At 69.6% G+C, this 57671-nt stretch carries 43 protein-coding genes and 1 tRNA gene (2 of these 44 cut by a window edge); 16 read left to right on the top strand and 28 right to left on the bottom strand.

Going from position 1 to position 57671, the window contains the following annotated elements; all coding sequences use genetic code 11:
• The 4 genes in view from EJC51_RS19360 to EJC51_RS19345 are tightly spaced (each overlapping or abutting the next) and all read right to left on the bottom strand, a layout consistent with a single transcriptional unit that may run on beyond the window.
• Positions 1-675, bottom strand: the 5' portion of a protein-coding gene (locus EJC51_RS19360) for an AAA domain-containing protein (RefSeq protein ID WP_126272242.1). 669 nt of this gene lie to the left of the window's left edge; 675 of the gene's 1344 nt are visible here — the first part of the coding sequence; its start codon is at positions 673-675; its stop codon lies off the left edge, out of view.
• Positions 672-2258: a hypothetical protein gene (locus EJC51_RS19355; protein WP_126272241.1), complete on the bottom strand. Its 1587-nt coding sequence runs from the start codon at positions 2256-2258 to the stop codon at positions 672-674. Before EJC51_RS19355 ends, EJC51_RS19360 begins: the two co-directional genes overlap by 4 nt.
• On the bottom strand, positions 2249-3385 hold the full coding sequence (locus EJC51_RS19350; RefSeq protein WP_126277041.1) for a hypothetical protein: 1137 nt from the start codon (positions 3383-3385) through the stop codon (positions 2249-2251). The genes EJC51_RS19355 and EJC51_RS19350 overlap by 10 nt, the downstream gene beginning before the upstream one ends.
• Positions 3336-4478, bottom strand: a complete 1143-nt coding sequence (locus EJC51_RS19345; RefSeq protein ID WP_425276798.1) for a phosphatase PAP2 family protein — start codon at positions 4476-4478, stop codon at positions 3336-3338. Before EJC51_RS19345 ends, EJC51_RS19350 begins: the two co-directional genes overlap by 50 nt.
• Positions 4479-4481: 3 nt before the next feature.
• On the opposite strand from EJC51_RS19345, the gene EJC51_RS19340 reads away from it, so the two are divergent.
• Positions 4482-5078, top strand: a complete 597-nt coding sequence (locus EJC51_RS19340) for a histidine phosphatase family protein (protein WP_126272239.1) — start codon at positions 4482-4484, stop codon at positions 5076-5078.
• Between the two features lie 8 nt (positions 5079-5086).
• Here EJC51_RS19340 and EJC51_RS19335 read toward each other — a convergent pair whose 3' ends face one another.
• Positions 5087-6541: an NsdA family TPR-like regulatory protein gene (locus tag EJC51_RS19335; RefSeq protein ID WP_126272238.1), complete on the bottom strand. Its 1455-nt coding sequence runs from the start codon at positions 6539-6541 to the stop codon at positions 5087-5089.
• A gap of 295 nt (positions 6542-6836) precedes the next feature.
• Between EJC51_RS19335 and EJC51_RS19330 the strand changes: the two genes are divergently transcribed.
• Positions 6837-7250 carry a hypothetical protein gene (locus EJC51_RS19330; protein ID WP_126272237.1) on the top strand — a complete coding sequence of 138 codons (414 nt, stop codon included), beginning with the start codon at positions 6837-6839 and terminating at the stop codon, positions 7248-7250.
• A 58-nt stretch (positions 7251-7308) separates the two neighbouring features.
• Entirely contained in the window at positions 7309-8178 is an 870-nt protein-coding gene (locus EJC51_RS19325) for a spermidine synthase (RefSeq protein WP_126272236.1), read from the top strand.
• 10 nt (positions 8179-8188) lie between these two features.
• Here EJC51_RS19325 and EJC51_RS19320 read toward each other — a convergent pair whose 3' ends face one another.
• Positions 8189-8689 carry a hypothetical protein gene (locus tag EJC51_RS19320; protein WP_126272235.1) on the bottom strand — a complete coding sequence of 167 codons (501 nt, stop codon included), beginning with the start codon at positions 8687-8689 and terminating at the stop codon, positions 8189-8191.
• A gap of 98 nt (positions 8690-8787) precedes the next feature.
• Between EJC51_RS19320 and EJC51_RS19315 the strand changes: the two genes are divergently transcribed.
• The 3 genes from EJC51_RS19315 (at position 8788) to EJC51_RS19305 (ending at position 12445) form a co-directional block, all read left to right on the top strand.
• Positions 8788-9477, top strand: coding sequence for a response regulator transcription factor (locus tag EJC51_RS19315; RefSeq protein WP_126272234.1), 690 nt, complete (start codon positions 8788-8790; stop codon positions 9475-9477).
• On the top strand, positions 9474-10871 hold the full coding sequence (locus EJC51_RS19310) for a HAMP domain-containing sensor histidine kinase (protein WP_126272233.1): 1398 nt from the start codon (positions 9474-9476) through the stop codon (positions 10869-10871). Before EJC51_RS19315 ends, EJC51_RS19310 begins: the two co-directional genes overlap by 4 nt.
• Before the next feature lie 107 nt (positions 10872-10978).
• Positions 10979-12445: a glycoside hydrolase family 18 protein gene (locus EJC51_RS19305; RefSeq protein ID WP_126272232.1), complete on the top strand. Its 1467-nt coding sequence runs from the start codon at positions 10979-10981 to the stop codon at positions 12443-12445.
• A 103-nt stretch (positions 12446-12548) separates the two neighbouring features.
• Here the strand turns inward: EJC51_RS19305 and EJC51_RS19300 are convergent, their stop codons facing one another.
• The 4 genes from EJC51_RS19300 to EJC51_RS19285 form a co-directional block, all read right to left on the bottom strand.
• Entirely contained in the window at positions 12549-13985 is a 1437-nt protein-coding gene (locus EJC51_RS19300) for a GH1 family beta-glucosidase (protein WP_126272231.1), read from the bottom strand.
• A 97-nt stretch (positions 13986-14082) separates the two neighbouring features.
• Positions 14083-14979 carry a carbohydrate ABC transporter permease gene (locus EJC51_RS19295; RefSeq protein ID WP_126272230.1) on the bottom strand — a complete coding sequence of 299 codons (897 nt, stop codon included), beginning with the start codon at positions 14977-14979 and terminating at the stop codon, positions 14083-14085.
• Positions 14980-14990: 11 nt separating this feature from the next.
• A complete protein-coding gene (locus EJC51_RS19290; RefSeq protein WP_126272229.1) occupies positions 14991-16001 on the bottom strand; it encodes a carbohydrate ABC transporter permease in 1011 nt (336 codons plus the stop codon).
• 5 nt (positions 16002-16006) lie between these two features.
• Positions 16007-17323, bottom strand: a complete 1317-nt coding sequence (locus EJC51_RS19285; protein ID WP_126272228.1) for an ABC transporter substrate-binding protein — start codon at positions 17321-17323, stop codon at positions 16007-16009.
• 533 nt (positions 17324-17856) lie between these two features.
• Here EJC51_RS19285 and EJC51_RS19280 point away from each other — a divergent pair.
• A complete protein-coding gene (locus tag EJC51_RS19280) occupies positions 17857-18912 on the top strand; it encodes a LacI family DNA-binding transcriptional regulator (protein WP_126272227.1) in 1056 nt (351 codons plus the stop codon).
• A 20-nt stretch (positions 18913-18932) separates the two neighbouring features.
• Here EJC51_RS19280 and EJC51_RS19275 read toward each other — a convergent pair whose 3' ends face one another.
• From EJC51_RS19275 to EJC51_RS19255, 5 genes are all read right to left on the bottom strand, one after another.
• A complete protein-coding gene (locus tag EJC51_RS19275; RefSeq protein WP_166682882.1) occupies positions 18933-19451 on the bottom strand; it encodes a GNAT family N-acetyltransferase in 519 nt (172 codons plus the stop codon).
• Positions 19452-19551: 100 nt separating this feature from the next.
• A tRNA-His gene (locus EJC51_RS19270) sits at positions 19552-19624 on the bottom strand.
• Positions 19625-19739: 115 nt separating this feature from the next.
• Entirely contained in the window at positions 19740-20342 is a 603-nt protein-coding gene (orn, locus tag EJC51_RS19265) for an oligoribonuclease (RefSeq protein ID WP_126272226.1), read from the bottom strand.
• A gap of 135 nt (positions 20343-20477) precedes the next feature.
• Positions 20478-21671: a helix-turn-helix domain-containing protein gene (locus EJC51_RS19260; RefSeq protein WP_126272225.1), complete on the bottom strand. Its 1194-nt coding sequence runs from the start codon at positions 21669-21671 to the stop codon at positions 20478-20480.
• A 377-nt stretch (positions 21672-22048) separates the two neighbouring features.
• Positions 22049-22363 (bottom strand): hypothetical protein, encoded by a 315-nt coding sequence (locus EJC51_RS19255; RefSeq protein ID WP_126272224.1) that lies wholly within the window; start codon positions 22361-22363, stop codon positions 22049-22051.
• A 324-nt stretch (positions 22364-22687) separates the two neighbouring features.
• Here EJC51_RS19255 and EJC51_RS19250 point away from each other — a divergent pair, with 324 nt between their 5' ends.
• Together EJC51_RS19250 and EJC51_RS19245 are read left to right on the top strand one after the other, a co-directional pair.
• Positions 22688-23215 (top strand): universal stress protein, encoded by a 528-nt coding sequence (locus EJC51_RS19250; RefSeq protein ID WP_059191971.1) that lies wholly within the window; start codon positions 22688-22690, stop codon positions 23213-23215.
• A gap of 149 nt (positions 23216-23364) precedes the next feature.
• Positions 23365-23919: a GPR1/FUN34/YaaH family transporter gene (locus EJC51_RS19245; RefSeq protein WP_126272223.1), complete on the top strand. Its 555-nt coding sequence runs from the start codon at positions 23365-23367 to the stop codon at positions 23917-23919.
• A 156-nt stretch (positions 23920-24075) separates the two neighbouring features.
• Here EJC51_RS19245 and glmS read toward each other — a convergent pair whose 3' ends face one another.
• On the bottom strand, positions 24076-25893 hold the full coding sequence (gene glmS / locus EJC51_RS19240) for a glutamine--fructose-6-phosphate transaminase (isomerizing) (protein WP_126272222.1): 1818 nt from the start codon (positions 25891-25893) through the stop codon (positions 24076-24078).
• A gap of 14 nt (positions 25894-25907) precedes the next feature.
• Entirely contained in the window at positions 25908-26165 is a 258-nt protein-coding gene (locus EJC51_RS19235) for a hypothetical protein (protein WP_079306286.1), read from the bottom strand.
• A 186-nt stretch (positions 26166-26351) separates the two neighbouring features.
• Between EJC51_RS19235 and EJC51_RS19230 the strand changes: the two genes are divergently transcribed.
• Entirely contained in the window at positions 26352-27908 is a 1557-nt protein-coding gene (locus tag EJC51_RS19230; protein ID WP_126272221.1) for a purple acid phosphatase family protein, read from the top strand.
• Positions 27909-27925: 17 nt separating this feature from the next.
• On the opposite strand, the gene EJC51_RS19225 is transcribed toward EJC51_RS19230, so the two are convergent.
• Entirely contained in the window at positions 27926-28819 is an 894-nt protein-coding gene (locus EJC51_RS19225) for a DUF4429 domain-containing protein (protein WP_126272220.1), read from the bottom strand.
• A 92-nt stretch (positions 28820-28911) separates the two neighbouring features.
• On the opposite strand from EJC51_RS19225, the gene EJC51_RS19220 reads away from it, so the two are divergent.
• On the top strand, positions 28912-30516 hold the full coding sequence (locus EJC51_RS19220) for a beta-N-acetylhexosaminidase (RefSeq protein WP_208870725.1): 1605 nt from the start codon (positions 28912-28914) through the stop codon (positions 30514-30516).
• Between the two features lie 113 nt (positions 30517-30629).
• Here the strand turns inward: EJC51_RS19220 and EJC51_RS19215 are convergent, their stop codons facing one another.
• From EJC51_RS19215 to EJC51_RS19190, 6 genes are all read right to left on the bottom strand, one after another.
• Positions 30630-32402, bottom strand: coding sequence for an IucA/IucC family protein (locus EJC51_RS19215; protein ID WP_126272218.1), 1773 nt, complete (start codon positions 32400-32402; stop codon positions 30630-30632).
• The gene (locus EJC51_RS19210) at positions 32399-32938 is read right to left on the bottom strand and encodes a GNAT family N-acetyltransferase (protein WP_126272217.1); all 540 of its coding nucleotides are present in this window, start codon (positions 32936-32938) and stop codon (positions 32399-32401) included. Before EJC51_RS19210 ends, EJC51_RS19215 begins: the two co-directional genes overlap by 4 nt.
• Positions 32935-34212, bottom strand: a complete 1278-nt coding sequence (locus EJC51_RS19205) for a lysine N(6)-hydroxylase/L-ornithine N(5)-oxygenase family protein (protein WP_126272216.1) — start codon at positions 34210-34212, stop codon at positions 32935-32937. The genes EJC51_RS19210 and EJC51_RS19205 overlap by 4 nt, the downstream gene beginning before the upstream one ends.
• On the bottom strand, positions 34196-35638 hold the full coding sequence (gene desA, locus EJC51_RS19200) for a lysine decarboxylase DesA (RefSeq protein ID WP_126272215.1): 1443 nt from the start codon (positions 35636-35638) through the stop codon (positions 34196-34198). Before desA ends, EJC51_RS19205 begins: the two co-directional genes overlap by 17 nt.
• Positions 35639-35765: 127 nt before the next feature.
• Positions 35766-36620, bottom strand: a complete 855-nt coding sequence (locus EJC51_RS19195; protein WP_126272214.1) for a siderophore-interacting protein — start codon at positions 36618-36620, stop codon at positions 35766-35768.
• Positions 36621-36736: 116 nt separating this feature from the next.
• Positions 36737-37786: an ABC transporter substrate-binding protein gene (locus tag EJC51_RS19190; protein ID WP_126272213.1), complete on the bottom strand. Its 1050-nt coding sequence runs from the start codon at positions 37784-37786 to the stop codon at positions 36737-36739.
• Positions 37787-37957: 171 nt separating this feature from the next.
• Between EJC51_RS19190 and EJC51_RS19185 the strand changes: the two genes are divergently transcribed.
• A complete protein-coding gene (locus EJC51_RS19185; RefSeq protein ID WP_126272212.1) occupies positions 37958-38542 on the top strand; it encodes a Uma2 family endonuclease in 585 nt (194 codons plus the stop codon).
• On the opposite strand, the gene EJC51_RS19180 is transcribed toward EJC51_RS19185, so the two are convergent.
• On the bottom strand, positions 38539-40470 hold the full coding sequence (locus EJC51_RS19180) for a glycosyltransferase family 2 protein (protein WP_126272211.1): 1932 nt from the start codon (positions 40468-40470) through the stop codon (positions 38539-38541). The genes EJC51_RS19185 and EJC51_RS19180 overlap by 4 nt on opposite strands.
• A 652-nt stretch (positions 40471-41122) precedes the next feature.
• On the opposite strand from EJC51_RS19180, the gene EJC51_RS19175 reads away from it, so the two are divergent.
• The 4 genes from EJC51_RS19175 to EJC51_RS19160 all read left to right on the top strand — a co-directional run bounded on the left by EJC51_RS19175 (position 41123) and on the right by EJC51_RS19160 (position 53476).
• Complete coding sequence (locus EJC51_RS19175) at positions 41123-42535, top strand: FG-GAP repeat protein (RefSeq protein WP_244362733.1); 1413 nt, start codon at positions 41123-41125, stop codon at positions 42533-42535.
• Positions 42536-42573: 38 nt separating this feature from the next.
• Positions 42574-46221, top strand: a complete 3648-nt coding sequence (locus tag EJC51_RS19170; RefSeq protein ID WP_126272209.1) for a LamG-like jellyroll fold domain-containing protein — start codon at positions 42574-42576, stop codon at positions 46219-46221.
• A gap of 99 nt (positions 46222-46320) precedes the next feature.
• On the top strand, positions 46321-53160 hold the full coding sequence (locus EJC51_RS19165; protein WP_126272208.1) for a polymorphic toxin-type HINT domain-containing protein: 6840 nt from the start codon (positions 46321-46323) through the stop codon (positions 53158-53160).
• Between the two features lie 13 nt (positions 53161-53173).
• Positions 53174-53476, top strand: a complete 303-nt coding sequence (locus tag EJC51_RS19160) for an Imm53 family immunity protein (protein ID WP_126277039.1) — start codon at positions 53174-53176, stop codon at positions 53474-53476.
• Positions 53477-53976: 500 nt separating this feature from the next.
• Here the strand turns inward: EJC51_RS19160 and EJC51_RS19155 are convergent, their stop codons facing one another.
• The 3 genes in view from EJC51_RS19155 to EJC51_RS19145 are tightly spaced (at most 6 nt apart) and all read right to left on the bottom strand, a layout consistent with a single transcriptional unit that may run on beyond the window.
• The gene (locus tag EJC51_RS19155; RefSeq protein WP_126272207.1) at positions 53977-55137 is read right to left on the bottom strand and encodes an acyl-CoA dehydrogenase family protein; all 1161 of its coding nucleotides are present in this window, start codon (positions 55135-55137) and stop codon (positions 53977-53979) included.
• 6 nt (positions 55138-55143) lie between these two features.
• Positions 55144-56076 (bottom strand): hydroxymethylglutaryl-CoA lyase, encoded by a 933-nt coding sequence (locus EJC51_RS19150; RefSeq protein ID WP_126272206.1) that lies wholly within the window; start codon positions 56074-56076, stop codon positions 55144-55146.
• On the bottom strand, positions 56073-57671 hold the 3' portion of the coding sequence (locus EJC51_RS19145) for an ATP-binding protein (protein ID WP_126272205.1). Its footprint extends 390 nt past the window's final position; 1599 of the gene's 1989 nt are visible here — the last part of the coding sequence; its start codon lies beyond the right edge, outside the window; it ends in the stop codon at positions 56073-56075. The genes EJC51_RS19150 and EJC51_RS19145 overlap by 4 nt, the downstream gene beginning before the upstream one ends.

Raw genomic sequence — 57671 nt, 5'->3', positions numbered from 1 at the left:
CAGGGGCGCGGCCGAGGCCGGGAGCCGCCAGGACACCGGGAGGCGGTGCTGGGGGAGCTCCGGGTTGTGCGCGAGGAGGGTCGTGACCGCGGATGCCGAGGGGTCGTACGACAGACCCGCCCACTGCTCGCTGCCCACGATCGCGAACGGGTCCAGCTGGCCGGGGTCGCCCACGAACAGCGCCCGCCGGAACAGGCCCGCGACGGCGAGCAGGGAGTCCGAGCGCATCTGGTACGCCTCGTCGACGATCGCGTGCTCCCACGGCTCGTCGACCTTGACGTGCGCCCACTTGGCGGCCGTGGAGATCGTGATCGGCAGCCCGGTCAGCTCGGCCGCCTTCGCCGACTTGCGTACGTTCGGCAGCTCGTCCAGCGCCTTGTCGTACGCGTCCGTGTCGCTGCTGTGCAGGCGGCCGACCGGGAGGTCCGGGTTCTTCTCGGCGAGCCGCAGCACCAGGTCGTCGACCTGGGCGTTCGTCTGTGCCACCACCATCAGCGGGCGGCCCGCGTCGGCCAGTTCGAGGGCCGCGCGGACGACCAGCGTGGACTTGCCGGCGCCGGGCGGGGAGTCGACGACGACCCCGCGCGCCTCGCCGTGCAGCGTGTCGCGGAGGATCGCGTCGGTGGCCGCGGCGGCCACCCTGCCGGGGTCGAAGAGCTCGGAGACGGTGGTCACAGGACGTCCTCCGCGGTCAGCGGGTCGGCGGCTTCATGGGGGGCCTCACCGGGCGGCCCGCCGTGCGTCCACGGGGTGTTCTCCGGGTCGGGGAGTTTCGCGCCGCCCCGCTGCTCGTGCTCGAAGAGCGTGAAACAGAGCCGGTCGCCCTTCTCGGGGACCGACCCCGGCTCGGGTTCCTTGCCGCGGCCCATCTTGTCGAGGATGCGCAGGACGACGCCGTCGTCGTCGTGGCCGACGAACTCGGCCGACTGTGGCTTCCCGCCCAGCGAGCGGTACACCTTCACGCGCTCCCCGAGATGCGGCCGGTCGTCCGTGCGCAGCGTGACGAGCGGGCGCGGGCTGGGGCGCTTGCCCTCGCTGTACGTCATGACGACATCCGTGACCTCGCCCGCGAACGCCTCCCCGGACAGCCGCCGCCCCGCCATCACCAGCGGGTCGTCGAGGGCCTCCTGCGCCTCCAGCCGGGCCTGCTCGCGCTCGCGCGTGGCGAGCTTGTTGGCGGCGGTCACCGCGTCGTCGCGGCGCGGCTGCGGGGGCTCGCCCGCGGTGATCCGGTCGCGGTGGGACGTGAACGACCACCGGTCGCGGGTCCAGCGCTCCGCCACGCGCGCGCCCTCGGGCAGCTCCCGCAGCAGGTCCAGGCCGCGCCACACCGCGTCCCAGGTGGGACGGGTCCGGCTCTCGACGAGGTCCCTGATCGCGCGCTCGGCGGCGGTGAGTTCACCGAGCCGGTCGTCCGCCTCCAGACCGTCCTCGGCGGCGGCCAGGGCCGTACGCGCGCGGTCGTAGCGCTCGATGGCGGGGGCGAGCAGCTTGTTGTCGAACGCCGGGTCGGTGGCCGGACCGGCCGGCGGGTGCAGCAGCTGGCCCTTGGCGTCCCGGGCGAGCTCGGCCGCGCGGGCCGCCTCGGCGCCGGTCAGGCCCTCCGGGGGGTCGATCCAGGCCAGTAGCGCGCCCAGGTGCTGGTCCTCCAGGGTGGACTGGCCGGTCGCCCAGTGCCGGGACAGCAGCTCGGTCGCGGCGAGCAGCAGGGCGGAGCCGGGAACGCGGGCCCGCTCGCCGAAGTGGGTCAGCCACCGGCCCAGCAACGGCACGCGCGGGGGCGCCGGGTGCGGGGCCTCCGGGTCCTGCTCGGCCGTACGGCGAAAGCGCATGGAGCGCCCCAGCAGCCGTACGAAGTCGATGCCCGCGCGGCTCGGCACGATCAGCTGCGGGGCGTCCGCGCACAGCTCGACCTCGACCTTGACCCGCTTGCCGGTCTCCGGATCGGTCTCGTTGCGCTCGGCGGCCTCCACGGCCTCGGCGTAGGCGTCCACGTACGGCAGGACGACGTCCGCCAGCTCCGCGAGGAACTGGAACCGGAGGTCACGGTCGCGCGGCTGCGGTACGACGAGCAGGCGCGGGGCGTCCCGGTCGGTGCCGACGAGCGCGCCGAGCGGGGCACCGGCCTCACCGGCGGTGGTGAGCGGGACGAAGACCAAGGGGTGGTCGGCGAGGTGCCGGTGCCGGACGGTCGCGGCCGGCTGGGCGCGGCCGGTGCTGACGGCTTCCAGGCGGGCGAGGGTGGAGATCAGCGACATGCGGCGGCTCCCAGTGCCTCCGCGCGGAGGGCGGCGGCCCGGCGCAGGGCGGCGACGGTCGGATCGGCCGGGTCGCCGGCCTCCCCGCGGGCGGCCGCCAGGACGTCCGGCACCGTGGTCAGGGCGCCCAGTTCGGCCCGCACGGACCGGCCCAGGGATGTCACCACGCCCGCCGCGCGGGAGCGGTCGCGGCAGTGGAAGGCCAGCTCGCAGGCGGACAGGCACTCGGGCGCGTAGGTCGCCGGGACCGACTCGACGGCGGCCGTCAGCTCCTCGGCGGGCCGCGCGGGATCGAAGCAGGTGCCCTCGGGGAGGGTGTCGGCGATGTCCTGGATGCGGGTGAGGCGGGCCAGCTGGCGGGCGGTGACCGCCCGCTGCTTGCGGACGTCGACGGCGGAGGCGGTGGGCAGGTTGGAGAAGTCCTTGGGGCAGACGAGGAGGACCTGGTGGCACACCTCGGGGGCGGGGGCGTCCGCCACGGTGATGTGGGCGGCGACCTCCTCCAGCGCCAGCACGTAGACCGCCGCCTGGCGGGCCGCGGCGCCCACCTTCGCCGGGTCCGCGGAGCCGTCCAGCATCGGGAAGGACTTGATCTCCACGACCGTCCAGCCGCCGTCCGGATGCACCACCACCGCGTCCGGCTCCAGGAAGGCGGGGGAGCCCGCCACGTCGAGGGCGAGCATCGGGTGATCGAGCAGCGTCCACGCGCCGTACGCCTCGGCCGCCTCGCGCAGGGCCAGCGCGGTACGGGCGGTGCGGCCCTCGGGGCCGATCGCGGTGAGGTCGGGCACGCGCGCGTCGGTGGGGGGCTCGGCGTGACGGTCCAGCTTCTCGTGCACCAGCCGCAGCAGCTCGGCGCCGCCGTCGGCCTTCACCTTCGCCTCGAAGGCGTTGCCCCGGGTGAGCGCGAACTGCGACTGCCCGAACGCCGACGGGGAGCCCAGGGCACTCGCCAGCGTCGCCTTGTTCACCCCCGCGCCGTCCAGGATCGCGCGCCTTCTGCATCCCGGGTTGGCGGCGAGGGCGGCCAGGGCGCGGGCATCCAGCGCCTTGGCCGGTACGTCGGGGCCGCGCAGCTCAGCGAGCTGCTGCCGGAGCGCCGTCCCCCGCGTCCGTGGGGGCGGCACTCGGCTCGGGTCCCGCTCCGATCCGTGACTCGCGCTGCCGTGGAATTCGCTCACCCGCGGAAGTCTGGCATCCGTCACTGACAATTGAGGCCTGTGCGGCCCCAGTGCCCGCGGTGGCAGGCGTGAGAACCGTCGCCACACGCCCCTTCACCCCGTCCGCGGCCCGCAGCACGAGCGGCGCCAGCAGCAGCCCGACACCCATGACGGCGGCGCCCGCGACGGCGTCCAGGAAGTAGTGGTTGGCGGTGCCCATGACCACGATCATGGTGATCAGCGGGTAGGCGACACCGGCGGCCTTGGTGATACGCGTCCCGCCGTACCGCCACAGCATGACCCCGCACCACAGCGCCCAGCCCACGTGCAGGCTCGGCATGGCCGCGTACTGGTTCGTCATGCCGCCCATGCCACGGGGCGCGCTCGCCTCGCCGCCCCACCAGCCGTACGAGCTGTACTGGGCCATGGTGTCGACGAAGCCGTGGCCCGGGGAGAGGAGGCGGGGCGGGCAGGTGGGCAGCAGGGTGAAGCCGATCAGACCGATGAACGTGGACGTCATCAGCCAGGTGCGGGCGGCGCGGTAGCGCACGGCGTGCGACCGGAACAGCCAGATCAGGATCGCCGGGGTGACCAGGTAGTGCAGCGACGCGTACCAGAAGTCGGCCGGGACGCCCAGCCAGGCCTCGCGGGTGAACAGCCGGTTGAGCGGGTGCTCGGCGTTGAGGTGGAGGAACTTCTCCACGCGCAGGATCGCCAGGCCGTGGTCCACGGCGTGCGTGACGTCACCTCGGGCCAGGAGCCGGCCCGCGGAGTAGCAGGCGTACACCAGGAGGATCAGCGGCAGCTCGGTCCACCAGCGCAGCCGGGTACTCGGGGCCGTCTCGCTGCCCGGTGTCTCGGCGTGCGGCATCCGATCGCCTCCCCCTTCTCGTTGCGGCGTCCGGTTGCCCGGTCTTACCACTTTACGGTGTATGTGTTCGACCTCGCGCGCGGGCCCCCGGCTCTCTAGGACGCAGAGATCGACCGACGGGTTGCCCCCGGACAGGGTGCGCGATGATGGGTGCGGCCCGCCCGGTTTTTTCCTCGAAAGGTCCTTCATCTCATGGCACCGCGCATCCTGCTCGCCCGGCACGGCCAGACCGCATGGTCCCTGGCGGGCAAACATACGGGCAGGACGGATGTGCCGCTGCTGGAGGAGGGCCGGCGTGGCGCCAAACTCCTCGGCGAGCGCCTGCACCGGCCGCCGCTGGACGGCCTCCCGGGCGTCGAGGTGCGCACCAGCCCGCTGGCACGCGCGCGGGAGACCTGCGAACTCGCCGGGTTCGGCGAGCGCGCCAGCACATGGGACACGCTGGTCGAGTGGGACTACGGCGGGTACGAGGGCATGACCCCGGACGAGATCCAGGCCGTGAACCCCGGCTGGCTCATCTGGCGCGACGGCGTCCCCGGGGGCGAGACCCTGGCGGAGGTCACCGCCCGCGCGGACGAGGTGGTGGCATGGGCCCGCGAGGCGGACCGGGACGTCCTGGTCTTCGCCCACGGCCACATGCTGCGCTCCATAGGGGCGCGCTGGCTGGGCCTGCCGCTCGACTTCGCCGCCCGGATCAGGCTGAACCCGACGTCGCTGTCGGTGCTGGGCTGGGCGTACGGGGAGCCGGCGATCGAGAGCTGGAACGACACGGGCCACCTGGCGGGCTAGCCCGCCTCCTACGCCGTACGCGGCCAGGAAGCGTGCCGTTCCAGGAACGTACCCACCCCCGACGCCCGCCGGTGCGGCAGCAGCACGCGCGCGGTTCCCGCCAGCATCGACTGGATCCGTGACGACTGGACCTGTCCCAGCAGATCCAGCACCCGCATCCCGGCGGCGGCCGCCTCGTCGGGACGGCCCCCGCGCGCGAGGTCGTCGGCCAGTTCGGCCGTGTACAGCGCGATGTTCCGCGTGAAGTGCGGATCCTGGAGTTGCGCCGCCCGATGGGCGTGCCGTGCCGCCCGCGGCCAGTCGCCCAGCGTCGACCAGCACTGCGCCTCCAGGCCCTCCAGCTCGGCCTCGCCGTAGAAGCTCATCCACTCGGGGTCGGCGTCCGAGGGGCCTCGCTCGTACAGGGCCTGGGCCCGGGCCAGCGCCTGCTCGCAGCCGGCGCGGTCGGCGAGCCCCGCCCAGCCGCCCGCCTCCCGCAGCGCGAGCAGCGACATCAGCCGGGCGGACCCGAGCGGCCGCCCGACCCGCTGCGCGGCCTGCGCGGCCCGCACCGCCTCCCGCGGCCGCCCCGCGTCGCGCGCGAGGAACGCCGTGTTGCAGAAGGCGTGGGACTCCAGACCGGCGTCACCCGTCATCCGCGCGGTCGCGAGCGCCTCCGCGTAGTGCGAGCGCGCGTCGTCGAACCGGCCCGAGTCGTGCGCCAGCCAGCCCACCGAGATGGCGAGTTCACCGGCGCCCGAGTGCAGCCGGTCGGCGGTGGTCTGCCGGGTCGCACCGGCGTCCAGCAGCGCGTAGGCGGCGCGCAACGGTGTCGCCGCGCGCCGGTACAGGCCGTCCGCGCCGTGCCGGTCGTCCAGCAGCCGGATCCGTCGTACCGCTTCTTCCAGGGCGTGCGCTTCGGGGACTCCCGCGCGCCGGACGTGCCGGTCCGCCGCCGCTGCGGCGGGCGCGAGCCCGATCGGGCCCAGTGAGGCGACGGCCACGGTGGCGCCCCCGCCGGTCATGAATGCGCGACGCAGCACGTCGCTCTCCTCGTAGTTGTCGTGCGTCTCGTACGGGTTCTGCGGGTCATACGGCTCGTACGCCCCCCATGTCTCACCCGTCGCGCAACCCGCGGCGTACGCGGGTCTCGTGACGTCCGTCGGGGGCGCGTCCTCGGCGGCGCGCGCCCCGCGTCCGCGTACGGACGCCCGGGACGCGAAGCCCAGGTCGGTGAGCGTGCGGCCGGGGAACATGTGCAAGAACACCCGTTCGTACGCGTAGTTGGGGCAGCGGATCTCGCCCGCCTCGACCCGGCCCACATAGCGCGCGTCACAGCTGACCCGCTCGCCGATCTCGCGCGCGGCCCGTCGTACCGCCGCGGCGAACTCGGCCGGGGAGCGCTGTCCGCGCAGCTCCCGGAACGCGAGATTCGGCCGCGGTGGCCTGGGGGACTGGGACGAGGTCACCTTTGACGTCGCCATGGCCGGGTCCTCTCGTGCGAACCGTCGAACCATGCCGGATCCATGGTGAGTTGAGTGGTATGTCACTGTCGTCACCCTGGTTCCGGCGGGCAAGAACGTACCTGCTGTAGCGGACCCGCCACGCAGTGTTTGGCTACAAACCGGATATCTCATCCACGATCTGCCATGAACTGCCATCCTTTGCGGCTGACTTGTGCCGTAGCCGTTGACGCCGTCGCGCGTTGAACTCCATGGACCGGGAGCCGCCCGACTCCCGAGCCGCTTGTCCTAGGAGGGTTCCGTGGTGGAGGCCGGGATGGAGACCAGCCAGAGCATCGAGGTGTGCACGCCGCTGACGGAGTGCGGCGCGCCACCGGTCCCGGAGGTCGGCTGCGACCTCGTCACGGTGCCGACCCGGCAGGGGCTGGAGGCGGTCGACATCCTGCGCCGGGGCGCCGGGGACGCGGTGGGGCCCGTACTGCACGACGACGGCGGAGACACCCTCGGCTTCGTGGTCCCGCCGGGGACGGCGGCCGCGTGGGACGTCCCGGGCAGCACCTGTACGGAGACCGACGGGCGGGGGCTGCGGCTCAACCCCGAGCCGCCGGTGCAGGGATCGGGATGGCTGCTGCCGCCCGGCGAGGCCGACCTGGCGACGGACCCGGCGGTGCTGCGGGCGGCGCTGGGGGAGGCGGCCCGGCTGATCGAGGCGGCGGACAACTGCCGCTGACCCCGGGGGCGCCGAGGCTGGGCGCGCCTGAGGCCCCGCCCCTTGCGACAATGGCCCCATGGCAAGGTCCCGTAGCTCCCGGCGCGCAGCCGCCACCGTCGAACCCGTGGTGGAACCCGTCGACGGCGGACTCGCCGAGCTGATCCCCGACCGGGAGCGCGCGCGGGCCTGGACCCTGCTCATCGACGGCGCCCCGCAGTCGCATGTCGACCTCGACGACCCCGCTCGGCTCACCTTCGAGTACCAGCGCCGCCTCGGCCATGTCATCGACCTCGTCGCCCCGTCCGGCAAACCGGTGCACGCCGTGCATCTCGGCGGCGGTGCCCTCACCCTCGCCCGGTACACCGCCGCGACCCGCCCCCGCTCCACCCAGCAGGTCGTCGAGCGCGACGCGGCCCTGGTCCAACTGGTCCGCCGCGAGCTGCCGTTGGACCCGAACGCCCGCATCCGGGTGCGTTCCGTCGACGCCCGCGAGGGGCTCGCCAAGGTGCTCGACGGCTGGGCCGACCTCGTCATCGCCGATGTGTTCAGCGGGGCGCGCACCCCGGCCCATCTGACCTCGACCGAGTTCCTGGACGAGGTCCGCAGGGCCCTCAGGCCCGGCGGTGTCTACGCCGCCAACCTCGCCGACGGGCCCCCGCTCGCCCACCTCCGCGGCCAGATCGCCACCGCCGCCGCCCGCTTCGAGCACCTCGCCCTGATCGCCGACCCCACGGTCCTGCGCGGCAAACGCTTCGGCAACGCCGTCCTCGTCGCCTCCGACACCCCGCTGCCGGTCGCGGAACTGACCCGGCGCGCGGCCTCCGACCCGCACCCCGGCCGCCTCGAACACGGCCGCGCGCTCCTGGACTTCACCGGCGGCGCGGCCCCCGTCACGGACGCGGCGGCGGTCGCGTCACCCGCGCCACCGCCCTCGGTGTTCCGCTGAACGGCCCCGGTCAGTACGTCCCGACGTCCACCCGCGGCGCGCTGTCGTGCCACGTGCAGAACACCGACACCCGGTCCGCGCCGGACGCGAACTCCACCCGGATCCACGTCTCCGTCTTCCACACCTGCATCGACCAGCCCGCGGCCGGCGTCGCCGACACCAGCGTCGCCGAGGACTTCCCGAGCGAGAACACCGCCCGGCCGCCCTCGGTGTCGTAGCTCTTGACCTCGCCGGAGGCGCTGGGGGAGGGACTGGGGGACTTCGGCGGGGTCGGTGTGGCGGACGGCTTCCGTGACGCCGCGCTCCTCGACGGAGACGCGGACGGCCGGGCCGTCGACGACGCCAGCGGCTTCGAGTCCTGGGTGGTGGCCTCGGCCACCGTGATGGGCAGGGCCCGGGGCGGGTCGTAGGCGGTGCCCGCCATCACCGTGTGGACACCCCACCACGACAGCGTGACCGCCGCGCCCGTGGCGAGCGACCAAGCCAGTACGTGTACGAGTCCTCTGCGCATCGCCGGTCATACTGCCTCACGGACCCCAGCGGCCGCACGCGTGGGGAGTTGTCCACAGGCCCGGATGCGGCTCGCCCGCATGGCGTACGGTGCGGCGCATGGCAAGTGTGCTCGTGGTCGAGGACGACCAGTTCGTACGCTCGGCGCTGATCCGGCAGCTGACCGACGCCGCCCACACGGTGCGGAGTGTCGGTACGGCGCTGGAGGCGCTGCGCGAGGTCGCCCATTTCCGTTTCGACGTCGTCATCCTCGACCTCGGTCTGCCCGATCTGGACGGGTCCGAGGCGCTGAAGATGCTGCGCGGGATCACGGACGTGCCGGTGATCATCGCCACGGCCCGGGACGACGAGGCGGAGATCGTCCGGCTGCTGAACGCGGGAGCGGACGACTACCTGACCAAGCCCTTCTCGGTGGAGCATCTCTCCGCCCGGATGGCCGCCGTCCTGCGGCGCTCGCGCCCCGTCGCGGGAGAAGCCCCACCGGAGTCCGTGCTCCGCGTCGGCGGGCTGACCGTCGATCCACTGCGCCGCCAGGCCGAACTGGACGGGGTACGACTCGATCTCACCCGCCGCGAGTTCGACCTGCTCGCCTTCCTCGCCGGCCGCCCCGGCGTCGTCGTCCCCCGCAAGGAGCTCCTCGCCGAGGTGTGGCAGCAGTCCTACGGCGACGACCAGACCATCGACGTCCATCTGTCCTGGCTGCGCCGGAAGTTGGGGGAGACCGCGGCCAGTCCCCGCTATCTGCACACCCTGCGGGGTGTCGGCGTGAAGCTGGAGCCACCGCTGTGAGGTGGGCACTGGTCAAGGTCTGCCTCGCCGTCACCACCATGGTGGTGGTCGCCTTCGCGGTCCCGCTGGGCCTCGTCATCAAGGAGATGGCCCGGGACCGCGCCTTCTCCAACGCCGAGCGGGAGGCCGCCGCCGTCGCCCCGGCCCTGTCCATCACCACCGACCGGGACCAGCTGGAGCGGGTCGTCGCCTCCGCGGGCTCGGAGGACGGGATGGCCGTCCACATCCCCGCGAGCGGCGACAGCGCTGCCGTCGACATCGGACGGCAGCGCGCCGCCGACGGCGACGTGGCGACCGTACGCAAGCTCGGCCGCGCCTCCACCACCGAGGTGCCGGGCGGCTCCACGCTGCTCCAGCCCGTCGCGCTGAGCTCCGGTGAGATCGCGGTCGTCGAGGTGTACGTCCCCGAGGCCGAGGTCAGCAACGGCGTGGCCACGGCGTGGGCGGTGCTCGCCGGGGTCGGCGTCGCGCTGGTCGTCGGCTCGGTCGCGGTCGCCGACCGGCTGGGCGTACGGATGGTGAAGCCCGCGCAGAAGCTGGTCGAGGGCGCGCATGAGCTGGGGGAGGGGAAGCTGGGCGTGCGGGTGCCCGAGGAGGGGCCCGTCGAACTGCGGCTGGCCGCGGTGGCGTTCAACTCCATGGCCGACCAGGTGGTCCAGCTGCTGGTCAACGAGCGGGAGTTGGCGGCCGACCTGTCCCATCGCCTGCGTACGCCGCTCACCGTGCTGCGGCTCAACGCGGCCTCGCTCGGGGACGGGCCCGCCGCGGAGCAGACGCGGGCGGCGGTCGCCCAGCTGGAGCGCGAGGTCGACACCATCATCCGGACCGCGCGGGAGGCCAAGCCGCAGACCGCGGCCGCCGGGCCGGGCGCCGGGTGCGATGCCGCGGAGGTGGTGCGGGAGCGGATGGCGTTCTGGTCGGCGCTCGCCGAGGACGAGGGGCGCAAGGTGCGGGTGGCGGGCGTCGAGCGGCCGGTGCGGATACCCGTGGCCCGCGCCGACCTGGCCGCCGCCCTGGACGCCCTGCTCGGCAACGTCTTCCGGCACACCCCCGAGGGCACCGCCTTCGCGGTCGACGTCCACAACGGCGAGGACGCGGTGATCGTGCTGGTCTCCGACGCGGGGCCCGGCATCCGCGACCCCGAGGCCGCGATGGCCCGTGGGCGGGGGTCGGGCAGCGCGGGCTCGACCGGGCTGGGGCTGGACATCGTGCGCCGGCTCGCGGAGGGGACCGGCGGGGACGTGCGGATCGGGTCGTCGGTGCTCGGCGGCACCGAGGTGCGGATCTGGATCCAGCTGGACGGGCGGGTGCCCGAGCGCCGGGGACACCGGGTGCGCAGGCGCCGTACGGGCAGATTGGTCTCTACCTTTAACCGTCCCCGATCCCATCCTTAAGCGCACCCTAAGATCGCCGACCACCGTCCGGATCAGGCACTTTGCCCGTTTCCCGCTCGCTAGCGTGCTGCCGCACCCCACCCCCGAACAACGAAGGCAGGCACGCCATGAGCACGCACCGGCGCAAGGTGAGCGGCAGGAACAAGGTGATCGCCGGGGCCGTCGCCGCGGCCGTGGTCGGTGGCGGCGCGATCCTGCTCACCGGCACCGCCCAGGCCGCCGGGATCGGCGCCGCGTACACGAGGACCAGTGACTGGTCGACGGGTTACACCGCCCAGTACGTCGTGACGAACAACAGCGGCGCGGCCGAGAAGGACTGGAAGCTGGAGTTCGACCTGCCGGCGGGCTCGAAGCTGAGCTCGCTGTGGAACGCCGAGTCGAGCGTGAGCGGTCAGCACGTCACCGTGACCTCGGCCAAGTGGGACACCGACGGCCTGGCCGCCGGCGAGTCCGTCACGGTCGGCTTCGTCGTCAACGGCACCGGCGCGCCGACCGGTTGTCGCATCGACGGCGCCACCTGCTCGGCGGACGGCACGGCCACTCCCGAGCCGACCGGCCGCCCCACGGAAACGGCGACGGCCTCCCCGACCCCGACCCCGACCGCGACCAGCAAGCCCACCACCACGGCGACCCCCACCCCCACCCCCACCCCCACGAGCAGCCCCGGCACCGGTACCACCACCGACGCCGGCTTCGCCCCCTACGTCGACACCTCCCTCTACCCGGCCTTCGACCTGGTCGCGAGCGCCACGGCCACCGGGGTGAAGGACTACAACCTCGCCTTCGTCACGGACGGCGGCGGCTGCACCCCGAAGTGGGGCGGCGTGACCGACCTCGCGAGCGACGCGGTCGCCGCGCAGATCGGCGCCCTGCGCGCCAAGGGCGGCGACGTCCGGGTCTCCTTCGGCGGTGCGGCGGGCAGCGAACTGGCGACGACCTGCTCGTCGGCGGACGCGCTGGCGGCGGCGTACGGCAAGGTCGTGGACGCCTACGACCTCACCAAGGTCGACTTCGACGTCGAGGGCGGCGCCCTGCCCAACACGACGGCGAACACCAACCGCGCCAAGGCGATAGCCAAGCTCCAGGCCCAGCACCCGGACCTGGACGTCTCCTTCACCCTCCCGGTCATGCCCGAGGGCCTCACCCAGGACGGCGTGAACCTGCTGTCCAACGCCAAGAGCAACGGCGTCGCCCTCGACACCGTCAACATCATGGCCATGGACTACGGCCCCGCCTACAGCGGCGACATGGGCACGTACGCCGAGCAGGCCGCGACGGCCACGCAGGCCCAGGTCAAGAGCGTGCTGGGGTTGAGCGACAGCGCCGCCTGGAAGGCCGTCGCGGTCACGCCCATGATCGGCGTGAACGACGTCACCAGCGAGATCTTCAAGGTCGAGGACGCCGGCCAGCTGGTGAACTTCGCCAAGTCCAAGGGCCTCGGCTGGCTCTCCATGTGGTCCGCCACCCGCGACAAGCAGTGCTCCGGCGGCGCCAAGAACTACGCCGACGCCACGTGCAGCTCGATCGTCCAGGACGAGCACGCCTTCTCGAAGGCGTTCGCGGCCTACAACTGACCGTCCCCCCCGCGACCGGCCATCCCCCCACGAGAAAAAGCGGGGCGCGGCATCCCCCTCGGATGCCGCGCCCCGCTCCCGCTCCCCCATCCCAGCGGTGGCCTCAGATCTCCGAGATCGCCGGCAGCGTCCCGGTCCGGGCCGCCTGCCCGTACCACAGGGCGCTCGACTTCGGCGTGCGCGCGAGGGTCGTGTAGTCGACGTACACCGCGCCGAAGCGCTTCTCGTAGCCGTACGCCCACTCGAAGTTGTCCATCAGGGACCACAGGAAGTAGCCGCGCACGTCCGCGCCCTCGGCGATGGCCCGGCGGACCGCGCGCAGGTGGCCGTGGAGGTAGGCGATCCGCTCCGGGTCGTGGACGCGGCCGTCGGGGTCGGGCTTGTCGTCGTAGGCCGCGCCGTTCTCCGTGACGTACAGGGGCAGGCCCGGGGCCTCGCGTGTGTAGCGCATGATCAGGTCGTGCAGACCGGTCGGGTCGATCGTCCAGCCCATCTCCGTGCGCTCGCCCGGCGTCTGGTGGAAGGCGACGTCCTCCGCGGCCGGCCAGGGGGAGTGGTCGCTGGAGCCGTGGCCGTCGGCGCGCGGCGCGGCGGCCTGCGGGTCGGCCGCCGAGACCAGCGTCGGCGTGTAGTAGTTCAGGCCCAGCGCGTCCAACGGCTGGTTGATCAGGGCGAGGTCGCCGTCCTGGACGTAGGACCAGTCGGTGAGCGACTCCGTCGCCGCGAACAGCGACTCCGGGTACGCCCCGTGCAGCATCGGGCCGTGGAAGACCCCGTTGGCCAGGTCGTCGATCTTGCGGACGGCGGCCAGGTCGGCGGGGTCCTGCGACAGCGGCCTGACCACCGACGAGTTGAGGCTCACCGCGACCGAGTTGCGGGCCGGCATCGCCGCGCGCAGGGCCGAGGCGCCCAGGCCGTGCGCCAGGTTGAGGTGGTGCGCGGCCTTGAGGGAGGCCGCCGGGTCGGTACGGCCGGGCGCGTGGACGCCGGACGCGTAGCCCAGGAAGGCGCTGCACCAGGGCTCGTTGAGGGTGATCCACTGCTCCACCCGGTCGCCGAGCGCCTCGCCGACGATCTGCGCGTACTCCGCGAACCGGTACGCCGTGTCCCGCTCCGGCCAGCCGCCCGCGTCCTCCAACTCCTGCGGCAGATCCCAGTGGTAGAGCGTGACGGCGGGCTTTATGCCCTTCGACAGGAGCTCGTCGACCAGCTTGCGGTAGAAGTCCAGGCCGCGCTGGACCGCGGGGCCGCGTCCGGTCGGCTGGACACGGGACCAGGAGACGGAGAAGCGGTACGCGTTGAGCCCGATGTCCGCCATCATCGCCACGTCGTCGCGGTAGCGGTGGTAGTGGTCGACAGCGATGTCACCGTGCTCGCCGCCCGCGGTCTTGCCGGGCGTATGGCTGAAGGTGTCCCAGATCGAGGGCGTACGGCCGTCCTCCCGCGCCGCTCCCTCGATCTGGTACGCGGAGGTCGCGGCGCCCCAGAGGAAGGCGGGAGGAAAGGTCACCGGGGTCGCCGGCGTGGCGGGTTCAGGCATGGAAGCGCTCCCAATGGAGGTCGTGGAGACCGACGGGTAGAGGGGGAGGAAGAGGGGCCGAGGCGGCGGTGACCCGGCCCCCGAGAAGAACAGCGGGTCAGCCCTTGACGGCGCCCTGCATGATGCCGCCGACGATCTGCTTGCCGAAGATCGCGAAGACCACCAGCAGCGGCAGCGTGCCGAGCAGCGCGCCCGCCATGATCAGGGACTGGTCGGGCGTGTAGCCGCGGCCCAGGCCCGCGACCGCGACCTGCACGGTCGGGTTGCCGTTCTGGGTCAGCACCAGGAAGGGCCACAGGAAGTCGTTCCAGGTCTGCACGAACATCAGCATCCCGAGCACGGCCATCGCGGGCCGCGCGGCCGGGAACACCACGTGCCAGATGACCCGCCAGCTGCTCGCGCCGTCCACCCGGGCGGCCTCGATGATCTCGTCCGGCAGCGCCTGGAGCAGGTACTGCCGCATGAAGAACACGCCGAACGCGCTGACCAGCGAGGGCAGGATCACCGCCTGCAACTGGTCGGACCAGTCGAGCTTGGCCACCATCATGTACAGCGGGATCACGCTCAGCTGCGGCGGCACCATCATCGTGCCGATCACGATCAGCATCAGGGCGTTGCGGCCCTTGAAGCGCAGCTTGGCGAAGGCGAACCCGGCGATCGTCGACAGGATGACGATGGTGATCGCCGAAACCCCCGCCACGAACGTGGTGTTGATGAAGGCCTCGCCCAGGTTGGCGTCGTTCCAGGCGATCTCCAGCTTGTCGAACAGGCCCCCGCCGAACCACAGCGGCGGCGGGTTCTGCGCGAGGCGCTGGTTGTCGCGGGACGCGGCGATCGCCGTCCACACCAGCGGGAACAGCGAGCCGATGGTGAACAGGGCGAGGATGATGTACGCGATCGGACCGGCGTGCAGCGTGCCGCCCGCGCGGGCCGAGCGGGGGCGCCGGGGGCGCTTGACCTCGTCGGCCGGCGGTTTGGTGAGTGTCGTCGTCACGGCCGGTTCTCCTAACTACTGGCGCGCAGCCGGCGCGAGATGACGTAGTTGACGATCCCGACCACGATGAGGATCAGGAACATCGTCCAGGCGATCGCGGAGGCGCGGCCCAGGTGCTGGTTGACCCAGCCCTGCTCGTACAGATACAGGCCGAGCGTCTGGAACTGGTGCTGCGAGCCGCCCGAGGCACCCTTGTTCGCGTCGAACAGCAGCGGCTCACCGAACAGCTGGGAGGCGCCGATGGTCGAGACGACCACGGTGAACAGGATCGTCGGCCGCAGCGACGGCAGCGTCACGTGGAAGAACTGCTGCCAGCGGCTGGCCCCGTCGAGGGCGGCGGACTCGTACAGGTCCTGCGGGATCGCCTGCATCGCGGCCAGGTAGATCAGCGCGTTGTAGCCGGTCCACCGCCAGATGACGATCGAGGACACCGCGATCTGCGACGGCCACTTGTCGTTCTGCCAGTCGATGTTGTCGATGCCGACCTGGTTCAGCGTCCAGTTGATCATGCCGTAGTCGCGGCCGAAGAGCAGGACGAAGACGAGCGAGGCGGCGGCGATCGAGGTCGCGTACGGCGCGAGCATCGCGACCCGGTAGAAGGTCGAGCCGCGCAGCTTGTAGTTGAGGATGTGCGCGAGGCCCATCGCCATCAGCAGCTGCGGCACCGTCGAGATGATCCCGATGGTCAGCGTGTTCTTCGCCGCGTTCCAGAAGAAGTCGTCGTCGAAGATCCGCGTGTAGTTCCGGAAGCCCACCCAGTGCATGTCGGTGGGCGCGGTCAGCTCCACCTGGTGCAGCGAGGCCCACCCGGTGTAGATCAGCGGGAACAGGCCGAACGCCAGGAACAGCAGGAAGAACGGCGAGACGAAGGCGTACGGGCTCCAGCGCACGTCCCGCTGCCAGCGGCGGGACAGCCGCGCGCGGCGGCGCTCGTCGTCCGGGGGCCCCGCGGACGGGCGGGCCGGGGCCGCGCCCCCCTCCTTGGCGGGGGACGCGGCGGCGGTGTCGTGCCCAGTGGTCATACGGGTCACTGGTCCAGGTTGTTGTCGATGGTCTTCACGGCGTTGTCCCAGGCGTCCTTGGGCGACTTGCCCTGGGTCACCAGGACCACACCGTTGTCGGTCAGGCCCTGCTGGATGATCTGGTCCTTCGGGCCGATCGTCTGCACGGGGATGTTCTTGGCGGCCTCGGCGAAGATCGTGCCGATCGGCGCGCTGCCGGTCATGTCGTTCTTGGCGTTCTTCACCGCGTCCGAGTCGTACGCGGCCGGGGTGCTCGGGAAGCTGCCCTGCACGGCGAAGAGCTTGGCCTGCTGCTCCGGGGCGGTCAGCCAGGCGGCGAGCTTGGCGGCCTCCTCGGTGTGCTTGCCGGACTTCGGCACGGTCAGGAAGGAACCGCCCCAGTTGCCGGACTTCGGCGCCTGGGCGATGTCCCACTTGCCCTTGGCGTCGGCCTTCGACTTGCCCTTGATGTAGCCGAGCATCCACGGCGGGCAGGACATCGCCGCGAACTTGCTGTTGGCGATGGTGGTGTCCCAGGCGGGCTGGAACTGCGTCTGGTTGCCGACCAGGCCGGCCTCGGCGGCGTCGGCGGTGAGGTCGAAGGCGGACTTCACGGCCGGGTTGGTCTTGTAGATGACCTTGCCGGAGGAGTCGTAGAACCGCTCGGTCTCACTGCTGAGGATGGCCTGGAGCAGACCGCCGGGGGAGTCCAGGAAGGTCGTGCCCTTGGCCTTCTTCTGGTACTGCTTGCCGACGTCGACGAACTTGTCCCAGCTGCCCGCCCACAGCTTGCCGACCTCTTCGCGGTCGGTGGGCAGACCGGCGGCCTTGAACAGGTCCGTGCGGTAGCAGATGGCCATCGGGCCGACGTCCGTGCCGACGCCGATGGTCTGACCGTCCTTGGTCGTGGCCTGCTGCCACTTCCAGTCCAGGTAGTCGCTCTTCTTGCCGTACTTCGACAGGTCGAGCAGCTTGGCGGACTGGGTCTGGACGACCTCGGCGATGTTGCCGACCTCGACCATCTGGATGTCCTGGAGACCGCTGTTGGTGGTGAGGTGGTTGATGAGCGCGGGGTAGTAGTTCTCGTTGCGCTCGACGACCGTCTGCTCGATGTGGATGTTGGGGTGGAGCTTCTCGTACTCCTTGTACAGGCCGGACTCCTTGAAGCCGGCGGTGCCGAAGAGGCCGAGGGTGATCGTGGTCTTGCCGCCGCCACCGCCCGACGACTCGTTGCTGTCGTCGTTGCCGTCGTCGGCACAGCCGGCCAGCAGCCCGGCGCCCAGCGACGCCACGGCCGCCAGGACCACCACCCTGCGACGGGCGGTTCGGGTACGTGCTCGCATTGAGTCCTCCTGTTGCCCTGACGTGCCGACCCCCCGGCCAACTGCATTGTTGGGCCCGTTAGTTCTCGCGGCGGCTCGGGCGGGGAACGTGCGGGATGTGTATGTGTCAGGTACTGTGGGAGCGCTCCCACCAGTGATGAGTTGAAGAGTCGTCGGTCTCGGCGGGGGTGTCAAGGGCACGGACAGTGCGATATCGCTTCGAGACTTTTCTTTCGCTGAACGGTGGAGGCTGGTCTGGCTGAACGGGAGAGGCTGATCTGTTCGTATGCGATGTGTCCGGTAGGCGGACGGCTTCCTTGGTGCGACGGCCGTCCACGCGACCGCGAGGGCGTCCGAGGTTGCCTTCGCGAACTCCCCGTACACAGTGCCGCGTGCAAGTCTGAACGCACAGTGTTCCGGCAAGCGGAACCGGAGCGGAAGCGGACGGCACGTCCCCTCGGACCCGGAGCGAGGTGTTCGCCGCGGGATCCGGGTGCGATCACGGCTGTTAGATTCCAGGCCAACACAGGTTCGACGGCGGGAGGCGGAGCCACATGGCAAGCCACGGGGCGCGAGCTCGGAGCGGTGGCCGGCCCACCCTCGAAGAGGTGGCCGCACGCGCCGGTGTCGGCCGGGGCACGGTCTCCCGGGTGATCAACGGCTCGCCGCGGGTCAGCGACGCGACCCGGGCGGCGGTGGAAGCCGCGGTCGCGGAGCTCGGCTACGTCCCGAACACGGCGGCCCGCGCCCTCGCGGCCAACCGCACGGACGCGATCGCGCTGGTCGTCCCCGAGCCGGAGACCCGCTTCTTCGCGGAGCCCTACTTCTCGGACATGCTGAAGGGCGTCGCGGCGGAACTGTCCGACACCGAGATGCAGTTGCTGCTGATCTTCGCGGGCAGCGACCGGGAGCGCCGCCGGCTGGCCCAGTACCTGGCCGCCCACCGGGTCGACGGCGTCCTGCTGGTCTCGGTGCACGCCGACGACCCGCTGCCCGACCTGCTGTCCCAGCTGGAGATCCCGGCGGTGATCAGCGGCCCGCGCTCGGCGCTGGAGACGCTGCCCTCGGTGGACTCGGACAACTACGGCGGCGCCCGCCAGGCCGTCGAGCACCTGCTGTCCCGCGGCCACCACCGCATCGCCCACATCACCGGCCGCCTCGACGTGTACGGCGCCCAGCGCCGTGTCGACGGCTACCGCGACGCCCTGCGGGACGCGGGGCAGACGGTGGACGAGGCCATGATCGAGCCGGGCGACTTCACCGAGGAGGGCGGCACCCGGGCGATGGCGGCACTGCTGTCCCGCTGCCCCGACCTCGACGCGGTCTTCGCCGCCTCCGACGTCACGGCGGCCGGCGCCCGCCAGGCCCTCCGCGAGGCGGGCCGCCGGATCCCCGACGACGTCGCCCTCGTCGGCTACGACGACTCCGCGATAGCCCGTCACATGGAACCGCCCCTCACCAGCGTCCGCCAGCCCATCGCGGAGATGGGCCGCCACATGATCAACCTCCTCCTGTCCGAGATCGCGGACCGCCGCCCGACGGCGTCCCGCGAACTGGACCGACGCCAGGTGGTCCTGGTGACGGAACTGGTGGCGCGGGCGTCCTCGTAGGCCGGTCCGCGGTCGCTGTCTCACGCCTTCAGCGACAGGCGCCAGACCGTCTCGCCGTCGTGTTCCTCCTCCGTCGGGGAGAGGCCGGCCGCCCTCGCCACCGCCGCCGACGCGGTGTGGGTGGGGTGGATGTGGGCGGTGACCGTACGGACGTAGTGCCGGATCAGCCAGGCGACCAGGGCGCGGGCGGCTTCGGCGGCGTAGCCGTGGCCCTGCCAGGGGGTGCCGACGATCCAGGCGATCTCGGCCTCGTGGTGCCCGGTGACCGTGGCCTGGACGGTGCCGATCAGGCGGTCCTCGGCGCGGTGCCGCAGCACCCAGTTGTGCCAGGAGACGGTCGGGTGCGGGGAACCGGCCACGAGGCGCTCGTAGCGCTCCCGCAGCTCCTCGGGTGAAAGGGGCGCGCCGCCGATGAACGTGTGCAGCGCCGGGTCCCCGAGGACGACGGCCATCTCCTCGGCGTGGGTCACGCTCAGCGGGAGGAGGTCCAGGCGGGGGGTGGGGATCGCGCCGGTGGGCGCGGGAGCGGGCTCGGTCACCGTCGGGAGTCTAGGGGCCGGTCCGGCCCGCGGCGTACGACGGACGCGCGCAACGCAATCAGCCGGTGACCTCTTCCGAGGTCACCGGCTGATCAGTCAGGGTGAGTGACGGGACTCGAACCCGCGGCATCCTGGACCACAACCAGGTGCTCTACCAGCTGAGCTACACCCACCATGACCGGCGTGGGACTTTGTGGTGTTCCCTACCGGCCGAGAAAAAGTGTACAGGGTCCGAAGGGGTGCTCGCGCACGGCTTTTACGGCGCCCCTCCAGAGGACCCTCGCCCGCCTACTGAGCAGGCAGTACGTGCTTCGCGGCGATCGTCCGCGCGGTGTCCGAGTCGGGTCCGGGCTGCGGTACGAAGATGGCCTCGCGGTAGTAGCGCAGTTCCGCGATGGACTCGCGGATGTCGGCGAGGGCGCGGTGGTTGCCGTTCTTCTCGGGGCTGTTGAAGTACGCCCGCGGGTACCATCGCCGCGCCAGCTCCTTCACCGACGACACGTCGACGATGCGGTAGTGGAGATAGCTCTCCAGCTCCGTCATGTCCCGGGCGAGGAAGCCGCGGTCCGTGCCCACCGAGTTGCCGCACAGGGGGGCCTTGCCGGGTTCCTTCACGTGCTCGCGGATGTAGGCGAGCACCTGCTCCTCGGCCTCCGGCAGCGTGGTGCCGCCGGCCAGCTCGTCGAGCAGTCCGGACGCGGTGTGCATCTGACGCACCACCTCCGGCATCGTCTCCAGCGCCCGGGCCGGCGGGCGGATGACGATGTCCACTCCTTCGCCGAGTACGTTCAGCTCGGAGTCGGTGACGAGGGCGGCTACCTCGATGAGAGCGTCGTCGGACAGCGAGAGGCCGGTCATCTCGCAGTCGATCCACACCATGCGATCGTTCATGCGAACACCCTAAAGCTGGCGTCGCGGTTTGGGAGGACCGGTGGTGCAGCCAGTCTCCCCACCGTCGCCACGGCACGGCTGAACGCCGGACGGGATCAGTCGATCACCCCGTCCGGCGTCGGGCGCCCGGCGCCCCTACGATCCGCTGCGCTGTCCGGGCAGGCTCGCCGACAGCTGTGCCCCGGAACCGACCGCGCTCGCCGCCGCCGTACGGCGGGTCTGGAGCGGGACCGGACCGGCCTCCGGGTGGAGGAGCGGCGGCGGCCCGGAGGGGGCCCCGCTGCCGTCGGCCTCGGCCGGCTTGTCGCTCTGCGGCCGGCGCGCGCGGTACGCGGCCCGGTACGCGGCGGGCGACGAGCCCAGCTGACGGCGGAAGTGCCCGCGCAGCGCCACCGGCGACCGGAAGCCGCAGCGGCCCGCGACCTCGTCCACCGAGTAGTCCGAGGTCTCCAGCAGACGCTGCGCCTGAAGCACCCGCTGAGTGATCAGCCACTGGAGCGGGGCCGACCCGGTCAGCGAGCGGAAGCGGCGGTCGAACGTACGACGGCTCATGTACGCCCTGGCCGCGAGCGTCTCCACGTCGAACTGTTCGTGGAGGTGCTCCAGCGCCCAGGCGACGACCTCGGCGAGCGGGTCGGCGCCGATCTCCTCAGGTAAAGACCTGTCGAGATAGCGCTCCTGACCGCCCGACCGGCGCGGCGGCACGACAAGACGGCGGGCCAGCGCGCCGGCCGCCTCGTTGCCGTGGTCCGTCCGCACGATGTGGAGACAGAGGTCGATGCCCGCCGCCGTACCGGCGGAGGTCAGCACGTCTCCGTCGTCGACGAAGAGTTCTCTCGGATCCACGTGCACCGACGGATAGCGCTTGGCCAGCGTCGGTGCGTACATCCAGTGTGTGGTCGCGGGGCGGCCGTCCAGCAGGCCCGCCGCGGCGAGGACGAAGGCACCCGTGCACAGCCCGACGATGCGGGCGCCTTCCTCGTGCGCGCGACGCAGGGCGTCGAGCGCTTCCTCGGGCGGTGGCGAGGTGATCGAACGCCAGGCCGGCACGACGACCGTGCCCGCCCGTGAGATCGCCTCCAGGCCATGTGGCGCGGTGAGTTCCAGGCCCCCTGTGGTCCGCAGTGGGCCTTCCTCGCCGCCGCACACCAGCAAGCGGTAGCGCGGCACGCCGGCGTCCTGGCGGTCGATCCCGAACACCGACAGCGGTATGGAACTCTCGAAGATGGGGCCGCCGCTGAACAGCAGCACCGCGACGATCTCCTTGCGGCGTCGCCCGGCAAGCTTCCGGGCCGCGGCTTCCGGCGCGGCAGTGGAGTCGTGGCTCATACTGCTAAGCCCCCCTCGGTGGTCGCGGCTCCTCGGTTGTGTCGCTCCTGCACGTTTCCCCTCGGTCCTGCACGAGTCCCCCGCCGTAAGACGTCAAGATCGAATCTACTGTGTCCCGTGGTGCCGGGGTGACCAGTTCGGCAACCGGCACATTGTCGACATGGCAACTTGGCGTGAAGCATTCGATCACGAAGCGTTGCACTCAGGGGCCGTGCAGGGAAGTGCGCCTTGTCGCAGTGGCCAATCCACGTAGGGTGCGAAGGGCCCCCAGGACCCTTTCCGTGCAGGTCGAACGGGGGGTGGGGGGTGTCACCGGCAACGTAGGTGCGGGGCCGAGAAGTTGGCTGAAAAGATACGGGTCCGTGCGCGGAAACCGGTCAAGCGACCGGTGAGTTTCCCCCAGTGTGACGACCGCCTCGATGAGACCCCGTTCCGGTCCTGTGACGACGGCCACGATGGGGTGCGTGTTCCTCCGCGAGCAAGCGCGCCGCGCCGCGCTCGGACTGGCGCAGCAGCACCCGGCAGACGGCCGTGACGGCGGCGAGACCGAGGGCGGTGCCGGCGGCGCCGGCGAGCGAGGAGCCGTACCAGACGAGGACCACCGGGACGAGGACGCAACTGAAGGCCGCCCAGCGGACCACGTCCGTGGCGGAGTCGGCGGAATCGGCGGTGGGCGGACGGTGTCCGGACATGGCGTGCTCCCTGGGGCTGACTCGCGGGGTTCAACGCCTGTTCGACGGGTCGGTCACTGCCCGCAGGGCCCTTCGGGGGGCGTACGCGGGGCGGGCGGTTCCTTGAATCCTGTGCAAACCGCCTGTACAGCGCAGCAACCATTGCGTTACGGGCGCACCCTCGTGCATGCTCCCTGGAACCCCTCACCGACCGTGAACGGGATCTGGGCGAAGGAGGCGTGCCGCCGTACCCTTGGGGGTATGGGGTTGGGAAGATGATTCCCGGACACAGCTCCGCCGCACACGGTCGTCCCTCCCACTAAGGATCACAACGCCGAGACAGCCATGGCCGGTCACGAATTCTTCGAACCAGCGGACCGCAAGCGGCCCGTCGCCGATCCCACGGCGGCCGAGCCCCAGGCGGCGGAAGAGCCACGCCATTCCTGCGACCCCGCCTTCAAGCACGGCGTCGTGGTGGGTTTCGACGGCTCCACGTCCAGTGAGCGCGCCCTCGCGTACGCCATCGGCATGGCCCACCGCTCCGGCTCGGGCCTGATCATCGTCCATGTCGCCAACCGGCTGCCCACGACCGTGTGGGCGGGCTGCGAGCCGCCGGTCTTCGTGGACGTCCCGGACCACCGCACCGAGGTGCTCGGTCTGGAGCTGGCCTGTGCCGACTATCTGGCCGAGGTGCCCTGGATCCTCGTCGAGCGCGGTGGCGACATCTGCCACGAACTCGAAGAGGTCGGGCGGGAGTACGAGGCGGACGCGATCGTCGTCGGCTCCACGCACGGCATCGTGGGGCGCATCTTCGGCTCCGTCGCGGGGCGGCTCGCCAAGCGCGCCAAGCGTCCCGTCGTTGTCATTCCGTAACTCGTCGTTCTCCCAGGTGAGATGCGAACTGGGAACGCCCCCTCCCCTTTGTGCCGCGCTCGAATCTACTGGCGCGTAGAGGTGTTTGTGCCCTTGTGAAGGGCATATATCGCACACCGCACAACAGCACAGCATGAAGGGAGCCCGCCGTGGACAATGACGTCTCCGCGGGAGCAACCACCATCGTCGGCCGACTCGCCCTCGGGATCACCCTCCTGGCGTTCGGACTCGGCCACACCGACGTGATCGACGGCGTGTCAGCCGCTGACGCCGTGTCAATCGCCCAGTACGTGGGCGGCATTGCCCTCTTCGTCGCCGGGCTCATGGCCTTCCGTGACCGCGACACCGCCAACGGGACCGCGTTCGCGGCGCTGGGTGCGCTGTGGTTCACGTGGGCCGTCTCGGACGCCGGATCCGCCAACGCGGCCGGGCTGTTCTTCCTGCTCTTCGCCCTCGTGGCGCTGTCTCTCACGCTCGCGGGCGGGGACCAACTCGGGCAGGGCGCCTACGGGTTGTTCTTCGTGTCCCTCGTGCTGATGGCCATCGCGGCCTTCGCCGACAACGACGGGCTCGCCAAGGTGGGCGGCTGGTTCGCTGTCGCGGCCGGTGCGGTGGCCTGGTATGCGGCCACCGCGGCGTTGGCTCACTGGCCGACGTCTCTTCGTGGACGTGCTGCCGGCCGGGGGGTGACGGCCACCGGCTAGCTGCGCAGGCCGGGGGGTTGGGCGGCTCCCCGGCGATGAGAACGGACCCCCCGTGAATGGTGGCATCACGGGGGGTCCGTTCATGTTTCGTTGGCCTGTGCGGGTGCGTGGGGGCTGGTCGCGCAGTTCCCCGCGCCCCTAAAAGCAAGAGGCCCTCTACTCCACCGTCACCGACTTCGCGAGGTTGCGCGGCTTGTCGATGTCCCGGCCCAGGGCCAATGCCGTGTGGTACGCCAGGAGTTGCAGCGGGATGCCCATCAGGATCGGGTCGAGTTCGTCCTCGTTCTTCGGGACGACGATCGTGTGGTCGGCCTTCTCCTGGGGCTGGTGGGCGACCGCGAGGATCTTGCCGCTGCGGGCCTTGATCTCCTCCATCGCGGCGCGGTTCTTCTCCAGCAGGTCGTCGTCGGGGACGATCGCGACCGTGGGGAGGGCGGGCTCGATCAGGGCCAGCGGGCCGTGCTTGAGCTCGGAGGCCGGGTAGGCCTCGGCGTGGATGTAGGAGACCTCCTTGAGCTTCAGGGAGGCCTCACGGGCCACCGGGTAGCCCCGGACGCGGCCGATGAAGAGCATCGAGCGGGCGTCGGTGTACTGCTCGGCCAGCTTCTTGATCTCCTCCTCCCGGTCGAGGATCTCGGCGATCTGGGCGGGCAGCCGGCGCAGGCCCTCGATGATGCGCTTGCCGTCCCGGACCGAGAGGTCGCGGGTGCGGCCCAGGTGCAGGGCGAGCAGCGCGAAGGCGACCGTCGTGTTCGTGAAGCACTTCGTCGAGACGACGCAGACCTCGGGGCCCGCGTGGACGTAGATGCCGCCGTCCGCCTCACGGGCGATCGCGGAGCCGACCACGTTGACCACGCCCAGGACCCTCGCGCCCTTGCGCTTCAGCTCCTGGACGGCCGCGAGGACGTCGTACGTCTCGCCCGACTGGGAGACCGCGATGTAGAGGGTGTCGGGGTCCACGACGGCGTTGCGGTAGCGGAACTCGGAGGCCGGCTCGGCGTCCGCGGGGATGCGGGCCAGCTCCTCGATCATCTGGGCGCCGATCATGCCGGCGTGGTACGAGGTGCCGCAGCCGAGGATCTTCACGCGGCGGATCTGGCGGGCCTCGCGGGCGTCGAGGTTGAGGCCGCCGAGGTGGACCGTGGAGAAGCGGTCGTCGATGCGGCCGCGCAGGACGCGGTCGACCGCCTCGGCCTGCTCGAAGATCTCCTTGTGCATGTACGTGTCGTGGCCGCCCATGTCGTAGGAGGCGGCCTCCCACTCGACCGTGGTGGGCTCGGACGTCGTACGGGTGCCCTCCGTGGTGTACGTGCGGAAGTCGTCGGCCTTGAGGGTGGCCATCTCGCCGTCGTCCAGCGTCACTATCTGCCGCGTGTGGGCGACCAGGGCGGCGATGTCCGAGGCGACGAACATCTCCTTCTCGCCGATGCCGAGGACGACCGGGGAGCCGTTGCGGGCGACGACGATGCGGTCCGGGAAGTCGGCGTGCAGCACGGCGATGCCGTACGTGCCCTCGATCAGGCGGAGGGTCTCGCGGACCTTGTCCTCCAGCTTCTCCGCGGTGGAGCGGGAGATCAGGTGGACGAGGACCTCGGTGTCGGTCTCGGAGAGGAACTCGACGCCGTCGGCCTCCAGCTTGCGGCGCAGGTCGGAGGCGTTGTCGATGATGCCGTTGTGGACGACGGCGACCTTGCCCTCGGCGTCGAGGTGCGGGTGGGCGTTCACGTCGGAGGGGGCGCCGTGGGTGGCCCAGCGGGTGTGGGCGATGCCGGTCGTGCCCTTGAAGCGGGCCGGGACCTTGGCCTCCAGGTCACGGACGCGGCCCTTGGCCTTGACCGTCCTGAGCCCTGCCGTCTTCGGCGCGGTGATGGCGATGCCCGCCGAGTCGTAGCCCCGGTACTCCAGGCGCTGGAGGCCCTCCAGGAGCAGCGGCGCCACGTCACGCTTGCCGATGTATCCGACGATTCCGCACATATGTATACGTATTCCTAGCCGTAGACGATCCGGCGCAGCTGGCGGAGCGTGAGCTCCGGTGGGGCCACCGCCCGGTATTTCAGGTCCGCCTCGATCCGGTCGAAGATCTCCGCGTTCACCAGGCCCTGGGCCTGGAGCTCGCGGTGGCGGCGACGGACGTACACCTCGGTCGTCTCGTCGAAGTAGGCGAGCACGTCCTGGATCACCCGCAGCGCCTCGCCCCGCTGGAGGGGCGTGGTGCGGGTCAGATGATCAACAAGGTCGTCGTGCACTCGGTAGATCCTGGGGTATCGGGGGCCGCCTCGCAAGAATCCTGCCCGATTTCGGGCAGAGGTGCTGTAGAAACTCTTAGAAGAACATTGAATCTCTTATGAGGCCGTGTTCGTGACTTGGCCACCCGGCGTCTTGCGTCTCGTTGCCTGGGGGGACGAGTTTCGGTCGTCATGGACATTCCTCGCATGGGCGTACCCGAGCAGCTCGCCGACCGCATGAGCATGGCCGAGCAGCACGAGTACCTGCGCGCCAGATTCTCCCGGCGCACGATGATCAGGGGCGGCGCGGTCACGCTGGGCGCCGTCACGGGCGGCGCCTTCGTGCCCGGCGCCACCGCCCAGGCCACGCCGATGGCCGCCCCGCGCACCGAGACGGTCGACGGCTCGCTCGTCGCCCCCTTCGGCCGCCACCTCGCCTACGGCAACGACCCGCGCACTGAGATGACCGTCTCGTGGCAGGTCCCCGTCGCCGTCAAGAAGCCCTTCATCCGCATCGGCGCCCACCCCTGGGACCTCTCCCGCAAGATCGAGGCCGAGGTCCGCAGCCTCTACACCCCGACCGGCGTCGGCGCGAGCGCCGACCACACCCAGTACTACGTCCACGCCAAGCTGACCCACCTCAAGCCCGGCAAGACGTACTACTACGGCGTCGGCCACCAGGGCTTCGACCCGGCCGCGCCCCACCTCGTCGGCACCCTCGGCACCTTCACCACCGCCCCCGCCCACAAGGCGCCCTTCACCTTCACCGCCTTCGGCGACCAGGGCGTCAGCTACCACGGCCTCGCCAACGACAGCCTGATCCTCGGCCAGAACCCGGTCTTCCACCTGCACGCCGGCGACATCGCCTACGCCGACCCGGCCGGGCAGGGCAAGTCCGCCGACACCGGCTTCGACTCCCGGGTGTGGGACCAGTTCCTCGCCCAGACCGAGTCGGTCGCCAAGTCGGTGCCGTGGATGGTGAGTTACGGCAACCACGACATGGAGGCCTGGTACTCGCCCAACGGCTACGGCGGCGAGGAGGCCCGCTTCACGCTCCCCGACAACGGGCCGGACAAGAAGCACCTCCCGGGCGTCTACTCCTTCGTCTACGGCAACACCGCGGTCATCTCGCTCGACCCGAACGACGTGTCGTACGAGATCCCCGCCAACCTCGGTATCTCCGGTGGCACCCAGACCACGTGGTTCGAGGGGCAGTTGAAGAAGTTCCGGGCCCGGCACGACATCGACTTCATCGTCGTCTTCTTCCACCACTGCGCCTACTGCACCTCCACCGCGCACGCCTCCGAGGGCGGCGTACGGCAGGAGTGGGTGCCGCTGTTCGAGAAGTACACGGTGGACCTGGTCATCAACGGCCACAACCACCAGTACGAGCGGACGGACGTCATCAAGGGGAACAAGGTCGCCAAGAAGCTCCCGATCGGCGAGACGGCGTACCCCGAGACCGAGGGTGTCGTCTACGTGACGGCCGGTGCGGCGGGGCGCAGCCTCTACGCGTTCTCCGCACCCGACTCCTACGAGGGGCACCTCAACGAGGTCGACTCCGTCGCCTCCTTCATCAACACCAAGGACGGCAAGGTCAACGAGACCGTCGCCTGGTCCCGGGTGCGGTACCTCAACTACTCGTTCCTGCGGGTGGACGTGGAACCGGCGCCGCGCGGGCACTGGGCCAAGCTCAAGGTGTCGGGCATCGCCGAGACCGGGGACCGGATCGACCACTTCACGGTGGCGCGCAAGGCCAAGTAGGCGTGTCCTTGACGGACTTACATCCGTTTCAGGATCGCCTGTTTGGCCAGCGTGAACTCCTCGTCCGTCAGCACACCCGTGCGGCGCAGCTCGCCGAGCTCGCGCAGCCGGCGCAGGAGGGCGTCGTGGCCGTCCTCGACGGGGGCGACCGGGAGGGAAGGCGTTTCCGGTCGGGTGCCGAGGGCCTTGCGTACGTCGACGGCGGCCGTCCGGGCCGGGTGGGGGAGCCTGGCCTGGACGGCCGCCGCGACGAGGGCCATCAGCGGGTCCTTCTTGAAGCCCCACAGCTCCACGGAGTGGGGGTCGTACTTCGCCGGGGCCTTGCTGGGCGCGTTGTGCACCGTGAAGCGGAGATGGCCGTTGTCCAGACCGGCCGCGGGAAGCCACTCCACGGCGGCGAGGTCGGTGAGGGGCAGGGTGCGGATGCCGGCGGCGGCCTTGGCGTCCTCCGTCTTCCAGTTCCACTCCAGGCGGACGCGCTCGCCGTCGAAGGTCGCGGTGCCGTCGCCCGCGGAGACCGACAGCGGGACGGCCGGGCCGGGCAGGAGGAACTCCGTGACCGGGGTCGCCGGGACCTGGTCGAGGAGGAGGGCCTCGCGTACCTCGTCCACGAAGTACTCGGCGACGCCGTAGCGGTCCGACTCGACGATGAGCTGGTAGGGGTCGTCGGGCTCGGTGAGACGGCCGCCGGTGGCGTGCAGCAGCGGGTCGGCGCCGTCGCGCAGCCGCAGCCTCAGCCGCCCCGCCCTGCGGCCCTGCTCGAAGGAGATCCCCGCCAACGCGCCCAGCGGGACGACCAGTTCACCCAGGGTCTTGCGGAGCAGGCTGACGTTCTTGTCGCGTCCCGGGGTCAGCCGCAGGGCGTCGCCGTCGAAGGCCCACGTGCCGTCCTTCTGGATGATTTCCGCCATGGGGCAAGTCTGGCATCGGGGTCGCGGACGGCCCGTTCCCTTCCCTTACCAGTGAATCACCGGGCACAGTGGTCTGCACCAATCCAGGGTGGATGACGAAGGGGGCGCAGGTGAGACGGCACCACAGAACGACTCCCCGTACGACCCGAGTTCTGGGCGCGTTGCTGCTGGTCGCGGTGGGCTCGCTCGCCGTGGGCGCGGCGCCGGCGCCCGCCGAGGCCACACCGCTCGACCAGGTGATTCCGGCGCCCGCGAAGGTGACGCCGGGCGGATCGCCGTACCGCATCACGGCGAAGACCCGGATCGGCGTGGACGACTCGCGGGAGGCGCGCCGCGTCGGCGAGTACCTCGCCGGGGTGCTCAGGCCGTCCACGGGCTATCGGCTGCCGGTGCACGCGGGGCGCGGCGGTGACATCCAACTACGGCTGGCCAAAGGCCCGTTCGGTGCCGAGGGGTACCGGCTCGACAGCGGGGCCAAGGGCGTCACCATCACCGCCGCGCAGCCCGCCGGGCTCTTCCACGGTGTCCAGACCCTGCGGCAGCTGCTGCCGGCGAAGGGCGAGAAGGGCTCCGTGCAGCCGGGGCCCTGGCTCGTCGCGGGCGGGGCGATCACCGACAGCCCGCGCTACGGCTGGCGCGGCGCCATGCTCGACGTCTCCCGGCACTTCTTCACCGTCGATCAAGTCAAGCGGTACATCGACCAGTTGGCGCTCTACAAGGTCAACAAGCTGCATCTGCATCTCAGCGACGACCAGGGCTGGCGCATCGCGATCGACTCCTGGCCGCGCCTGGCGACGTACGGCGGCTCGACGCAGGTCGGCGGCGGCCCCGGTGGCTTCTACACGAAGGCCGACTACAAGGAGATCGTCCGGTACGCGTCCGCGCGCTATCTGGAGGTCGTCCCCGAGATCGACATGCCCGGCCACACCAACGCCGCGCTCGCCTCGTACGCCGAACTGAACTGCGACGGGGTCGCGCCGCCGCTCTACACCGGCACCGAGGTCGGCTTCAGCTCGCTGTGCGTCGGCAAGGACCTCACGTACGACTTCGTCGACGACGTGATCGGGGAGCTCGCCGCGCTCACGCCCGGCCGCTATCTGCACATCGGCGGGGACGAGGCGCACTCGACCAGCCATGAGGACTACGTCACGTTCATGGACCGGGTGCAGCCGGTCGTCGCCAAGTACGGCAAGACGGTGGTGGGGTGGCACCAGCTGACCGGCGCGACGCCGGCGAAGGGGGCGGTGGCGCAGTACTGGGGGCTGGACGACACCAGTGCGGAGGAGAAGGCGCAGGTGGCCAAAGCCGCGCAGAACGGGACGGGGATCGTCCTGTCGCCCGCCGACCGGGTCTACCTCGACATGAAGTACACCGCGGACACGCCGTTGGGTCAGGACTGGGCCGGGCTGGTGGAGGTGCGGCGGTCGTACGACTGGGATCCGGGGGACTATCTGCCGGGGGTGCCCGCCGCGGCTGTGCGGGGAGTCGAGGCGCCGTTGTGGACGGAGACGATCGTGACGTCCGCCGACATCGAGTACATGGCGTTTCCGAGGCTGGCGGGGGTGGCTGAGCTGGGGTGGTCGGCGGTTGGTACGCATGACTGGGAGCGGTACAGGGTTCGGCTCGCTGCGCAGGGGGCTCGGTGGGAGGCGATGGGGATCAACTACTACCGGTCGCCTCAGGTGCCTTGGTCGTAGTTTGGCTGCGGGCCGGCGGGGGCTGGTCGCGCAGTTCCCCGCGCCCCTCGACGGCATGAAGCCGGCGGGCGCCACGAAGGACCGTACCTCGTGGCGCCCGCCTGTCTCTGGGGTCAGAACCCGGCGATCGGGTTCCTCAGGTTGCCCACCAGCTGGAGTGCGCCCGCCGGGTCCGCCAGGTCCACCATCTGCCGGTTGTTGCGCAGTTGGAGGCGGTTGAGGCAGGACAGGGCGAACTCCGGGGCGAACACGTCGTACTGCCGGAACTTGTCGGCGAGTTCCGGCACCGAGGCCTGGTACGCGCGGGTGACCTCCGCGACCGTCCGCCAGAAGTCGTCCTCCTCCAGGATTCCCTCGGTGGCGAGGTTCGCGGCGAGGAAGCGGAAGAAGCAGTCGAAGACGTCCGTGAAGACGGACAGGAGCTTCGTGTCGTCCGGGACGTCCACGCGCAGGCGCTCGACCGCCGGCGGGAGCACCGCGTCGACGTCCATGACCGCGATCTCCTCGGCGATGTCCTTGTAGATCGCGCGCTCGACGGCGCCGTCCTTGAGGACCAGGATCACGTTCTCGCCGTGCGGCATGTAGACCAGGTCATAGGCGTAGAAGCTGTGCAGGAGCGGGGTGAAGTACGCCGTCAGATAGCGGCGCAGCCACTCGGTCGGGGTCAGGCCCGACTGCTCGATCAGCGCGCCCGCGAAGGAGTTGCCCTCGTGGTCGACGTGGACCAGGGAGGCCATGGTCGCCAGCGACTCCCCGTCCTGGAGGGAGTTCACCGGGCTCTCGCGCCACAGGGCGGCCAGCATCTTGCGGTACGGCGAGTAGCGGTCCGTCGCCGCCTCGTACTCCAGGTGGCGGTAGCCGACGGCCGCGCGCTCGCGGATGATCGACAGGCCCGTGGACTTCAACACGGGGTCGTTGTCGATGAGTTGAGCGAGCCAGTCGTTGATGGCGGGGGTTGCCTCCATGTACGCCGCCGAAAGGCCGCGCATGAAGCCCATGTTGATGACGGACAGCGCCGTCTTGACGTAGTGCTTCTCGGGGCTGGTCGTGTTGAAGAAGGTCCGGATGGACTGCTGGGCGAGGTATTCGTCGTCGCCCTCGCCCAGGCAGACGAGGTGGCGGCGGGCGACCTCGGCGGCGAAGGTGACGGAGAGCTTGTTCCACCATTGCCAGGGGTGGACCGGGATGAGGAGGTAGTCGGCGGGGTCGAGCCGCTGGGCGCGCAGGGTGTCGTGGAAGCGCTCGACGGTCTTTTCGCCCAACTCGTCCCGTACGAAGGCCTCGTACTCGATCCCGACGCCCGCCGTGAAGGCCGCGCGGGAGCGGTGGGCGGCCAGCCAGACCAGGCGGACCGGGCTCGCCGTCTCGGGGGCGTACGACAGGTACTCGTGGATGCCGAAGCCGAGCCGCCCGTTGTTGGCGACGAAGCAGGGGTGGCCCTCGGTCATGCCGGTCTCGATGGCCTGGAAACCGCTTCGCGCCAGCTCGGCGACCGGGATCTGGGGCTTGGTGAGCTTGTAGCAGGTGCCGGAGAGGGTGGAGGAGATCTCCTCCAGGTAGACCGGCAGGATCTCGTCGCTCAGGCCGAGCGAGTTCTTCAGCTCGATGAAGAAGTCCAGCGCGGCGAGGGGGAGGTCGACGCCGTCTCGGTGACGGGAGATCGAGTCGGCGTCGACCTGCCAGTGGTCGAGGGCGCGGCGCGTGGCGGTGAACCCGTACCGGGTCAGACCGTCGTCGCTGCGGACCTCGAAGCGGCCGTCGGCGGTGGCCTCCGGCGTGATGAGCCGCTCGTGCGCGAACTCGGCGAGCGCCTTGCGGACGAGGAGGCGGTTGGCCTGCTCCCAGCGCTCGGGGGAGAGGTGGGCGACGGAGTCGGCGAGGCTCATGCGGACACCGCCTTGGTGAACTGCTCGCGCGTGCAGAAGCTGAGCAGCGCCCTCTTCTCCGGCTTCTGGATCTCCCGCTCGGGCACGAACCCGACGGCCTCGTTGAGGGCGTGGACGGCCGTGTTGGAGACGTCCGGCTCGACGACGACGCGCTCGACGGCCGGGTCCTCGAAGAGGTGGGCCAGCACGGCGGTGATGACGGCCCGCGTGAAGCCGTGCACCGGCCGGTCGGTCGCGGGGGTGAGGAAGTGCATTCCGATGTCACCGGGCAACGGCTCGTACAGGCCCACCAGTTCACGGTGGGCGGGGTCGTACTTCTCCATCAGGAAGACGGGGACGCCGTACGCGTCGAGACCCAGCAGCGCGTGGTGGTGCTCGTCGGCGGCTATGTCCATGTACGCGCGCTCGACGTCCTCCAGTTTCGCGTCCTGCATCATCCAGAACGCGGCCTTGGGATGGGTGACCCAGCCGTGCAGCAGCTCGGCGTCCTTGAGCGGGTCGAGCGGGCGGAAGGTGAAGGTGTGGGGGGTGGTCATACGGAGAACTCCTGGAACGCGATCGTCTTCTCGACCGGGTAGTACTCGGTGCCGAGCAGCTCACGGATGATGTAGCTGTTGCGGTACGCACCCATGCCCAGGTCGGGCGAGGTGATGCTGTGGGTGTGCACGCCGGCGTTCTGGAGGAAGACGCCGCGGCCGGTGGTGTCGATCGAGTAGTTGCGGGCGACGTCGAAGTTGCCCTGGGTGTCGTAGCGCAGCCGGTCCTTGACGGGGGTCAGGAACTCGGGCTCGGCGTACTTGTAGCCGGTGGCGAGGACCAGGCCCTGCGTCTGGAGGTCGTAGTCCTTCTCCTGCTCCTCCTGGCGGAAGGAGAGGGTGTACGTGCCGTTCTCGTAAGTGGCGCCGTTCAGGGCGGAGTTGGTGAGCAGCCGGGTGGGGACCGGTCCGCCGAGGTTCTTCTGGTAGAGCAGGTCGAAGATCTCGTTGATGAGATCACCGTCGATGCCCTTGAACAGGCCTTTCTGCTGGGCGGTGAGCCGGTAGCGGGTGGCCTCGGGCAGCTCGCGGTAGTAGTCGATGTACTCCGGGGAGGTCATCTCCAGCGTGAGCTTGGTGTATTCGAGGGGGAAGAAGCGGGGCGAGCGGGTCACCCAGTTCAGCCGGTAGCCGTACACGTCGATCTCGGCGAGGAGGTCGTGGTAGATCTCGGCGGCGGACTGCCCGGAACCGACGATCGTGATCGACTCCTTCTTCTGCAACTCCGCCTTGTTCTGCATGTACTGGGAGTTGTGGAAGAAGTCCCCGCCGAGACCGCGCACGGCCTCCGGGTAGTGGGGGGAGGTGCCGGTGCCGAGGACGAGATGGCGGGCGCGGAAGACGTCACCCGCGGTCGTCGTGACGACGTACACGCCGTCCTCGTACCTCACTTCGGCGACCGTCGTGCCGAAGCGGACGCTGCTCAGCTTGTTCGCGGCCCAGCGGCAGTAGTCGTCGTACTCGACACGCAGCGGGTAGAAGTTCTCCCGGATGTAGAACGAGTACAGCCGGCCCTTCTCCTTCAGGTAGTTGAGGAAGGAGTACGGCGAGGTCGGGTCGGCCAGCGTGACCAGGTCCGACATGAACGGCGTCTGGAGGTGGGCGCCGTCGAGGAACATGCCCGCGTGCCACTCGAAGTCGGGCTTCGACTCCAGGAACACACCGTCGAGTTCGTCGATGGGCTCGGTGAGGCAGGCCAGGCCGAGGTTGAACGGGCCGAGCCCGATGCCCACGAAGTCGTGGGTTTTGGACGGGGTTTCAGGACGCGCGGTCAAGGGACTCTCCCAGGTACTGCTCGGCGTGGCCGGCGATCAGATCGAGTACGGCGGTGATGTCTTCGGTCGTCGTCTCGGGGTTGAGCAGGGTGAACTTCAGGTAGTGGCGACCGCCGACCTTGGTGCCCGCGACCACCGCGTCGCCGGAGGCGAACAGGGCCTTGCGGGCGTACAGGTTGGCGCGGTCGATCTCGGAGGGGTCGGTCACCGCGGCCGGGATGTAGCGGAAGACGAGGGTGGAGAGCGTCGGCTCGACGACGACGTCGTAGCGCGGGTCGCCGGCGAGGATCTTCCAGCCCTCGACGGCCAGGTCGCACACCTCGTCGAAGAGCTGTCCGATGCCGTCGGCGCCCATGGTCCGCAGCGTCACCCACAGCTTGAGGGCGTCGAACCGGCGGGTGGTCTGGAGGGACTTGTCCACCTGGTTGGGGATGCGCTCCTGCACCATGCGCTTCGGGTTGAGGTACTCGGCGTGGTAGGTCGCGTGCCGCAGCGTGGCCGCGTCCCGCACCAGCACGGCGGACGAACTCACCGGCTGGAAGAAGGACTTGTGGTAGTCGACCGTGACCGAGTCGGCGCGCTCGATGCCGTCGATCCGGCCGCGGTACTTCACCGACGCGAGCAGTCCGCAGCCGTAGGCGGCGTCGACGTGCATCCAGGTGCCGTACTGCGCGCACAGCTCGGCGATCTCGGGCAGCGGGTCGATGGACCCGAAGTCGGTGGTGCCGGCGGTGGCGACGACGGCCATCGGGACGAGCCCGGCGGCCTTGCAGCGCTCCAGCTCACGGGCGAGCGCGACGGTCTGCATCCGCTTGTCGTGGCCGACGGGGATGCTGACCACGGAGTCGGGGGACAGGCCGAGGAGTTTGGCGGACTTCTTGACGCTGAAGTGGCTGACCTCGGAGGCGAAGATGCGCAGTTTGGCCGCGCTGTCCGTCTTGGCCTCCTCGCGGGCGAGGAGGAGGGCCTGGAGGTTCGACTGCGTCCCGCCGGAGGTGAACACGCCGTCAGCGGCGGGGCCGAGGCCGATGCGGGCGGTCGTCCAGTCGATGAGCTTGCGCTCGATGAGGGTGCCGCCGGCCGACTGGTCCCAGGTGTCCAGGGAGGAGTTGACCGCGGACAGGATCGCCTCGCCGAGCACCGCCGGGATGACGACCGGGCAGTTGAGGTGGGCGAGATAGCGGGGGTGGTGGAAGTAGACCGCGTCGCGGAGGTAGACGTCCTCCAGCTCGTCGAGCACGGCGCCGGTGTCGAGCAGCGGCTTGTCGAGGTCGATCGCGTCGATGGCCGGGGCGAGGTCGTCGACGGTGACTCCGGTGAACGGTCGGTCGGTGGCGGCGAGTTTGGCTGCCACCCGCTCTATTCCTTCGGTCACGGAGCGGCGGTACTGCTCCGCGGTCGTGTCGTTGAGCAGGTGCGAGCGCATGGTGGGGGTCCTCCGGTGGGGAGCAGTGGTCCGCGTTACTTAGGTTAGCCTAACCTAAGTTGCTCGTGTGCGGGTATGGGTGTGCGGCGGCTGGGGGCGGGGTGGGTCGGGCGGGCTGCTCGGCGGGCTACTCCGCGGCGCGGAGCTGTTCCTCGGTCATCCCCTGCCGCCAGTAGCCGACGAAGGTGACCCTGCGGCGGTCGATGCCCCGCTCGCCGACGAAGTGCCGGCGCAGCGCCTTGATGTGGCTCGACTCGCCCGCGATCCAGACGTACGGCCGCTCGGCGGGCGGCAGTTGGGCGTCACGGATGGCGCCGAGGGCCATGGGGGAGCCCTCGGTGCCCTCGTGGTCCCGCACGAACCAGGTGATCTCGGCGTCGGCCTCGGTCATCAGGTCCTGGATGTCCTCGGCGTGCTGCACCTCCAGCCAGATCCGGGCAGGGGTGCCGGCCGGCAGGGACTCCAGGATCGCGGAGATGGCGGGTACGGCGGTCTCGTCGCCCCAGATGAGCACGAGGTCGGTGTCGTCGGCCGGCCGGAACCGGATGGCACGGTTGTCGGCGATGGCGGGGCCGAGGAGGAGGACGCGGTCACCGGTGGAGGCACGGGAAGCCCAGCGGGAAGCCGGCCCGGCCGGGGTGGCGGCGTCGGGTTCGACGCCGTGCAGGACGAAGTCGATGTCGATCTCGTCGGGGTCCCGGCGCAGGGCGCGGAGGGTGTACGACCGCATCACCGCCCGTACGTCGTCCGGCAGTTCACGCCAGGCCTGCCACCAGCCGTCGCCGAGCTCGATCGGAACGACCGGCTCGGTCCGCCCCTCGGCGGGGATGAAGAGCGACAGGGACTGGTCGCACCCGTTGGAGTGGAACTCCCGCAACTCCTCGCCGCCGAAGGTGACTCGGACGAGGGAGGGGCCGAGTTGCCGCGTTCTCACGACTTGGAGAGAGAAGAAGCGGAAGGGGGCGGCGATGGCGGTGGTCATGACGGGTGCGCTCCTGAGTTAGCAGGGGGCAAGGCTTTTCGCTTTTAGGGGCGCGGGGAACTGCGCGACCAGCCACAACCGGCCCGCAGCTCACCCACCACATCAAGCCCCGTTTTTCAGCTGACCTTCTTGGCCTTCTCAAGAGCCTCCGCGAGGGTCTCAAGAAGCGGCGTGCACTTGTCGTACGACAGGATCGGCTCCGGCGACCGCGGGATGACCTGCCCGGCCTTCACCGCGGGCAGCTTCTTCCAGGTCGCCTCGGTGATGTCGGCCGGCTGGATCGTCGACGACCGGTCGTCCATCATGATGATGTCGGCCTTGTACTTGTCGACGTTCTCCCAGCTCAGCGACTCGTACCAACCGCCACCCTCCTTCTTCGCGCTCTCCGGCGGCTCGACGAAGTTCACGCCGAGGGCCTTGAAGTACTCGAGGTCGATGGAGAGGTTGGTGCCGGAGACGTAGAAGATGTCCTGGCTGGCGGAACCGGCCAGCACCTTGATGTTCGGCTTCGCCTTCGCGGCGGCGCGCAGCCGGGTCGCGGCGGCCTCGAACTTCTTCTTGGCGTCGGTGACGGTCGCGGCCGTCATGTCGGCGCCGAGGGACTCGGCCAGCTCCCACATGCGCTGGAGCGGCGCGGTCAGCTGGCGGTCGTAGACGGAGATGCCGACGCTCGGGGCGAGCTTGGCGATCTTGTCCTTGGAGGCGGCCGGGACGTACCAGAGGGTGCCGGCGCCGTCGAACATCGTGGTGATGAGGACGTCCGGGGCGAGGGCGGCGTACTTCTCGACGTTGAACTGGTCCCAGACGTTGCCGAGGATCTCCACCTTGGAGATGTCCATGTCGCCGGCCTGGACGTCGGCCTTGCCGTCGGCGGTCTTGGTGGGACCGAAGACGCCCTTGACCGAGATGCCGTAGTCGTAGAGGGCGGCGGCGACGCCGGTGAAGGCGACGATGTTCGTGGGGATCTTGTCGAGCTTCACCTCGGTGCCGCGGTCGTCCTTGAAGGTCCAGGGACCGGACTTCTTGGCCGCGGAGGTCTCCTTGTCAGAACCACCGCTTTTCGCGTCGTCGTCACCGCAGGCTGCGAGCACGGCGCCCAGACCGAGGGCGCCGCCCGCGGCGAGGATGCCACGGCGGGTGAGGTGGGTGGCTCTGGCGTTGGACATGGTGTGGCTGCTTTCGAACGGGGCGAAACGCCCGCCGGACAAGTTCGAAGGTAGGTTAGCCTAACCTCAGATCTTGTCCAGGGGGCGGGGGTCGCTCGGCCGGAAGCTGGGCGGGTTCTGTGGGGGTCGGATCGCATGAGCGTGAGGCGAATTGCTCACTATCCTTGGCTCATGGACTACGCGAAGATGCGTGCGATCGCCGAAGACCTCGGTGCCCATGCTGAGCGCCTTGAGGGATCGTGGAGCGTAGAGATCGGTCCGTCGGGCCCGATACTGGCCATGATGTGCCCATCAAAGCGTCACGAGGGCACGGTCCGCCGCATTCGTAACCAGCTCAACAAGCAGCTTCCTGCCACTCACCCCGGCTACGTCTGTGAGAACGGCCCCGAGATCGAGCACCCGGAGATCGGTCGCATGCGTCGCCCTGATGCTGTGGTCATTCCGGAGTACGTGCTCGACGAAGAAGGCCTTGCTGTCGACGCCACTGAAGTCCTGGCCGTCATCGAGATCGTCTCGCCGTCCAACCCCAACAACGACTACGGCGAGAAGCTCACCGAGTACCCCGCCATGGGCATCGCCCACTACCTGATCGTCGACCCGCGCACCGGCACCATCGAGGTGCACTCGGACCCGTGCAAGGGACGTTACGCCCGCAAGGACCCCTACATCTTCGGGGACTTGGTGCCGTTCGGGCCGTGGACGGTGGAAACGGCGGAGTTCCGGCGTTACGGCAAGGCGGGGGACGGCGGCGCCTAGCGGCCCAGCCGCCCCCGCATGGACCGCACCCGACGGTTGTCACCCACCGCGTCGAGGAACCGCCGCCCGGCGCCGGCTTCGTACGCCGGACCCTCCAGCCGCAGCAGCACACCGTCACGAACGACGGCGTAGGCGACCGGAGCCTCCGCCTTCGGGAAGGTGACCGGGTGACGTCCGTCCGGAAGCTTCTTCAGTCTTGCGGGCAACCGTAGCCGCGCCGTTCCGTCGGCGCCGGGAAGCAGCTTGGCCTCGGTCTTCAGGGTGCCCACGGTCACCTCGATGGGGAGCGGAGCGCCGGCCGCGGCGGCCATGTACGGGAGCCCGAGCGAGCGTCGGGCGCGCTGGGGGTTCGCGGCGACGAGAGCGTCCGTGTCGGGGCCGAGCTCGCGCTGACGCTGGTCGATGTCGAGCGCGAGCTGGCCCTTGACGGTCCAGTACGGGATGGCGAGCCGGCCACCGGTCAGGGCGGGCCCCGACGTGGCCGGGGTGCCCGGTTCTTCGTCGCCGGACACGCGGAGCATCCGGTCGACGCCCAGCAGTTGGACGTACGCCCACACGTCGTGCACCCCGCGCTGCAGCGGTCGGCCACCGGCCAGCCGCTCGGGGTCGAGGTGCAGCGGCCCGGTGGCGACGACCTGCGAGCGGCCGTCGCCGAGCGGCACCAGCCGCACCTCGAGGTCACCCTCGGGGTACCACCAGTCCTCGCGGTCGCGGTCCTTGACGACCAGCTCGCCGTAGGCCAACCGGAACGGATCGGGAACCTCCCAGCCGTCCTCGGCGCCGGGCACACCGTCGATCAGCTCGGGGTCCAGCCACCACTTGCCGTCGCGCTCGACGAGGGTGAGGGGCTCGCCGTCGCCGCGCAGCAGGTCGAGGGTGACGTCGGCGACGAGCGCGCCGCCCTCCCATCGCAGTCCGGCGACGGTACTCCGGGCCTTCACGTCGCGGACGCGTGAGGCGAGCGCGACGGCGCCGTCGAAGTCGCCATTCTCGAGGAGTTGGGCTCGCAACCGGGACACGGCCGGCAGACCCTCCCGTACGGCCGGGGGGAACTCCTCCAACGCCAGCTCGCGGGCCGCGTCGAACCTCTTTCGCTGTTCGGCTGGGTCCTCGCGCAGGATCTCGGGCTCACGGGCCCGGGAGAGGACTTCGATGTGGTACAGGCGGTGCAGCAGCCGGTTCTGCAGTGCGTCGATGTCGTCGGAAGGGGTCGTGCCGCCCTTGATCTGGCGCACGATGGTGCGGGCGTTGGCCCAGAATCCGTGCCTCGGGTTGAACCGGTGCTGGGTGTTGTTGCCGCCGTCGTCCCGCTTCATCCAGTAGTAGCAGGGATAGTCGGCGAGGATCGAGATCCGCTCCGCCTTCAGGTAGGCGGCACTGACGAAGAGCAGGTCCTCCAGGATCCAGGGCCCCTTGGGGAACTGCAGCCCGTGTTCCTCGACGAACGCCTTCCGGAACATCTTGTGCGGCGACATGCTCTGCATGAGTTCGTCGTTCTCGATAGTGCAGGCGTCCACGGTGTGCCGGAACAGCCGCCGGGGCCGCACCATCGTGCTGGACATCTTGCCGATCACCACATCGGCGTTGTTCCGCTTGGCGTGCTCGTACAGTCGCTCCAGGGCCTCTGGCCCGAGCGTGTCGTCATGGTCGACGAACTGCACGTACTCACCGCGTGCATGCCGCATGCCGAGGTTGCGGGGTGCGCCCGGCCAGCCAGAGTTCGGCATGGTGTGGACCTGGACGTTCGGGTGTTCAGCGGCGATCTTCTCCAGCCGACCCAACGTGTCATCCGTCGATCCGTCGTTGACGTAGATGACCTCGTACTCGTCGGCGGGCAGACTCTGCCCGAGCAGCGACGGGGCGCACTCGTCCACGTACTTGCCCGTGTTGTAGACGGGGACGATCACGCTGACCTTGATTCTCGGCATTCCACGGACCCTACCCGGCCGCCCGCGCACTGGCGGACCGTTTACTGAGCGAAGTTTTGACTCGGGTGCGGAATTGAGTGCCGTATTTACCGCACCGGCGCCTTGAAGTCCTTTGTCGAAGAATTGATGCGTAATCGATTCGGCGTCCGTCGAGACCTGTCGCGATGGACGTTCCGAAGCTGTTCGCAAAGGAGATCTTTTACTTTCCGTGAACCTATCATGACCTCCCCGCACGTGTCAGGTGAGGATCATGTGAAGTATCAGCCAACTTGGCCGGTCGATGGCCAAGTTGGCCGCTTTATGTCCGGATTGAGAGTTGAGAGTCCCCTTCGCTCTCTTTGCAACCCGTAAGAGGGGATCATGACTCTCTGTGTACCTGTTGTATGCAGCCAGTTTTTCGGAAAGTGTTGACGGTCTGCATTTTCCTCGCATTTACTCTCCTCTTACGTCATTCACAGGGTTGCCTCACTTTGGCGCGCCCGAAGAGATAATGAGGGGTGGGAGTGTGCGTACGCGTACACATCTGGCCAGGGGGCTGGCTGCTTTGGCGGGCTTGTCTCTGGCCGCTTTGGGGGTCGTGACGCTGACATCGCCGGAGGCGGTGGCGGCTACCTGTACGGCGGGGACAGCGAACGACTTCAACGGTGATGGCGTGGGCGACACGGTGCTCGCAGACCCGGATGCCACCGTCAACGGTGCCAAACGAGCCGGGCTCGTGCGGGTGGTGTTCGGTGGCGGCAAGGGTGTCTCGGAGATCTCCCAGGCCACCTCGGGAATGGCCGCGACTCCGGAGACCGGTGACGGCTTCGGCACCTCCTACGCCGTCTATGACGCCGATCTGGACGGCTGCGCCGATCTGGTCGTGGCCGCACCATACGAGGATGTCGCCAGCGGCAGCACGCAACTCGTGGACGCCGGGGCGATCTACGTCATCCACGGCACCGCCACAGGGATAGGTGCCGGCTCCAAGATTGAGGGCTACACCCAGGGCGAGTTCAACCCCATCAGCACGACCGAGGCCTACGACTGGTTCGGTTACGCGCTCAAGGCAGGCACGACCGCGAGCAACGCTCCGTATCTGGTCGCCGGAGTCCCCGGAGAGAACATCGCGGTGAACGGCACGACATACAGCGACGCCGGACTGATCGAGTACGCCCAAGGCAGCACCCGGATCGGCGTCTCCCAGAACTCCGCCGGAGTGACGGGCGCGATCGAGGCGAACGACCGCTTCGGCTCCTCGCTGGCCGGGACCAACCGCTACTTCGCCGTCGGTAGCCCGGGGGAGTCCATCGGCGACGAGGAGTTCGCCGGGGGCGTCCAGGTGTTCAGCCACACTCTCTCCGGCGGCATACCCACGCCGCTCCTGGGCTTGGACCAAGACAGCACCGGGATGACCGGTACGCCGGAGGCCAACGACGGTTTCGGCACCTCGATCTCTATGACCGGTTACCGGCCGAGTGACCAGACGTACAACTCCGACGTACTGCTCGCCATCGGAGTGCCGGGCGAGGATGTCGGAACAGCGGCGGACGCAGGTGGTGTCTCGGTCGTGCGCATCCAGCCGTCCGGTGCCTTCACCCAGGTCACGGCTATGGACGGCAACACTCCTTCTGACCTTGAAGGCGATGCCGTCGCCGGTGACTTCATGGGGCAGCGCGTCGCGATCACCAACACCGACACCAACGTCGTGACCACCTCGGCCACGGTCCGTCTCGCCGTCGGTGAACCCGGCAAGGACGTGGGGACGGTCAAGGACGCGGGGGCCGTCCACATCATCCGGCCACTCGACGCGGCCATCGGCACCGCCGACAAGATCCTGACCCGGGGCTCGGGGCTGCCCGGCACGGCGACGGCGCGGGACTACACGGGCATGGCCCTGAGTGCCGGATCTACCTACCTCTACGTGGGTGTGCCCTACAGCAAGGAATCAGCCACCTCCAAGGGCGTGCTCTACGTCCGGTCCTGGACCGATGTCGATGGCACGACCAGCACCGGGACCACCACCTATCGGCCTGGCTCCGGCGGACTGCCCGACGCGGGCGCGGCACTCGGAGCGATGCGATGAGTACTGAGCCGAGAAGCAGCAGAAGAAGGCACACCATCATGAGATCCCGCACCTCGGTGCGGCGCGGCTCTGTCGTCGCAGCAGTCGTGGCGGCCCTGCTCGCCCCGGGGCTGAGCGTCGTGTCCGCCCCTACCGTCGCCGAGGCCGCGACGGACACCGACACCCCGGCGCTCTCCCCGAACGACGCCCAGGCCAAGGCGGAGAAGTCCGGCAAGCCGATCGAGATACTCAGCCTGCGCGATGAGTACAGCACCACCGTCGCCAATCCCAACGGCACCTTCACGACCAGGGAGTACGTCCAGCCCGTCCGCACCCGCAAGAACGGCGAGTGGACGGACATCGACACCACCCTGGTCAAGCAGAAGAACGGTACGATCGCGCCGAAGGCCACGCTGTCCGCCATGTCCTTCTCCGGTGGTGGCGACGACCCGACGTTCGCGTCGATCGAGAAGGACGGGCGCGCGCTCTCCCTCGACTGGCCCGGCAAGCTCCCGAAACCGAAGCTGGACGGCTCCACCGCCACCTACGCGAACGTCCTGCCCGGAGTCGACCTCAAGGTCACCGCGAGCGCGGAAGGCTTCTCGCACGTCCTGGTCGTCAAGACCAAGAAGGCGGCGGACAATACTGAGCTCGCCGCCCTCGAACTCCCCGTCGACACCTCGTTGTTGGATGTCACCGCGCACTCCGGCGGCGGGCTGACCGCCACCGACACTGGCTCAGGGGGCACGGTCTTCGAGGCGCCGCAGCCGCTGATGTGGGACTCCGCCGGTCAGAAGAGCGACGGCACGGACACCACGGAAGCCCCCACCGGCACCGACGCGACTCCGCCCCAGGGCGCCCAGGTCGCCGACGTCGCCGTCGATGTCTCGGACGACGCCCTGACCCTCACCCCCGACCAGGACCTGCTCACCGACGCGGACACCGTCTACCCGGTCTACATCGACCCGGTGGTCAAGACCGCCAACCGCAGCGCCTGGACCATGGTGTCCTCGTACTACTCGGGCAGTTCCTTCTGGAAGTTCGACGACAACGAGGGCGTCGGCAAGTGCCCGTCCGACGTGTCCGCCCTCTGCGCGTCCGCCACCGACATCAAGCGGCAGTTCTTCGCGATCCCCACGGCGACCTTCGAGGACAAGCACATTGTCGAAGCCCAGTTCGCCGTGACCCAGGTATTCACGTACAGCAGCTCCGCGCGCGAGGTGCAGCTGGCCCGGGTCAACAGCTCCGGGGCGAGCGCGATCAACTCCGGTACGACCTGGTCGAACCAGCCGTCGTCGAAGGAGACCATCGGCTCCAAGTCGCCCACGGACAACGCCGGTTCGTGCACCTCCACGAACCAGAACGTCCGCTTCGACGTCACGGGCACCGTCCAGAAGGCCGCCGACAACGGCTGGGACACCACCACGTTCCGCCTGAAGGCGGGCAGCGAGTCCGACACGTCGTACTGGAAGCGGTTCTGCGGCAACGCGCACCTGGAGGTCACCTACAACCGGCCGCCGCTCCAGCCCGACCAGGACGACCTGAAGATGAAGCCGGGTGGTTCCTGCGAGTACGGCAGTGCGACCGAGCACTACGTCACCGAGGCGCCTCGAGTCACCGCCGTCATCAAGGACTACGACCACAACGACACGGGCTCCAACACCGAGTCTCTTCAGGCGCAGTTCAAGGTCTGGTGGACCAACAGCTCCGGTACCGAGGTCGTCCACTACGCCACCACGGCGAAAAAGAGCACGGTCGGCGTGACCAAGGGCAGCCAGACCGGTCAAGCCACCTTCTACTACACCATCGGATCGGACGTCACCGGCGACGGCGAGGCGGGCTTCACCATCCCGTCGAACACCACCATCGCCTGGGCGGTGCGCGGCAAGGACGACACGACCAAGAAGGACGGCACCGTCGACCCATCCGCCTACGGCGCCTGGTCCACCGACGGTGACCAGAGTCGATGCGAGTTCATCTACGACACCAGCAAGCCGAAGTCGGCCAAGGTCACCTCGACCGAATACCCGGACGACGAGAGCTGGCATGCCGGCGTCGGCGACTACGGCAACTTCACGATGGACTCGCCGTCCACCGACGTGACCGGCTACACGTACTACTTCACCGGCCCGCAGGCCGACAGCGCGAAGAAGAAGATCGCCGCGGAGTCCACCGGCGGTCCGGCGACCGTCCGCTGGATGCCGCCGAGCGAAGGCTCGTACACCCTGACCGTCACGGCGGTCGACGGAGCCGGGAATCCGCAGAAGACGCCGACCTCACATGTCTTCTTGGTCAGCGACGGCCGCGCACCGGTCGCCGCCTGGAGCCTCGGTGACGCAGCAGGCTCGACGAAGGCGGCCGGTGCGAGCGGCGCACCCGATGCCACGGCCGGTTCCGGCGTCACCTTCGGAGGCGAGGGACCGCTCGGCTCCACGGACACCGCAGCCTCCTTCGACGGCACTGACAACGCCTATCTGGACGCGGGCAAGCCCGCCGTCGACACCGGCTCCACCTTCTCGGTGAGCGCCTGGGTGAAGCTGCCGTCCAAGCCCACCGCCAACATGACCGTGGTCAGCCAGGACGGCACCGGCCAGCCCGGCTTCGAGCTCGGTTACGACGTGGACAGCGCGTCTTGGACCTTCCGCATCTCGGTCAGCGACATGGAGTCCCTCGGCACCTGGAAGGTCTCCGGGGCGACGGCTGTCGTCAACAGTTGGACGCACCTCATCGGTGTGTACGACGACGAGCTCGGCAAGATGATGCTGTACGTCAACGGCCACGTCGTCGCTGACGACGTCCAGGCCCGACAGTCCGTCTGGAGCGCTTCCGGGGCATTGCAGGTCGGCCGCAAGCTGGACCTCGACGGCTACACAGCTCCCCTCAAGGGCAGCGTCGCCGACGTAAAACTCTACGACCGGGTTGTTCCGCCCGTCGAAGGTCAGGAGATCGGCGGCATCCAGCCGCACCAGCTGTCCTACTGGCAGCTGGACGAAGAGGCTTCCCGCTTCTCCCCGGAAACGGGCGGCGGCACCAGCCTGACCCTGGGCGGCGGCGCCAAGATCTACCAGCCGAACGACTCCTGCGACCCCGAGGCCGACCCCGACTGTGTGCCGCCGGCCGAACCCCTCTGGGGAGACGGTCACTTGGACCTCAACGGCACGAACGCCTACGCCACCCGCGCGACGGCCGGACCGCTCTCCGCGGAGGACAGCTTCACCCTGACCGCCCGTGCCCGGCTGGCCTCGGCGAGCCCGACCGCGGACGAGACGGTGCTGGCGCTGACCGGCACCAAGGGCAGTGCGATCAGGGTGAAGTACTCGGCGGCCGAAGCCCGTTGGCGGCTGGTGGTGACCGATGCGGACTCCTCGTCGCCGGTGACGACCACGATCCTCGACGCCGGTGACCGGCCGAGTTCGGAGGGCGACGGCGACCACCTGACCCTCGTCTACAACGCTGTCTTCGGCGACGTCCTTCTGTACGTCAACGGGGTCGCGGTGGCTGATGCCGCCTGGGATAACACCTGGGACTTCAGCACCACGCGTCTCCAGGTCGGGCGCAACCTTGCCGGCGCCACCGCGGGGGAGTACTTCTCCGGCGCGGTCGACGAGGTCCGCATGTACCAGGGCCCGTTGGACGCCTCGCTGGTGGCGCTGGTGGCGGTCATGCCGGCCGGCGCCAGCATCTCGGAGACCGAGACCTCGGCATAACACCCCGACAGTGTGGGCGGGCGGCAGCGTGGCCGCCCGCCCACACATCTGGCTGCCTCCTTTCACCTGTCGCCATCCCTCTACTCAGATGGAGATGTCATGTCCTCGCCCCCCTGGTTCCGGTCGGCCAGACCGGCCTGGCGCACCGGCCGTAGACGGGCCGCGCTGCTGCTGGGCCTGTCCCTGTCGATCGGCCTGCTCCCTCAGTACGCACCGCCCACGGCCACGGCTTCGGACGGTCTGACCAAGCCGAAGACACAGGCGAACGATCCTGTCGACGGCAAGAGCGTCAAGGCCAAGAAGTTCAGGAAGGCCGACGAGGCCGAGAAGGCCGCCGTCAAGCAAGCCGACGAGACGCACTGGCCGAAGGCCGGAAGCGCCGAGGTCGACCTGTCCGGCAAGGCGGCCGCCAAGGCCGAGAGCCTGCCCCTCACCGCGAAGTCCGCTGCCAAGGGCGTGGATTCCGTCCGCGTGGAGGTGCTGGGCCGCAAGGCCACCGCCGCCGCCGGCATCGACGGCGTCCTGTTCACCGTCGCCCGCATCGACGGCGAGGCCGCCCGAGGCGCTGCCCAAATCAGCCTGGACTACTCCGACTTCGCCAACGCCTACGGCGCCGGCTACGGCTCCAGGCTCCGGCTCGTCCAGTACCCGGAGTGTGTGCTGACGACGCCCGAGAAGAGGGCCTGCTCGACACCGACGTACCTGAAGAGCGCGAACAACGCGGAGAAGCAGACGCTGACCGCGACCGTGCAGGCGGCCGGTGACACCTCGGGCCCCTCGGCCCAGCTGCTCGCCGCCGGAACGGCCACCGCATCCGCCACTGTCCTCGCCGCGACTTCCGGCAGCAGCGGTGACGGCGGCGACTACAAGGCGACCGGTCTGACGCTGTCCTCCGATTGGGGTGTGAACACCTCGTCGGGTGCCTTCACCTGGGACTACCCGATCACGACACCGCCGGTCCCGGGCGGCACGCAGCCGTCCGTCGGACTGAGCTACAACTCCCAGACGATCGACGGCCAGACGGCCACGACGAACAACCAGGGCTCGTGGATCGGTCAGGGCTTCTCCTACGACCCGGGTTACATCGAGCGCAGCTACAAGGCCTGCGCCGACGACGGCCACGACGACACCAACGGCGACCACTGCTGGGCGTACGACAACGCCACCCTCTCGCTCAGCGGCGGCACCTCGGGTCAGCTCATCAAGGACAGCTCGACCGGCAAGTGGCGGATCAGCTCCGACAACAACTCGAAGGTCGAGCACCTCACCGGCGCCACCAACGGCGACGACAACGGTGAGTACTGGAAGATCACGACCACTGACGGCACCCAGTACTTCTTCGGCCAGAACCGGCTGCCCGGCTACGCGAGCGGCAACGAGGAGACCAACTCCACCTGGACCGAGCCGGTCTACGGCGACGACTCCGGGGAGCCCTGCTACAAAGCGACCTTCGCGGACGCCTACTGCACGCAGGCCTGGCGCTGGAACCTCGACCACGTCATCGATCCGCACGGCAACGTGGCGTCGTACTACTACGGCACAGAGACCAACTACTACACGCAGGGTCTGAAGACCACGGAGAACGGCAAGCCGTACATCCGCGGCGGCTACCTCAAGCGGATCGACTACGGACAGCGCGCGGGCAAGGTGTACTCCACCCAGCCGGCCGCCCGGGTCGTCTTCACCACCGCCGAGCGCTGCATCGGCGACCCGGCCGACTGCGAGCCCTCCGACCTCACCGACGCCACGGCCAGCCGCTGGCCGGACGTGCCCTGGGACCAGAACTGCAAGGCGAACACCAAGTGCCCCGGCCAGAACTCGCCCACGTTCTGGACCCGCAAGAAGCTCACGAAGATCACCACGCAGATCCGTACCGGTGACTCGACGTTCTCCGCGGTCGACGAGTGGAGCCTGTCCCACGTCTTCACGGACAACGGCGACGGCTCCAAGTCCCTTTGGCTGAACGCCATCGATCACGTGGGCAAGGTCGGCACCGCTGCGTCCGTGCCGACCGTTGAGCTGTACGGCAAGCAGCTGGCCAACCGTGTCGACAAGCCCGGCGACAACATTCAGCCGTTCAACCGCTTCCGTCTCTCGGCGGTGAAGAACGAGAGCGGCGGCACGCTCAGCGTCAACTACGCGGCCACCGAGTGCACCGCTGACAACGTCCCGGCCGAGGACTCCTCCACCAAGCGCTGCTTCCCGGTGAAGTGGAACCCGCCTGGCGCCAAGGACCCGGTCACGGACTGGTTCCACAAGTACGTCGTCGAGTCGGTCGTCGAGACCGACCTGACCGGTGGCAACGCCGACCAGGTCACGTCGTACACCTACGTCGGTGACGCGGGCTGGCGCAAGACCAAGGCAGACGGCATCTCCAAGGACGAGTACCGCACCTGGAGCGACTGGCGCGGCTACGGCACGGTCCGGACCGTCACCTCGGACGGCACCAACTCCGCCTCCAACACCAAGACCGAGCAGACCTTCTTCCGGGGCCTCGACGGCGACGTCGACAAGAACGGTGCGTCCCGCTCCGCGACGGTCAAGGACTCCTTCGGCACCTCCTACGAGGACACCGACTGGAAGGCCGGCCAGCAGCTGGAGACGGTCACCTACGACGGCTCCGACGTGACGCAGAAGTCGGTGACGGTGCCGTGGACGGCGGTGACGGCGACCCAGACGGAGGGCTTCGGCACCCGTAAGGCCCGCTATGTCGCGACGACGTCGACGGACTCCTACACGGCACTCGCCGTCGGCGGCTGGCGGCACACCAAGTCGACGACGTCGTACGACGATGCGACCGGCCGCCCGCTCCGGGTGGACGACGACGGCGAGGTGGGTGTCGACGACAACCAGTGCACGCGCACTGAGTACGCGGACAACGCGAGCTTGCACCTGTACTCGTACGTGTCGCGGGTGGAGAAGGTCGGCGTCGACTGCGCGAGCACCCCGGACCGCCGAAAGGACGTCATCTCCGACGACCTGACCTACTACGACGGTTCGACGACCCTGGGCGCGGCTCCGACGAAGGGCGACCCGACCACGGTCAAGCGCCTGCAGTCGCACAACGGCACGACGGCGACATACCAGACGACCGCCGTAACCACGTACGACGACTACGGCCGTCCCCTGGTGGTCAAGGACGCCCAGACGGCGTCCTCGTCGACGACGTACACGTCCTCGACGACGTACACGGACACCTACGGCCTGGCGACGAAGTCGACGACGACCAACCGCCTCGGCTGGACGACGTCGACGGAGTACGCCCCGCAGTGGGGTCAGCCGAAGGCGAAGGTCGACCAGAACGGCAAGCGCACCGAACTGGCCTACGACGGCCTGGGCCGCCTGACCTCGGTCTGGTTGCCGGATCGCATCGGCCTGACCCCGTCGATCACGTATGACTACCTGGTCCGTAACACCGCCCCGACCGCCATTCACACCCAGAAGATCGAGAACGACGGGACCTCGTACGGCAGTGAATGGTCGCTGTACGACGGCTTCTTGCGGCCTCGTCAGGAACAGACGGAGGGCCAGGGCGGCGGTCGCATGGTCGCCGACACCCTCTACGACGGCTCCGGTCGTCTGGTGAAGGTCAACGACACCTACTACGCCACCGGCGCGCCGGCCTCGACGCTCTTCGAGCCGGTCAACGCCGACCTGGACTCGCAGACGGTCACGGAGTACGACGGCGCGGGCCGCGCCATGGCGTCGGTCTTCAAGGTCCAGGGCGAGGAGAAGTACCGCACGACGTTCGCGTACGGCGGTGACCGCGTCACGACCACGCCGCCCTCAGGCGGCACGAAGACCACGGTCGTGACGGACGCCCGGGACCGCACCACGACCCAGATCCAGTACCCGACGGACGGTGACGCGGTCACCACGTCCTACGGCTACGACGACGCGGGTCGGCTGACCTCGGTCAAGGACGACGCGGGCAACGTGTGGTCGTACACCTACAACCAACTGGGCCTGAAGGACACGGCCAAGGACCCGGACACGGGTTCCTCCTCGTTCACGTACGACGAGTTGGACCGCCTGGCGTCGGTCACTGTCAACGGTGACAAAACGTCCACGGTCTACGACGAGTTGGGCCGCCCGGCCTCGACCTGGCAGGGCGAGCCGACGACGGGCACCAAGCTGTCGGTGACCAAGTACGACACCGCCGTCAAGGGCGAGTTGTACGGCGTCTACACGTACAGGGACGGCGCGGTCTACTCGTCCGTGACCTACCCGACGCTCGACGCGGACAACGACTACAAGCCGGTGTCCACGAAGTACTTCCTGTCGAAGACGGCGGAGCCGGAACTCGGCGGTACGTACGAGTACACGACCCAGTACAACGACGACGGCACGGTGCAGGGCCAGGGCCTGCCGGCGGCAGGGGACCTGGGCGCCGAGGCGCTGGGCTTCGTGTACGACGATCTCCAGCGTCCGGTGGGCATCAACACGTCTCTGTCTGGCGGTAGTTATGTGACAGACGCCTCGTACTCCCCGACTTCGAACCTGGAACAGATCGAGCTGTACACGGGCGTCTCCTCGACACCCAAGACGTGGATCACCAACTCCTACGAGACCGGCACGGACCGCCTCACCAACTCGTCGGTGACGGTCGAGGGTGGATCGGCCAAGGCGTACGACGCGAACTACACGTACGACGCGACCGGCAATGTCCTCTCGATCACGGACACCCCGACCGGTGCGGCGAGTGACGTGCAGTGCTTCGCGTACGACGGTCTGCAGCGGCTGTCGGAGACGTGGACGTCGTCGGTGACGCCCAACGACGCGAAGGGCACGGGCAGCACGGATTCGGCGTGTGCGTCGGGTGCGTCGTCCTCGACGGTCGGTGGTACGTCTCCGTACTGGACGGAGTACGGCTACGACTCGCTCAACAACCGGACGAGTGAGGTCCGGCACGGACTGAACGGTGCGGCGACGTCAACCCGTACGTATAAGTACGGCGAGACGGGCTCCGGCCCGAACGGGGCGGCCTCGGGCCCGCACACGGTTTCGTCGGTGACCGAGAAGACGGCGGCGACGAGCACGACACCGGAGGTCACCTCCCAGGACACCTACACCTACAACGCGTCCGGCAGCACCAAGACCCGTGTCCTGTCCGGCGACACCCAGACCCTGGACTGGGACAAGCAGGGCGAGCTGACGACCGTCACGAACGCCGACGGCTCGGTCACGTCGTACAAGTACGACGCGGCGGGTGAGCGCATCCTGCGCAACACCCCGACGGAGAAGACGTTCTACCTGCCCGGCATGGAGCTGCACTACGACAAGTCGACGTCGAAGGTGACGACGACGCGTTACTACGGCTTCGGCGGCGCGACGGTCGCGATGCGGGAGGCGGACGGCGTCCACTTCCTGGCCTCCGACCACCAGGGCACGGCGCAGCTCTCGGTCGACGCGAAGACGGGCACGACAGAGCGCCGCAGGTCGGATCCGTTCGGCAACGCGCGCGACGAGTCGTCGTCTTCGACGTCGGGCTGGGTGAACGACAAGGGCTTCGTGGGTGGCACCATCCAGGAGTCCACCGGTCTGACTACGCTCGGGGCACGCGAATACGACTCGGACACCGGCCGCTTCCTCTCCGCCGACCCGGTCATCAACTACGACAACCCGCAGCAGATCAACGGCTACGCGTACGGCAACAACAGCCCAGTCGTCAACGACGACCCCAGCGGCACCTGCGCCGAGATCGACTGCCCGACGCGGCCGTGCCCCCAGTGCGAGAACAGCACGCCCGGCCATGAGCCAGGACCCGTACGGGTCTCGGCCAACGCGCAGGCGGCCGGAGTCACCCTCGAAGAGGCCCTAGGCTCCGACTCCGCCGCCGAAGTGAAGAAGCGCCAGGCCCAGGCCGCTGCGGCCGCAGCCAAGGCGCGCGCGATCCTCATAGCCAAAGAACTGGCCCAGATCGTTGCGGATGAGTTGGGCATCACCGACGCACTCGACTGCTTCACCACCGGCAGTTTGGGTTCGTGCGGCTCGACCGCCGTCAACATCGTCTCGTCCCTCATCAGCGGCGGCCCGCTCGGCCGGCTCGCCTCGAAGTACTGGTACCGCCTCGACAAGGCCTACGCCCTCGGCAAGCGCATCTACGGGCTGGGCAAGAAGCTCTGGGCGGGCTTCAAGGACTGGAAGAAGACCCAGAAGGCAGCGGAGGCCGCCGAGGATGCCGCGGAAGCCTGCCTGGTCAAGCACCCAAACAGCTTTACCCCGGGCACGCTTGTCCTGATGGCCGACGGCTCGACGAAGAAGATCGAAGACGTCGACATCGGCGACAAGGTGCTCGCCACCGATCCCGAGACCGGTGAGACCAAGGCTGAGACGGTCGCCGCCGAGATCAAGGGCACGGGACTCAAGCATCTCGTCAAGGTCACCGTCGACACCGACGGGCTGGAGGGCTCGAAGACAGCCTCGGTCACCGCCACTGACGGACATCCCTTCTGGGTGCCGGAACTGGGCAAGTGGATCGACGCCACGGACCTGGAACCTGGGGACTGGCTGAGCACTGATTCTGGCACCCACGTCCAGATCACCAGAGTGCAGCGCTGGACGGTCCTGATGGCGACAGTCCACAACCTCACCGTCAGCGAGTTGCATACGTTTTATGTTGTGGCAGGCGACGCCAGCGTCCTGGTCCACAACATGGGGCGCAAGCCTGGGCAGCGGCCGAACTACGATGCAGAGGGACCGCACACTACATTCGTACGGCACGGCGGGACAGGGCAGATCAAGAAGTACGCGGAGTGGGCGCCTCAGTCCAATCCTCGCAACCCAGCTCCGTTTGAACTGGTGAAGCGATTCGACCTGGAGGGACCATTCCACACAAACGCAGACGGTACGAAGGTGGATACTCCTCATATTAATTCTCCGAATGGAGGTGACGCGCGTGCACCAGAAGACTGGGAAAAGCCCCTCGGCTGCCCCTGATGAAAATCAAGGAATGCGCTTCGTGCAAGCGTGGTACGCGGCCAACTGTGACGGCGAGTGGGAGCACGAATTCGGCATCAAGATGGCCACATCGGATAATCCCGGATGGCACATCGAGATCGATGTGAGCGAAACAGAGCTGGAGGGGGTTCCTGTGGAACGGGTGCGGCGCGCACTCCCCGAAGGGGGGTGGATGATTTCCTGGAGCGACGGCGTAGTTTTTCAGGCGGCCTGCAGCCCGCTCGCGCTCTGCTATGTCGACGAGTTTTTCAGGGAATTGGTCGAGGATGCCGTGAAAGGAAACCCGCTCCCCTAGTTTGCTGGATCGGCTAGCTCTGGGCTAGCCAACGGTGGGCCCGCCGGCTTTTGTTCGGCGGGCCCATCGCCTATTGGCCAGGCGGCGAATTGAGCATGGCCCGCGGCGACTCCTGCAACACCCCCACCCAAGCCGAAAGTCTGGTCGCCGCCTCCGCCGTCGTCACTGGCGGCCGCGGGCGTGCTTTCTTCCAACGCCGCCGCGAGAACTACCTGTGCAGGCTTCTCGGTGGCGGCACGTACCGTATCCCGCCGATTCCCTGTCAGTGATGTCCGCACGGGCAGCCGGTAAGGCGAACGGTGCACGGGAAGCGACCAGCCGGCCGGACGAGGCGGCTCGGGCATGCCGGAACGGCCTGGCGCGGGACGGCCCGCCGCCTGCCGCTGCCCGGCACCTTCACGCCCAGCATCCGACACAGGAACACATGGATGATGCTCACCGTCATCAACCTCTACGGCGGCGGCTGGGCCGCCGAGTCCGTACCCGCTGCGGGCGCGCGGTCACCCCACCAACCCCAACTCCCGGGCGATCAGCATCCGCTGCACCTCACTCGTCCCCTCCCCGATCTCCAGGATCTTGGAGTCGCGCCACATGCGGGCCACCGGGTACTCGTTCATGAAGCCGTAGCCGCCGTGGATCTGTGTCGCGTCGCGGGCGTTGTCCACCGCGATCGTCGACGAGTAGAGCTTGGCCAGGGCCGCTTCCTTCTTGAAGGGCTCGCCTGACACCAGGCGCGATGCCGCGTCCCGCCACGCCAGGCGGGCGGTGTGGGCCTTCATCTCCATGTCCGCGATCTTGAACTGGATGGCCTGGTTCGCGCCGATCGGCTTGCCGAAGGCATGGCGTTCCTTCGCGTACTTCACCGACTCGTCCACGCAGCCTTGCGCCAGGCCCGTGGAGAGCGCCGCGATCGCGATGCGGCCCTCGTCCAGGATGCGCAGGAACTGGGCGTAGCCGCGGCCCTCCTCGCCGAGCAGGTTCGCCGCCGGGACGCGGACGTCGGTGAAGGACAACTCCCTTGTGTCCGACGCGTTCCAGCCCACCTTCGAGTACGGGGGCGCCACCGTGAAGCCCGGGGTGCCGGAGGGGACGATGATCGAGGAGATCAGGGGCTTGCCGTCGGGCTTGCGGCCCGTCACCGCCGTCACCGTCACCAAGCCCGTGATGTCCGTACCCGAGTTGGTGATGAAGCACTTCGTGCCGTTGATCACCCACTCGTTCGTGGACGCGTCCAGCGTCGCCGTCGTGCGCGTCGCGCCCGCGTCGCTGCCGCCGTCCGGTTCCGTCAGGCCGAACGCGCCCAGGAGTTCGCCCGAGCACAGGCGCGGGAGCCACTCCTGCTTCTGCGCCTCCGTGCCGTAGAGATGCAGGGGCATCGCGCCCAGGGAGACCCCGGCCTCCAGCGTGATCGCCACCGACGAGTCGACCCTCGCCAGCTCCTCCAGCGCCACGCCCAGCGCCAGGTAGTCGCCGCCCATGCCGCCGTACTCCTCGGGGAACGGCAGGCCGAACAGGCCCATGCGGCCCATCTCACGGACGATCTCGTAGGGGAACTCGTGGTGTTCGTAGTAGTCGGCGATCTTGGGGGCGACTACCTCGTGCGCGAACTCCTCCACCGTGCGGCGGAGTTCTTCGAGTTCGGGGGAGAGTCGGTGGTCCATCGCGGGTCACTGCTCCTTGTGGGACAGGGCTCGAACGGTGCGGGACGGGCTGGGTCGGCCCAGGTGGTCGGCCATCCACTCGCTCGTGGCGACTAGACGGTCGAGGTCGACCCCGGTGTCGATGCCGAGGCCTTGCAGCATCCACACGAGGTCTTCGGTGGCGAGGTTGCCGGTGGCCGACTTGGCGAACGGGCAGCCGCCGAGGCCGCCCGCGGAGGAGTCGACCGTGGTGACGCCGTGCTGTAGCGCCGCGTAGGTGTTGGCGAGCGCCTGGCCGTACGTGTCGTGGAAGTGCACGCCCAGCGCCTGCGTGGGGATCCCGGCCTCGTTCAGGGCGGTCAGGAGTGCCCTCACATGGCCTGCGGTCGCCACGCCGATCGTGTCGCCCAGGCTCAGCTCGTCGCAGCCCATGTCGAGCAGCGCCCGGCAGACCTGGACGACCTGCGGCACCGGGACCGGGCCCTCCCACGGGTCGCCGAAGCACATGGAGAGGTAGCCGCGGACGTGCACGCCCGCTTCCTTTGCGCGCGCCACCGTCGGCTCGAACATGGCCAGCGCCTCGTCCAGCGTGCGGTTGAGGTTGGCCTTCGCGAACGACTCGCTGGCGCTGGCGAAGACCGCCACCCGGGTCGCGCCCAGCGCCAGGGCGCGCTCCAGACCGCGTTCGTTCGGCACCAGTACCGGAAGGTCCGCCTTCACGTCGGCCAGCCGCGGGAACAGCTGCTCCGCGTCCGCCAGTTGGGGCACCCACTTGGGGTGGACGAAGCTCGTCGCCTCGATCGTCGTCAGGCCCGCGTCGGCCAGGCGGTGGATGAACTCCGCCTTGACCTCGGTCGGGACGGTCGCCTTCTCGTTCTGGAGGCCGTCGCGCGCGCCGACCTCGTGGATGCGGACCCGCGACGGCAGGCCTTCCTGCGGTACGACCATGGGGAGTGTCATGTCTCGTCCTCCACGGGGGTGATGACGGCCAGCACCTGGTCCATCGCGACCGTCGCGCCCGGCTTGACGTCCAGTTCGGCGACCGTGCCCGCGTGCGGGGCGGAGACGACGTGCTCCATCTTCATCGCCTCCACCACCAACAGGCTCTGTCCGGCCGTCACTTCGTCTCCCACGGCGACCTTCACCACCGTCACCGTCCCCGGCATCGGCGCGGTGAGCGAGTCGGCGCCCGCGTGGGCCGCGCCGGACAGGGACGCCGCCACCGGGTCGTGGTCCCGGACGTGCCACACGTCGCCGTCGCGGCCCAGCCAGGTGCCGTCCGGCAGGGCAGCGAAGGTGTGCGCGACGCCGTCGAGGAGGCAGGTGAAACGGCCCGCCGAGGCGACGGCCGCGGTCCCGCGCAGAGCCGCCTCCGCGGAGCCCACGAGCACTTCGGTCCCGCCGTCCGGCGTGCTGCGCACGCGCACCGTCACCGGCTCGTGGCCCGGCACGTGCAGAGGGTGTGCCGTCCAGGCCCGCTCGCCGCCCAGCCGCCAGCCGTCCGCCGCGGCGAACGGGTCGGCCCACCCGGTGTCCGCGGCCGGCGCGAGTGCCGCCTGACGGAGCAGCGCAGCCGCCGCGTACACCTCCGCGGGCACCTCGTCGCCCACGAGCCCGTCCACTTCGCGTTCGACCAGCCCCGTGTCCAGCCGCCCCGCGACCACATCCGGATGGGCCAGCAGCCGCCGCAGGAACCCCGCGTTGGTCTGTACGCCCAGCGTGACCGTGTCCGCGAGAGCGGCGCGGAGCTTGCGCAGGGCCGTCGCGCGGTCGGGGCCGTACGCGATGACCTTGGACAGCATCGGGTCGTACAGGCTGCCGACCTCGGAGCCCTCCAGGAGGCCGGAGTCGGTGCGGACGCCGTCGCCCTGCGGCTCGTGGAGCCGCAGGACCGTGCCGCCGGAGGGGAGGAAGCCGCGGGCCGGGTCCTCCGCGCAGACGCGCGCCTCGATCGCGTGGCCGGTGAGGCGTACGTCCTCCTGCCCGAAGGCCAGCCGCTCGCCCGCCGCCACCCGCAGCTGCCACTCCACCAGGTCCAGGCCGGTGATGAGCTCGGTGACCGGGTGCTCCACCTGGAGGCGGGTGTTCATCTCCATGAAGTAGTACGAGGCGGGGTCGCCGCCGGGGACGATGAACTCCACCGTGCCCGCGCCCCGGTAGCCGCACGAGCGCGCCGCCTGGACCGCCGCCTCGCCCATCGCCGCGCGCGTGGCCTCGTCCAGGAGGACCGACGGGGCCTCCTCGATGATCTTCTGGTGGCGGCGCTGGAGGGAGCACTCGCGCTCGCCCAGGTGGACGACGTTGCCGTGGCCGTCCGCCAGGACCTGGATCTCGATGTGCCGGGGGCGGTCGATCCACCGCTCCACCAGGAGCGTGTCGTCGCCGAAGGAGGCGCGGGCCTCGCGGCGGGCGGCGGCGATCTCGTCGTCCAGCACCGACAGGTCCCGCACCAGACGCATGCCCTTGCCGCCGCCGCCGGCGGAGGGCTTCAGCAGGACCGGGGCACCCAGTTCCAGAGCGGCGGAGGCCAGTTCCGGGTCCCGGCCGCCCGGCAC

It is taken from the genome of Streptomyces aquilus (genome assembly GCF_003955715.1).
Taxonomy (GTDB): domain Bacteria; phylum Actinomycetota; class Actinomycetes; order Streptomycetales; family Streptomycetaceae; genus Streptomyces; species Streptomyces aquilus.
This window is presented reverse-complemented; position numbering and strand designations above follow the sequence as displayed.

Bases quoted from the DNA above. Each gene is read 5' to 3' on its own strand.
- EJC51_RS19325 (WP_126272236.1), top strand. From the start codon at position 7,309: ATGGCAAGGTCCCGTAGCTCCCGGCGCGCAGCCGCCACCGTCGAACCC.
- EJC51_RS19220 (WP_208870725.1), top strand. From the start codon at position 28,912: ATGACGAAGGGGGCGCAGGTGAGACGGCACCACAGAACGACTCCCCGT.
- EJC51_RS19195 (WP_126272214.1), bottom strand. From the start codon at position 36,620: ATGACCACCGCCATCGCCGCCCCCTTCCGCTTCTTCTCTCTCCAAGTC.
- desA (WP_126272215.1), bottom strand. From the start codon at position 35,638: ATGCGCTCGCACCTGCTCAACGACACGACCGCGGAGCAGTACCGCCGC.
- EJC51_RS19260 (WP_126272225.1), bottom strand. From the start codon at position 21,671: ATGAGCCACGACTCCACTGCCGCGCCGGAAGCCGCGGCCCGGAAGCTT.
- EJC51_RS19225 (WP_126272220.1), bottom strand. From the start codon at position 28,819: ATGGCGGAAATCATCCAGAAGGACGGCACGTGGGCCTTCGACGGCGAC.
- EJC51_RS19155 (WP_126272207.1), bottom strand. From the start codon at position 55,137: ATGGACCACCGACTCTCCCCCGAACTCGAAGAACTCCGCCGCACGGTG.
- EJC51_RS19190 (WP_126272213.1), bottom strand. From the start codon at position 37,786: ATGTCCAACGCCAGAGCCACCCACCTCACCCGCCGTGGCATCCTCGCC.
- EJC51_RS19180 (WP_126272211.1), bottom strand. From the start codon at position 40,470: ATGCCGAGAATCAAGGTCAGCGTGATCGTCCCCGTCTACAACACGGGC.
- EJC51_RS19280 (WP_126272227.1), top strand. From the start codon at position 17,857: ATGGCAAGCCACGGGGCGCGAGCTCGGAGCGGTGGCCGGCCCACCCTC.
- EJC51_RS19300 (WP_126272231.1), bottom strand. From the start codon at position 13,985: ATGCCTGAACCCGCCACGCCGGCGACCCCGGTGACCTTTCCTCCCGCC.
- EJC51_RS19250 (WP_059191971.1), top strand. From the start codon at position 22,688: ATGGCCGGTCACGAATTCTTCGAACCAGCGGACCGCAAGCGGCCCGTC.
- glmS (WP_126272222.1), bottom strand. From the start codon at position 25,893: ATGTGCGGAATCGTCGGATACATCGGCAAGCGTGACGTGGCGCCGCTG.
- EJC51_RS19165 (WP_126272208.1), top strand. From the start codon at position 46,321: ATGTCCTCGCCCCCCTGGTTCCGGTCGGCCAGACCGGCCTGGCGCACC.
- EJC51_RS19335 (WP_126272238.1), bottom strand. From the start codon at position 6,541: ATGGCGACGTCAAAGGTGACCTCGTCCCAGTCCCCCAGGCCACCGCGG.
- EJC51_RS19285 (WP_126272228.1), bottom strand. From the start codon at position 17,323: ATGCGAGCACGTACCCGAACCGCCCGTCGCAGGGTGGTGGTCCTGGCG.
- EJC51_RS19305 (WP_126272232.1), top strand. From the start codon at position 10,979: ATGAGCACGCACCGGCGCAAGGTGAGCGGCAGGAACAAGGTGATCGCC.
- EJC51_RS19230 (WP_126272221.1), top strand. From the start codon at position 26,352: ATGGGCGTACCCGAGCAGCTCGCCGACCGCATGAGCATGGCCGAGCAG.
- EJC51_RS19340 (WP_126272239.1), top strand. From the start codon at position 4,482: ATGGCACCGCGCATCCTGCTCGCCCGGCACGGCCAGACCGCATGGTCC.
- EJC51_RS19255 (WP_126272224.1), bottom strand. From the start codon at position 22,363: ATGTCCGGACACCGTCCGCCCACCGCCGATTCCGCCGACTCCGCCACG.
- EJC51_RS19170 (WP_126272209.1), top strand. From the start codon at position 42,574: ATGAGATCCCGCACCTCGGTGCGGCGCGGCTCTGTCGTCGCAGCAGTC.
- EJC51_RS19290 (WP_126272229.1), bottom strand. From the start codon at position 16,001: ATGACCACTGGGCACGACACCGCCGCCGCGTCCCCCGCCAAGGAGGGG.
- EJC51_RS19215 (WP_126272218.1), bottom strand. From the start codon at position 32,402: ATGAGCCTCGCCGACTCCGTCGCCCACCTCTCCCCCGAGCGCTGGGAG.
- EJC51_RS19150 (WP_126272206.1), bottom strand. From the start codon at position 56,076: ATGACACTCCCCATGGTCGTACCGCAGGAAGGCCTGCCGTCGCGGGTC.
- EJC51_RS19330 (WP_126272237.1), top strand. From the start codon at position 6,837: ATGGAGACCAGCCAGAGCATCGAGGTGTGCACGCCGCTGACGGAGTGC.
- orn (WP_126272226.1), bottom strand. From the start codon at position 20,342: ATGAACGATCGCATGGTGTGGATCGACTGCGAGATGACCGGCCTCTCG.
- EJC51_RS19210 (WP_126272217.1), bottom strand. From the start codon at position 32,938: ATGACCACCCCCCACACCTTCACCTTCCGCCCGCTCGACCCGCTCAAG.
- EJC51_RS19185 (WP_126272212.1), top strand. From the start codon at position 37,958: ATGGACTACGCGAAGATGCGTGCGATCGCCGAAGACCTCGGTGCCCAT.
- EJC51_RS19355 (WP_126272241.1), bottom strand. From the start codon at position 2,258: ATGTCGCTGATCTCCACCCTCGCCCGCCTGGAAGCCGTCAGCACCGGC.
- EJC51_RS19345 (WP_425276798.1), bottom strand. From the start codon at position 4,478: ATGAAGGACCTTTCGAGGAAAAAACCGGGCGGGCCGCACCCATCATCG.
- EJC51_RS19160 (WP_126277039.1), top strand. From the start codon at position 53,174: ATGCGCTTCGTGCAAGCGTGGTACGCGGCCAACTGTGACGGCGAGTGG.
- EJC51_RS19320 (WP_126272235.1), bottom strand. From the start codon at position 8,689: ATGCGCAGAGGACTCGTACACGTACTGGCTTGGTCGCTCGCCACGGGC.
- EJC51_RS19315 (WP_126272234.1), top strand. From the start codon at position 8,788: ATGGCAAGTGTGCTCGTGGTCGAGGACGACCAGTTCGTACGCTCGGCG.